The 57,671-nt window shown below is 73.2% G+C and carries 42 protein-coding genes and 4 pseudogenes (2 of these 46 cut by a window edge); 20 read left to right on the top strand and 26 right to left on the bottom strand.

The window, feature by feature from the left end; genetic code table 11:
- A protein-coding gene (locus tag OU787_RS03885) for a hypothetical protein (RefSeq protein ID WP_268658559.1) crosses the window boundary here: on the top strand, positions 1-81 show its end. It extends 420 nt beyond the left edge of the window; only the last 81 of its 501 coding nucleotides appear in the window; its start codon lies beyond the left edge, outside the window; it ends in the stop codon at positions 79-81.
- Between the two features lie 33 nt (positions 82-114).
- On the opposite strand, the gene OU787_RS03880 is transcribed toward OU787_RS03885, so the two are convergent.
- Positions 115-1,704, bottom strand: coding sequence for a CehA/McbA family metallohydrolase (locus tag OU787_RS03880; RefSeq protein ID WP_268658558.1), 1,590 nt, complete (start codon positions 1,702-1,704; stop codon positions 115-117).
- A gap of 484 nt (positions 1,705-2,188) precedes the next feature.
- Here OU787_RS03880 and OU787_RS03875 point away from each other — a divergent pair, with 484 nt between their 5' ends.
- From OU787_RS03875 to OU787_RS03855, 5 genes are all read left to right on the top strand, one after another.
- Complete coding sequence (locus OU787_RS03875; RefSeq protein ID WP_442788420.1) at positions 2,189-3,949, top strand: sensor histidine kinase; 1,761 nt, start codon at positions 2,189-2,191, stop codon at positions 3,947-3,949.
- Positions 3,946-4,353, top strand: a complete 408-nt coding sequence (locus OU787_RS03870; RefSeq protein ID WP_030462807.1) for a roadblock/LC7 domain-containing protein — start codon at positions 3,946-3,948, stop codon at positions 4,351-4,353. The genes OU787_RS03875 and OU787_RS03870 overlap by 4 nt, the downstream gene beginning before the upstream one ends.
- A 274-nt stretch (positions 4,354-4,627) precedes the next feature.
- Positions 4,628-4,981 carry a DUF742 domain-containing protein gene (locus tag OU787_RS03865; protein WP_030462806.1) on the top strand — a complete coding sequence of 118 codons (354 nt, stop codon included), beginning with the start codon at positions 4,628-4,630 and terminating at the stop codon, positions 4,979-4,981.
- A complete protein-coding gene (locus tag OU787_RS03860; protein WP_030462805.1) occupies positions 4,962-5,597 on the top strand; it encodes a GTP-binding protein in 636 nt (211 codons plus the stop codon). Before OU787_RS03865 ends, OU787_RS03860 begins: the two co-directional genes overlap by 20 nt.
- Before the next feature lie 142 nt (positions 5,598-5,739).
- The gene (locus tag OU787_RS03855; protein ID WP_268658556.1) at positions 5,740-7,275 is read left to right on the top strand and encodes a cytochrome P450; all 1,536 of its coding nucleotides are present in this window, start codon (positions 5,740-5,742) and stop codon (positions 7,273-7,275) included.
- Positions 7,276-7,323: 48 nt separating this feature from the next.
- Here OU787_RS03855 and OU787_RS03850 read toward each other — a convergent pair whose 3' ends face one another.
- The 6 genes from OU787_RS03850 to OU787_RS03825 all read right to left on the bottom strand — a co-directional run bounded on the left by OU787_RS03850 (position 7,324) and on the right by OU787_RS03825 (position 13,682).
- Positions 7,324-7,617, bottom strand: coding sequence for a hypothetical protein (locus OU787_RS03850; protein ID WP_268658555.1), 294 nt, complete (start codon positions 7,615-7,617; stop codon positions 7,324-7,326).
- Entirely contained in the window at positions 7,614-9,092 is a 1,479-nt protein-coding gene (locus tag OU787_RS03845; RefSeq protein ID WP_268658554.1) for a glycosyltransferase, read from the bottom strand. Before OU787_RS03845 ends, OU787_RS03850 begins: the two co-directional genes overlap by 4 nt.
- Positions 9,089-9,829, bottom strand: coding sequence for a PHP domain-containing protein (locus OU787_RS03840; RefSeq protein ID WP_268658553.1), 741 nt, complete (start codon positions 9,827-9,829; stop codon positions 9,089-9,091). The genes OU787_RS03845 and OU787_RS03840 overlap by 4 nt, the downstream gene beginning before the upstream one ends.
- Positions 9,826-10,965 carry an ATP-grasp domain-containing protein gene (locus OU787_RS03835; RefSeq protein WP_268658552.1) on the bottom strand — a complete coding sequence of 380 codons (1,140 nt, stop codon included), beginning with the start codon at positions 10,963-10,965 and terminating at the stop codon, positions 9,826-9,828. The genes OU787_RS03840 and OU787_RS03835 overlap by 4 nt, the downstream gene beginning before the upstream one ends.
- Complete coding sequence (locus tag OU787_RS03830; RefSeq protein ID WP_268658551.1) at positions 10,940-12,028, bottom strand: PIG-L family deacetylase; 1,089 nt, start codon at positions 12,026-12,028, stop codon at positions 10,940-10,942. Before OU787_RS03830 ends, OU787_RS03835 begins: the two co-directional genes overlap by 26 nt.
- Before the next feature lie 853 nt (positions 12,029-12,881).
- Positions 12,882-13,682, bottom strand: a complete 801-nt coding sequence (locus OU787_RS03825; RefSeq protein ID WP_268658550.1) for a lytic polysaccharide monooxygenase — start codon at positions 13,680-13,682, stop codon at positions 12,882-12,884.
- 679 nt (positions 13,683-14,361) lie between these two features.
- Between OU787_RS03825 and OU787_RS03820 the strand changes: the two genes are divergently transcribed.
- Positions 14,362-15,519 (top strand): LLM class flavin-dependent oxidoreductase, encoded by a 1,158-nt coding sequence (locus OU787_RS03820; RefSeq protein ID WP_268658549.1) that lies wholly within the window; start codon positions 14,362-14,364, stop codon positions 15,517-15,519.
- Between the two features lie 329 nt (positions 15,520-15,848).
- Here OU787_RS03820 and OU787_RS03815 read toward each other — a convergent pair whose 3' ends face one another.
- The 6 genes from OU787_RS03815 to OU787_RS03790 all read right to left on the bottom strand — a co-directional run bounded on the left by OU787_RS03815 (position 15,849) and on the right by OU787_RS03790 (position 18,690).
- Positions 15,849-16,067 (bottom strand): hypothetical protein, encoded by a 219-nt coding sequence (locus OU787_RS03815; protein WP_268658548.1) that lies wholly within the window; start codon positions 16,065-16,067, stop codon positions 15,849-15,851.
- 36 nt (positions 16,068-16,103) lie between these two features.
- A complete protein-coding gene (locus OU787_RS03810; RefSeq protein ID WP_268658547.1) occupies positions 16,104-16,286 on the bottom strand; it encodes a hypothetical protein in 183 nt (60 codons plus the stop codon).
- A gap of 111 nt (positions 16,287-16,397) precedes the next feature.
- Positions 16,398-16,583, bottom strand: a complete 186-nt coding sequence (locus OU787_RS03805; RefSeq protein WP_268658546.1) for a hypothetical protein — start codon at positions 16,581-16,583, stop codon at positions 16,398-16,400.
- Positions 16,584-16,991: 408 nt separating this feature from the next.
- Complete coding sequence (locus tag OU787_RS03800) at positions 16,992-17,243, bottom strand: hypothetical protein (protein WP_268658545.1); 252 nt, start codon at positions 17,241-17,243, stop codon at positions 16,992-16,994.
- A gap of 39 nt (positions 17,244-17,282) precedes the next feature.
- A complete protein-coding gene (locus tag OU787_RS03795; RefSeq protein ID WP_268658544.1) occupies positions 17,283-17,513 on the bottom strand; it encodes a hypothetical protein in 231 nt (76 codons plus the stop codon).
- 124 nt (positions 17,514-17,637) lie between these two features.
- Positions 17,638-18,690 (bottom strand): aldo/keto reductase, encoded by a 1,053-nt coding sequence (locus tag OU787_RS03790; RefSeq protein ID WP_268658543.1) that lies wholly within the window; start codon positions 18,688-18,690, stop codon positions 17,638-17,640.
- 308 nt (positions 18,691-18,998) lie between these two features.
- Here OU787_RS03790 and OU787_RS03785 point away from each other — a divergent pair.
- Positions 18,999-19,807, top strand: a pseudogene (locus tag OU787_RS03785) (transposase).
- 76 nt (positions 19,808-19,883) lie between these two features.
- Here OU787_RS03785 and OU787_RS03780 read toward each other — a convergent pair.
- On the bottom strand, positions 19,884-20,948 hold the full coding sequence (locus tag OU787_RS03780; protein ID WP_268658542.1) for a hypothetical protein: 1,065 nt from the start codon (positions 20,946-20,948) through the stop codon (positions 19,884-19,886).
- Between the two features lie 113 nt (positions 20,949-21,061).
- Between OU787_RS03780 and OU787_RS03775 the strand changes: the two genes are divergently transcribed.
- The 3 genes from OU787_RS03775 to OU787_RS03765 all read left to right on the top strand — a co-directional run bounded on the left by OU787_RS03775 (position 21,062) and on the right by OU787_RS03765 (position 22,386).
- Positions 21,062-21,319, top strand: a complete 258-nt coding sequence (locus OU787_RS03775; RefSeq protein WP_268658541.1) for a hypothetical protein — start codon at positions 21,062-21,064, stop codon at positions 21,317-21,319.
- Between the two features lie 5 nt (positions 21,320-21,324).
- A complete protein-coding gene (locus tag OU787_RS03770) occupies positions 21,325-21,693 on the top strand; it encodes a hypothetical protein (RefSeq protein WP_268661800.1) in 369 nt (122 codons plus the stop codon).
- A gap of 567 nt (positions 21,694-22,260) precedes the next feature.
- The gene (locus OU787_RS03765) at positions 22,261-22,386 is read left to right on the top strand and encodes a hypothetical protein (RefSeq protein WP_268658540.1); all 126 of its coding nucleotides are present in this window, start codon (positions 22,261-22,263) and stop codon (positions 22,384-22,386) included.
- 158 nt (positions 22,387-22,544) lie between these two features.
- On the opposite strand, the gene OU787_RS03760 is transcribed toward OU787_RS03765, so the two are convergent.
- The 5 genes from OU787_RS03760 to OU787_RS03740 all read right to left on the bottom strand — a co-directional run bounded on the left by OU787_RS03760 (position 22,545) and on the right by OU787_RS03740 (position 33,039).
- On the bottom strand, positions 22,545-23,813 hold the full coding sequence (locus OU787_RS03760) for a TIGR02679 family protein (protein ID WP_268658539.1): 1,269 nt from the start codon (positions 23,811-23,813) through the stop codon (positions 22,545-22,547).
- A gap of 2 nt (positions 23,814-23,815) precedes the next feature.
- The gene (locus tag OU787_RS03755; protein ID WP_268658538.1) at positions 23,816-27,940 is read right to left on the bottom strand and encodes a TIGR02680 family protein; all 4,125 of its coding nucleotides are present in this window, start codon (positions 27,938-27,940) and stop codon (positions 23,816-23,818) included.
- On the bottom strand, positions 27,937-29,202 hold the full coding sequence (locus OU787_RS03750) for a TIGR02678 family protein (RefSeq protein ID WP_268658537.1): 1,266 nt from the start codon (positions 29,200-29,202) through the stop codon (positions 27,937-27,939). Before OU787_RS03750 ends, OU787_RS03755 begins: the two co-directional genes overlap by 4 nt.
- Complete coding sequence (locus OU787_RS03745; RefSeq protein WP_268658536.1) at positions 29,195-30,799, bottom strand: TIGR02677 family protein; 1,605 nt, start codon at positions 30,797-30,799, stop codon at positions 29,195-29,197. Before OU787_RS03745 ends, OU787_RS03750 begins: the two co-directional genes overlap by 8 nt.
- A 95-nt stretch (positions 30,800-30,894) precedes the next feature.
- Positions 30,895-33,039 carry a toll/interleukin-1 receptor domain-containing protein gene (locus OU787_RS03740; RefSeq protein WP_268658535.1) on the bottom strand — a complete coding sequence of 715 codons (2,145 nt, stop codon included), beginning with the start codon at positions 33,037-33,039 and terminating at the stop codon, positions 30,895-30,897.
- Positions 33,040-33,151: 112 nt separating this feature from the next.
- Here OU787_RS03740 and OU787_RS03735 point away from each other — a divergent pair, with 112 nt between their 5' ends.
- The 5 genes from OU787_RS03735 (at position 33,152) to OU787_RS03715 (ending at position 36,672) form a co-directional block, all read left to right on the top strand.
- Entirely contained in the window at positions 33,152-33,883 is a 732-nt protein-coding gene (locus OU787_RS03735) for a hypothetical protein (RefSeq protein ID WP_268658534.1), read from the top strand.
- 131 nt (positions 33,884-34,014) lie between these two features.
- Entirely contained in the window at positions 34,015-34,269 is a 255-nt protein-coding gene (locus tag OU787_RS03730) for a hypothetical protein (protein WP_268658533.1), read from the top strand.
- A 265-nt stretch (positions 34,270-34,534) separates the two neighbouring features.
- Positions 34,535-34,774: a hypothetical protein gene (locus OU787_RS03725; RefSeq protein WP_268658532.1), complete on the top strand. Its 240-nt coding sequence runs from the start codon at positions 34,535-34,537 to the stop codon at positions 34,772-34,774.
- A complete protein-coding gene (locus OU787_RS03720) occupies positions 34,771-34,923 on the top strand; it encodes a hypothetical protein (RefSeq protein ID WP_268658531.1) in 153 nt (50 codons plus the stop codon). The genes OU787_RS03725 and OU787_RS03720 overlap by 4 nt, the downstream gene beginning before the upstream one ends.
- Before the next feature lie 363 nt (positions 34,924-35,286).
- Positions 35,287-36,672, top strand: coding sequence for a uracil-xanthine permease family protein (locus OU787_RS03715; protein ID WP_030462790.1), 1,386 nt, complete (start codon positions 35,287-35,289; stop codon positions 36,670-36,672).
- Between the two features lie 572 nt (positions 36,673-37,244).
- Here OU787_RS03715 and snpA read toward each other — a convergent pair.
- Positions 37,245-37,874 carry a snapalysin gene (gene snpA / locus OU787_RS03710; RefSeq protein ID WP_030462789.1) on the bottom strand — a complete coding sequence of 210 codons (630 nt, stop codon included), beginning with the start codon at positions 37,872-37,874 and terminating at the stop codon, positions 37,245-37,247.
- A gap of 217 nt (positions 37,875-38,091) precedes the next feature.
- On the opposite strand from snpA, the gene OU787_RS03705 reads away from it, so the two are divergent.
- Positions 38,092-39,075, top strand: coding sequence for a LysR family transcriptional regulator (locus tag OU787_RS03705; protein ID WP_030462788.1), 984 nt, complete (start codon positions 38,092-38,094; stop codon positions 39,073-39,075).
- An 81-nt stretch (positions 39,076-39,156) separates the two neighbouring features.
- Here the strand turns inward: OU787_RS03705 and OU787_RS03700 are convergent, their stop codons facing one another.
- Both OU787_RS03700 and mycP read right to left on the bottom strand, forming a co-directional pair.
- Complete coding sequence (locus OU787_RS03700) at positions 39,157-39,681, bottom strand: hypothetical protein (protein ID WP_268658530.1); 525 nt, start codon at positions 39,679-39,681, stop codon at positions 39,157-39,159.
- Positions 39,682-39,846: 165 nt separating this feature from the next.
- Positions 39,847-41,085, bottom strand: coding sequence for a type VII secretion-associated serine protease mycosin (gene mycP / locus OU787_RS03695; protein ID WP_268658529.1), 1,239 nt, complete (start codon positions 41,083-41,085; stop codon positions 39,847-39,849).
- A gap of 768 nt (positions 41,086-41,853) precedes the next feature.
- Between mycP and OU787_RS03690 the strand changes: the two genes are divergently transcribed.
- Together OU787_RS03690 and OU787_RS03685 are read left to right on the top strand one after the other, a co-directional pair.
- The gene (locus OU787_RS03690) at positions 41,854-53,889 is read left to right on the top strand and encodes a LamG-like jellyroll fold domain-containing protein (protein ID WP_268658528.1); all 12,036 of its coding nucleotides are present in this window, start codon (positions 41,854-41,856) and stop codon (positions 53,887-53,889) included.
- 20 nt (positions 53,890-53,909) lie between these two features.
- Positions 53,910-54,392, top strand: a complete 483-nt coding sequence (locus tag OU787_RS03685; protein WP_268658527.1) for a hypothetical protein — start codon at positions 53,910-53,912, stop codon at positions 54,390-54,392.
- A gap of 116 nt (positions 54,393-54,508) precedes the next feature.
- Here OU787_RS03685 and OU787_RS03680 read toward each other — a convergent pair whose 3' ends face one another.
- On the bottom strand, positions 54,509-55,123 hold the full coding sequence (locus tag OU787_RS03680) for an ISAs1 family transposase (protein WP_442788622.1): 615 nt from the start codon (positions 55,121-55,123) through the stop codon (positions 54,509-54,511).
- A 684-nt stretch (positions 55,124-55,807) separates the two neighbouring features.
- Between OU787_RS03680 and OU787_RS34770 the strand changes: the two are divergent.
- Positions 55,808-56,151, top strand: a pseudogene (locus tag OU787_RS34770) (hypothetical protein); the annotation flags it as partial.
- 135 nt (positions 56,152-56,286) lie between these two features.
- Here OU787_RS34770 and OU787_RS03670 read toward each other — a convergent pair.
- The 3 genes and pseudogenes from OU787_RS03670 to OU787_RS34760 form a co-directional block, all read right to left on the bottom strand.
- The gene (locus tag OU787_RS03670) at positions 56,287-56,700 is read right to left on the bottom strand and encodes a hypothetical protein (protein WP_030464423.1); all 414 of its coding nucleotides are present in this window, start codon (positions 56,698-56,700) and stop codon (positions 56,287-56,289) included.
- Positions 56,697-57,359, bottom strand: a pseudogene (locus tag OU787_RS34765) (HAD-IC family P-type ATPase); the annotation flags it as partial. The gene OU787_RS03670 and the pseudogene OU787_RS34765, both read right to left, overlap by 4 nt.
- Before the next feature lie 280 nt (positions 57,360-57,639).
- Positions 57,640-57,671 (bottom strand): annotated as a pseudogene (locus tag OU787_RS34760) (heavy metal translocating P-type ATPase) (its annotated part continues 1,264 nt past the right edge of the window); the annotation flags it as partial.

The following is a 57,671-nucleotide window of genomic DNA, read 5'->3' as shown; positions in this document are numbered from 1 at the left end:
GAGAGCGGCGGCGGGGCCGGCCTGTGGTGGGAGTCCGACCCCGCGCTCGCCAAGCGGTTCCGGAAGGCCGCCGACTCCTGACGGCCCGACCGCTCCCCGCACCCGGGCCCGGGGCTACTGCTCCACGTGGAGGGTGATCGGGTTGGTGAGGGCGGCCATCGGGCCCCAGGGGAGGTCCGGGCCCATGGCGTTGCCCCTGCCGGGGGTGCCGTCCGCCCTGGGGTGGCGGACCTCGGCGCGGACGTAGGCGGCGAGGGAGGCGGTGGTGCGCCAGCGGACGGTGGCGGGGCCGGCGGCGGGGAGGGTCTCCTGGTGGAGCTGGCCCTCGTCGGTGAGCAGCCGGGCGGTGCCGCCGGGGACGCCGGAGACGGTGAGCTCGACGTCCACGGGGGCGTCGGCGGGGACGGTCAGGCGTTCGCCGATGCCGGCCCGGCGGCCGTGGCCGGTGGCGGTGAACTCCAGCCCGACGGCGGCGGATTCGGCGATCCAGCTGCGCCCGGCGCGCAGGCCGTCCAGGATCGCGGGGCGGCTGAGGTCGTCGGCGAGGACGACGTTGTGCGGGCTGCCGATCGGCTGCGGGGCGCTGTGGGCGTCGCTGTTGCCCAGCGCGGGGAGCCAGTCGCGGCCCTCGCGCAGGGCGGTGGCGAGCTGGGCGTCCCAGGTGTCGACGGCGGACTCGTCGTCGTACGTCCAGGGGCCGTTCCACACCTCGACGGCGTCGGCGTCCTGGTAGCCGAACTTCCACTGGCAGGCCACGTACGGGCAGTAGGGGTGGGCGGGGACGACCAGGCCGCCGCTGCGGCGGACCTGGCGGGCGAAGCGCGGGAACTGCCCGTCGCGGGAGCGGTAGCGCCAGTCGACGAACCGGCCGGGGTCGAGGCCGAGCGCCAGCCAGTGGCCGTTGCGGGTGGTGACCTCCTCGCCGGTGATCACCAGCAGGTCGTCCCCGGCCAGCGGGCCCCAGACGCCGTGCGCGGAGGTGGTGTTGTGGTCGGTGGAGACGATGAAGTCCAGCCCGGCGGCCCGGGCCCCGGCCGCGACCTCCTCGGGCAGGCGGCGGCCGTCGGAGTGCACGGTGTGCAGGTGGCAGTCGCCCCGGTACCAGGCGCGGCCGCGGCCGCGGGCCCGCTCGGCCGGGTAGTGCGGGGTGAAGGCCGGGCCCGGGCGGCCGAACCGGAAGGTGACCTGCACGGTGTAGGCCAGGCCCTGCGGGGCGACCTGGTACGGGCCGAGCACCACGTGCCAGGTGCCCGGGTTGACCGGGCCGGGCAGGTAGCCGGGGGTGGCGGCGCTCGCGGAGAGCGCGAAGGAGTCGCGGAAGCCGCCGGACCAGCCGCGGAAGCCCCGGCCGCCGAGTTCGGTGCCGCGCTCGTCGAAGATGCCGATGTCGCAGGAGTTGCCCGGGGTGCCGGCCGGGACGGCGGGCCGGTCGTAGCTGTAGGACACCGCGATCTCCCGCACGCCGGACGGGACTTCCACCGGTAGGTGGACGAAGTCGGCCGCGCCGGTGGGCAGTCGGCCGGTCAGGGTGACGGTCCGGTCGGCGGGGACGGAGGCGGGGGCGCCGGCGGTGTCGGTGGCGGGGGAGGCGGCTGCGGCGGGGGTCGGGGCGGCCAGGCCGGCGGTGGCGGTCGCGGCGCCGGTGGCGAGGCCGGTGCGCAGCAGGGTGCGGCGGCCGGGCAGGGCGGACGGGTCGGTGGGCATCGGGCCTCCGGTCGGTGGGCGCGGGCGTCGGCGTCGGCGTCGGCGTCGGCGTCGGCGTCGGCGTCGGCGTCTCACCGGGCGTCCCTACCCGGCGGGGTGAACCGGGGGTGAGTCCGGGGTGAGTCGGGGCCCACGGTGCTGCGGAGGATCCGTGAACGAGGGGTGGGGGAATATGCGCCTAGCAGTTTCGCCCGGGCGTGGCCGAAGGTTTGCCGGGACTACCGCTCGTCCGGGTGAATCCGGGGCGCGGCGCTACTCCGGGGGCGCGTGGTGCGACAAGCCTATGAGCCGGGCGCGGCGCGGTCCGGACCGCGCCGGCGGGTTCCGGAAACGGCCCTCCAGCAGGGCAACTCTCCTGGGGGAAAAGAATTCTGACGGACCGTCAGGGGCGCGGCGCAGCGGCTATGCTGCTTCGCGCCCGGGCCCCGCCGCACCGCCCGGCCCCGCCCACACCCCCGTCCCCTCCGAGCGTATGAGGATGCTGATGCTTCGAGCTGGATCGTCACCAGGCGGACCGTCGTCAGGAGGGCGGCTGCCCGCGGCCGTGCTCGTCTGCCTGCTGCCCGCAGCGGTGATCGGCGCGGCCGTCGGCCTCGCCGTCGCGGCGGCCCCCGGCGCGGCCACCTCGGGGATCATCTGGTGCGGCCTGGTGGGCGCCGCGGCCGTGGCGGCGGCGGGCTACGAGGCGGTGCGCCGGGGCCGCGCACTGGAACTGGCCCGCGAGGAGGCCGCCCGGCAGGACGCCGAGCAGCGGCACCGGCTGGCCCGCCAGCAGGCCGGCATGCTCGAACTCGCCCGCACCGAACTCCCGCAGGCCGTCGCCCGGATGCAGGCCGGCGAGTTCATCACCGACGTGCTCCGCTCCTACGAGCAGCAGCACGTCAACAACGCCGGCGACGAGTTCCACGACTTCCGCTACGCCGTGCTGCGCTCCGTCCTCGACGCCGTCGACAACGAGGAGGCGATGCGCGAGTCCGCGCAGCGCGCCTTCGTCAACATCGCCCGCCGGGTGCAGGCCATCGTCCACCGCCAGGCCATCGACCTGCGCAAGATGGAGGACCGGCACGGCGACGACCCCGCGGTCTTCGACGACCTGCTGCTGCTCGACCACGGCAACGCGCTGATCGGCCGCCTCGCCGACTCCATCGCCGTGCTCGGCGGCGCCCGGCCCGGCCGCCAGTGGAACAACCCCGTCCCGCTGTACAGCGTGCTGCGCGGCGGCATCTCCCGGATCCTCGACTTCCGCCGGGTCGAACTGCACCCGGTCTCCGAGGTCGCCGTGGTCGGCCCCGCCGTCGAACCGCTGATCCACGCGCTCGCCGAGCTCCTCGACAACGCCACCCGCTACTCGCCGCCGCAGACCAACGTCCACCTCACCGCCGTCGAGGTGCAGACCGGCATCGCCATCGAGATCGAGGACGGCGGCCTCAGCCTCGGCGAGGAGGGCCGCGCCCGGGCCGAACGGATGCTGGCCGAGGCCGAGTCCGGCATCGACCTCAACGGCCTCGGCGAGGCGCCCCGGCTCGGCCTGGCCGTGGTCGGCCGGCTCGCCCGCGCCTACGGCTTCCAGGTCTCGCTGCGCCCGTCCGCGTACGGCGGCGTGCGCGCGGTGCTGATCGTCCCGCAGACGTACATCACCACCGCGCCCGCGCCCAGCCGCGCCCACGGCATCGGCCGGATCGCCACCACCACCCCGTTGGCCTTCCCCGCGCACCAGGGCCAGGGGCCGGCCGACACCGAGCCCTACCCGATGGTGGCCGGCGCCGAGTTCGCGGACACCGCGCCCCGCCCGCACCCCGCCGCCGCGACCCACACCCCCGCCGGGGGCTTCGCGGCCACCGCGGCCTTCCCGGCCGCGTCCTCCGTCGCGGCCGCCCCCACCGGGACGTTCCCGCGCGCCGTGCCCGCACCCGCGGCCGCCGCCGACCCGTACCAGGACGACGTCCCGCTGGTGCTCGAACGCACCGCGAACGGGCTGCCCCAGCGCCGCCGCCACGCCGCCCCGTCCCGCTTCGGCGCGGCCCGCTCCCCGCAGCAGGCCCAGGCCCCGGCCGCGGTGCCGCCGCTGCAGGCCGCCCCGGCGCCGCGGACACCCGCATCCGCACCCGCACCCGCCCCCGAGCCGGTCCAGCCCGGCCTGTGGCTGGCCGCCTTCACCGACGGCGTCAACGGCACCGCGCCGTCCGCCGGGCCGGGCGGCGACAGCCGAGCCAGTGACGAAGCAGCAGGGAAAGGCGACAAGTGATTCAGCAACGGACCAACATGGACTGGATGCTCAAGGACCTCGCGGAGACCGTTCCGTGCATCAGGCACGTCATCGTGCTGTCGGCCGACGGCCTGCGGCTGGCCCAGCACGGCACCGACCCCGACACCGCGGACCGGCTGGCCGCCGCCTGCGCCGGACTGCAGAGCCTGGCCAACGCGGTCGGCCACGAGTTCCCGCACGGCGACGGGCGGATGCGGCTGGTGGTGATCGAGGTCGGCGGCGGGTTCTTCTACCTGATGGCGGCCGGCTCCCGGGCCTACCTGGCGGTCCTCGCCGACGAGGGCGTGGACGCCGGACTGGTCGGCCAGCGGATGCGCGACCTGGTCGCCCGGATCGGCGAGCACCTGACCACGCCGGTCCGCGGCAGCGAGCAGATCGCGTGACTCGCACCGCCGATCCGACGGGCCGCCGGTCCGCGTTACGGCCGCGCCGCCGGGCCGCCGGGGCACGAGCGGACCGCCGGGCCGGGGCGCGAGCGCGCTGCCGGGCTGCCGGGGCGGCCCGTGCAGGCCGTACGGGCGCGCCGAGCGTCGGGCGCGGGCTCGGGTCCGGGCTCGGGACCGGATCGGGGCCCGGCCCCGGGGCCGGCAGTGCGGCAGCAACGACCGGAACACCGCCGGCGCGCCGACCGGCCGCCGGCCACACCGAGGTGCGGGGATGAGCAACCAGGACTGGGCGGACGCCAACCCGGAGCGGCTCTACGTGATCAGCGGGGGGCGCGACCGCAAGTCCGCCACCGCCGGGTTCGACCTGGTCACGCTGGTCGTCGCCCGCGCCCGCCCCGAACCCACCATGCAGCCCGAGCACGCCGCGATCCTGCGGATCTGCTCCTCCCCGCTGTCGGTCGCCGAGATCTCCGCCTACCTGCGGCTGCCGAACAGCCTGGTCACCGTCCTGCTGGCGGACCTGCTCGCCGAACGCCGGATCGAGGTCCGCGCCCCGATCCCCCCGGCCGCCCTTCCCGACCTTTCCCTGCTGGAGGCAGTGATCCATGGACTTCAACGGCTCTGAGCCGCGCGGGCCGCGCGAGGCCGAGCTGCTCCCGGCCACCGTGGCCACCGCCGTCAAGGTCGTCATCGTCGGCGGCTTCGGGGTCGGCAAGACCACCCTGGTCGGCGCGGTCAGCGAGATCCGCCCGCTGACCACCGAGGAGACCATGACCGAGGCCGGCGTCGGCATCGACGACCTGGCCGGGGTGGAGCGCAAGAGCTCCACCACGGTGGCGATGGACTTCGGCCGGATCACCATCAGCGACGAACTGGTGCTGTACGTCTTCGGCACGCCCGGCCAGGAGCGCTTCTGGTTCCTGTGGAACGGCCTGTTCGAAGGCGCGCTGGGCGCGGTCGTGCTGGTCGACACCCGGCGGCTGGAGGTCTCCTTCGACGTGCTGGGCCGGCTGGAGGACCGCGGGGTGCCGTTCGTGGTGGCGCTCAACGCCTTCCCCGAGTCGCCCGGCTACCCCGTCGAGGAACTGCGCGCCGCGCTCGACCTGCCGCACCACGTGCCGATCGTCCAGTGCGACGCCCGTTCCCGGGAGTCCAGCCGGGACGTGCTGATGGCCCTGATGCGCTACCTGTACGACCTCGCCGCCCGGCCCGCCGCGGCCACCGCCCAGCCGGTCGGCTGACCCTCCCCGGTCGGCCCTCCCAGGCCGATCGTCCGGCCGGCCGGTCCTTCCCGGCCGATCGCCGGGCCGGCCCTCCTGCTCGCAAGCCGCGCCCGTCCGCAGGCCGCACCCCCCTTCTCGATCCTCCCCCCGGAGTTACCCCGTGACGTACCAAGAGCACGCGCACCAGGGCGCGCCCGTCCCGCCGCCCGGCTGTCCCGCCCACCGCGCCGGCGGGGGGCCGCAGGGCGACGGACTGCTGCGGCTGTTCGGCCCCGAGGCCGAGGCCGACCCGGCCGGCTTCTACGAGAAGCTGCGCGCCGAGCACGGCGAGGTCGCGCCGATCCTGCTGCACGGCGACCTGCCGGCCTGGCTGGTGCTCGGCTACTCGGCGAACCTGACCGCGATGCGCACCCCGTCCCGGTTCTCCCGCGACTCCCGGCGCTGGACCGAGTTCCAGCAGGGCCGGGTCGCCCCCGACTCCCCGGTGCTGCCGGTGATCGCCTGGCAGCCGACCTGCTCCTTCGTCGACGGCGAGGAGCACCGCCGGCTGCGCACCGCCGTCACCGACGGCCTGAACCGCTTCGACCGGCGCGGCATGCGGCGCTACGTCACCCGGTTCTCCGACCAGCTGATCGCCGAGTTCGGCGACAGCGGCCGGGTCGACCTGGTCTCCCAGTTCGCCGAGCACCTGCCGATGCTGGTGATGACCCAACTCCTCGGCATGCCCGAGGAGTACGGACCGCGGCTGGTCGAGGCCGCCCGCGACCTGGTCAAGGGCACCGGGACGGCCGTCGCCAGCAACGAGTACGTGGTCGAGTCGCTGCGCCGCACCGTGGAGCGCAAGCGCAGCGAGCCCGGCCAGGACCTGGTCACCTGGCTGATCGAGCACCCGTCCGGGCTCAGCCAGGACGAGGTGCTGGAGCACCTGCGCTCGGTGCTGCTGGCCGCCAACGAGACCACCATCAACCTGATCTCCGAGACGCTGAAGATGGTGCTCACCGACAGCCGCTTCCGCGCCCACCTGTCGGGCGGGCAGATGACCCTGCCGGACGCCCTCGACCAGGTGCTGTGGGACTCCCCGCCGTTCATGCTGGTGCCCGGCCGCTGGGCGACCGGCGACACCGAGCTCGGCGGGCAGGCGATCAAGGCCGGCGACATGCTGCTGCTCGGCGTCGCGGCGGGCAATGCCGACCCGGCGGTCCGGCCCGACCTGGACACCCCGCTGTTCGGCAACCGCTCGCACCTGGCGTTCGGCAGCGGCCCGCACGAGTGCCCCGGCCAGGAGATCGGCCGGGCGATCGCCGAGTCCGGCATCGACATCCTGCTCACCCGGCTGCCCGACCTCCAACTCTCGGTCGAGGAGGACCGGTTGGTCTGGCGGGGCGGCTGGATGTCCCGCCACCTGACCGAGCTGCCGGCCCGCTTCACCCCGCGGGCCGCTCTCCAGCCGCAGCCGCCGGCCGGACCGGTCCCCTCCTCGGCCGCGCCGTCGACCTCGGCCGCGCCGTCGACCCCGGCCGCGCCGTCGACCCCGCTGGTGCCCGGCCCGCGACCGGTCGCCGCGACCCCGCTGCGGACGCCCGCAGCCGGGCCCGCGCCCGTGCCGACGACGCCGCCGCTGCCGCCCGCGCCGCCGGTGGTGCCCCAGCAGCGGCGCGGTTGGTGGAGCGCGCTGCTGGCCCGGCTGCGCGGCTGACGCGGCGGGCCGGTGCGGGGTCGGGTGCGGTGGCGGCCGGGCGGCGGGTCAGAACGGCCGGGGCAGGCCACCCGCGGACGCCAGGGCGAGCAGGGCGGCGGCGATCAGCAGCAGCGCGGCCAGCTCGCCCCACAGCAGCCGCCGGTCGGCGCGCCGGTCCCGGGCGGTGAGTCCGGCGGCCCGCTGCCGCACCCGCTCCGCCGCCCGGGTCTCCGCCGCCGCCCGGGTCTCCGCCGCCGCCCGGGTCTCCGCGGTCGCCCGGGTCTCCGCTGCCGACCGGGGCTCCGTCCCGGCCGCGGCCTCGGCGGCGGGTCCTTGCCGGGGCGTTGCCTCGGGGGTCATCGTCCGACCGCCACCTTTCCGGTCTTCTCGGTCTTGTCCCAGGCGAGTTCGGCGTGCCGCAGTTCGTGGAACGCGGCGGCGACCGAGCAGGCGGCGAGCAGCGAGCCGTAGCCCGCCAGGTGCAGCAGGGGCGGGGCGAGCCACCGCAGCCGGGTGCCGGTGAGCTCCTTGGCCAGCCAGGCGACCGGCATGCACAGCGCCAGCCAGGCGTACACCACCAGCATGATCAGGTGGACGGTGAGCGTTCCGGCGCTCGCCAGCAGCGGCAGGAACACCCCGGGCAGGGCGGTGACCACCAGGATCGCGGTGGCGATCAGGCCGGGGTAGATCAGCGCCTCGCGCCAGCAGCGGCGGAAGGTGCCGGGGTCGACCAGCGCGGACATCAGGGTGATCAGCAGGTAGCAGACCAGGTTGGTGACCCACAGCCAGTGGAACAGCGTCCAGGCCGGCCCGGCCGGGGCGGTGAGGAAGAGCAGCAGCAGCGCGCCCGAGCAGAGCGTCAGCAGCACCGGGGTGAGCAGCAGGGTGAACCAGATCAGCCCGAACAGCCAGGAGCCGAGCCGGTGTTCGCCCTGCGCGGCGCGGCCGCGGAACCACACGTGCCGGTAGCGGCGGGTGACCTGGAGGTTGCCGCGGGCCCAGCGCAGCCGCTGCTTCCACAGGCCCGCCAGGTCGCCGGGCTCCTCGGCCAGCACGGTCGCGTACCCGTCGAACACCACGCGGCGGCCCGCGAGTTGGGTCTCGAAGGTGGTGACGGTGTCCTCGGCGAGGGTGTCGGTGTCGATCCGCCCGCCGAGGTCCTCCAGGTTGGCCCGGCTGTGCAGCTGCGCCCCGCCGGCCAGGCAGGCGACCGCGCCGGGCACGTTCTGCGCCCGGCGGGCGGCGGCCTGCGCGGTGATGTACTCGTAACCGATGTACCTGGTCAGGTAGTTGCCCTGCTTGCCGCTGCCCTCCTTGATGTACGCGGTGACGGCGCCGACCCGTGGATCGGCCAGGTGCCGGGTCATCCGCCAGAGCGCGTCCCGGTCGAAGACCACGTCCGCGTCCATGATCAGGACGGCTTCGGCCCAGTCGTCGGCGAGCACCCGGGCCAGCCCGTGGTTGAGGGTGTGCGCCTTGCCCTGCCCGCCGTGCTCGCGGCGCAGGTGCACCACCTGGCCGGGGTGGCGCCGCATCAACTCGGCCAGCACGGCCGGGGTTTCGTCGGTGGAGGCGTCGTCGACCACGTGGACCCGCAGCCGGTCGGGCGGGTACTCCAGGGCGAGCAGGCCCTCGACGGAGCCGGGCAGCACCGCGGCCTCGTTCCAGGCCGGGATCAGCACGGCGGTGCGGGGCAGGTACGGCTCGCCGCGCACCTCGTACAGGCGGCGGAAGCGCTGGAGGCCGATCAGCAGGAACTGCAGGACGGCGACCAGCAGCGGCAGCGCGCCGAGGAAGACCACGGCGACGGCCGGCGCGTACAGGAGGGTGCTCATCGCCGGGCCTCCGCGAGGGCCGTGGGCAGGGCCCGGCCCACCCAGTCGAAGTCGCCGACGTCCGCGGCCCGGTGGGCGTCGCTGCCCGCGGCCAGCCGGACCCCGGCGGCGGCCAGGGCGGCGGCGGTGCGCGGGGACGGGCAGCGCCACTTCTCGTTGAGTTCGACGGCGACGCCGCGGGCCCGGCAGGCGCGGGCCAGCGGGGCGAGTTCGGTCGCCTCGAGGTCGGCCTCGGCCAGGCCGCACTTGGGCAGCACGCTGAACAGGTGCGCCAGGTGCGCGGTGCGTCCGGCGGGCAGTCGGCTGACGGCCCGGGTGGTGGCGGTCAGCAGCAGCCGACGGGCCCGGGCCGGGGTGAGCGCGCCGGTGGCCAGCCGCTCGCGGACCTGCTCGGGGTGGGCGGGGCCGTCCGGCAGCGGGAAGCGGTGGTCGGCGAGCGCGACGTGCTCGACGCCGGTCAGGTCGTCGGGCAGGTCGATCCGGCCCGCGGTGTCCAGGATCTTCGCCTCCACCCCGCACACCACCCGCAGCGGCGCCGCCGCCCGGGCCGCCCGGACGGCGGCCGTGTAGGCGGGCAGGTGGACGGAGTCGGCCCGGACGTGGTCGGCGACCACCACGGTGCGCAGCCCGGCGGCCCCGGCGGCGGCCAGGACCGCCTCCAGCGGGTCGCGGCCGTCGGAGAAGTCGGTGTGGGTGTGCAGGTCGGCAGTGAGGGCGGGGAGTTGACCTGTCGTCATGTCGACACGGCTTCGAGCGGCGCGGCTTCGAGCGGTGCGGCTTCGAAGGGCGCGGCTTCGAAGGGCGGGGCTCCGGCCGGTGCGGCCTCGGTGGTGTCGGCGAGGTCGCCCAGTTCGTCCGGGTGCAGCACCACGTCCTGCCAGTGCCGGACCACGGCGACCTCGTGGTGCGCGAGCCGCTCCGGCAGTTCGGCGCCCAGCAGTCCGGCCACCGCCCAGCGGGCCAGGTCGACGCCCGCGGCCAGGCTCAGCGAGAGGCCGCCCGGGGGGCGGGGGTTGACCTCCAGCAGGGCGGGCCGGCCGTCCCGGTCCTCGCGCAGCTGGACGTTGAGCACGCCGCGCAGCCCGAGCGCCCGGACGGCCCGTTCGGCCGCGTCGGACAGTTCCGGGGCGTCCAGCACCCGGCCGGCCACCACGATGCCCGAGTCGGTCCTGTCCCGGGAACGCGGTACGGCGGCGACCGTCCGGCCGGTGGCGTCGGTCAGCACGTCCACCGAGTACTCGGTGCCCGGCAGCAGTTCCTGCAGCAGGTAGGAGTGGTCGCGGGGCAGTCCGGCGAGCGCGGCCGGGCCGGTGACCGTCCGCACGCCCCGGGAGCCGGAGCCGGTGCGGGGCTTGGCGATCGCCGGGAAGCCGCCGGGGAGGTCCGCGCCGCCGTCCGGGCCGAGCGTGCGGGTCCCGGGCAGCCGGACCGCGCCCGCGCAGGCCCGGGCCAGGCGCCACTTGTCCAGGCAGTCGGCGACCGCCTCGGCGGGCGGTACCAGCACCCGGACGCCGGCGGCCTCGAACTGCGGCAACATGCCTGCCAGGGCCGGCAGTTCGGCGTCCACGGTGGGCACCAGCACGTCGATCGCGTGCCGCCGGCACAGCCGCAGCACCGCGTCCGCGAAGCCCGGGTGGGCGCCGGGCGGCAGCAGCATCCGGTAGGCGCGCGGCACCAGGTACAGGCCCGCGCCGTTCGGGTCGATGTCGGCCGCGTACCGCTCGGCCGCGCCCGCCAGGGCGCGCAGGAAACCGGTGCCGGACGGGCCGCCCGCGCCCGTCACCAGGACGCGCGGCGGGCGGCCCAGCGCGGCGGCCAGGTCGGGGGCGGGAGCGGGGACGGCGGGGTCAGTGGGTGCGGAAGGGAGCGGCATCGCGGAGCACCTCCAGCGGCTCGGCGTAGCGGGAACGGGAGAAGCGGCCCCAGTAGCGGGCCGTGGAGCGCAGCAGGTCCTCCTCCAGGTACCAGCGGCTGGACGCCTGGGAGCCGTGCGCGCGGATCGCGGACAACTTGGCGTCCACGTCCTCCTCGCGCAGCGCGACGAAGCGGTTGGGCCGGTAGGCGACGGTCGCGGACGGCGACTGGTAGCAGAACACCCGAGGCACCTGGCGGCAGGCCACCCGGGTGGCCCGGTGCACCGCCCGGTGGTCCTGGTGGGTGTCGCTGTCGGAGTGCACCAGCACGACGTCCGGGGCGGCCTCGGCGACGGTCCGCTCGATCACCCGGACGGTCGCGCTGTCGTCGCTGATCGACCCGTCCGGCAGGTCCTCCATCACCAGCCGGGCGCCCATCGACTCGGCCGCCCGGTGCGCCTCGCGGCGGCGCCGGGCCGGGTCGCCGCCGTTGGCGCCGGGGGAGAGGGTCAGCACGGTGATGTCCCAGCCGTCGCCGGCCCGGCGGTGGATCGTCCCGCCCGCGGCGATCTCCACGTCGTCCGGGTGGGCGCCGACCACCAGCATGCCGACCCGCTCGGCGGCGGGCGGCCGGGTCGCGTGCGGCGGGTGGGCGAGCGCGTGCGCGGCGGAGGCGGCCAGTGCGTCCGGGTCGTGCCGGGGCACCAGGTCGGCGGCCCGGCCACGCAGCGCGGCGACGGCGCGGGCGGCGTCCGGCCGGTCCTCGGTGACGATCACGGGGGCGGCGGGATGCTGCGCGTGCCACTCCTCGAGGAACTCGATCAGCCCGTCGCCCGCGAAGGCGCTGTCGCACACCGCGAGGTCCCAGCCCCGGTCGGCGTGCTCGGCGGCGCGGAACTCGTGCGGCGAGGCGGCGGTGCGCACCCGGGCGGCGCCGTACCGGCGCAGGGCCTCGGCGGTGGCCGTCGCGGCGGCGGCGTCCCGGTCTCCGACCAGCAGGCGGGCCCCGGCGAGCAGGGCCCCGGTGTCAGGGGCGGTGGGGCGCTGGTCGTCGCCCGACCCCCTGGGAGATGCTTGGAACATACAACCGATCCTGCTCCGGCCCGGGGTGCCGCGACCACGGTCCGGAGACCCGGATCGGGTGGCTTTGGTCCCGGTTCACCCGGCGCGCCCCGGGAAGGACCGGTCGCACGGACCGCCGGCGGTGTCGTCGCCGCCGTTGCCACTGACGTTGCCGCGGCCACCGCGGCACGTCCCCGGGAACGGCACCCCCCCGCTCCCGGGCGGTGCGGGCCGCCGTCACCGACGGCTGCACCGCGCCCGGCGGGCCGCCGGCCCTCGGCGACCCCGGGCCGGGCCGGCAGGCCGGGTCGGGCCGGGGAGGAGCTCTGCGCGGTGCTCTGCCCGGTGCTCTGCGCGGTGCTCTGCCCGGCCGGACACCCGCTGCGCCGGCGGGCCGGTGTCGACCTCGGTCGACTCGCGGACGCGGGCCGGCTCGACGCACCCGCCGTCGCCGCCCCGCCGGCCGACCTGCGGACCGCGACCGGAGGGGGCGCGTTCCCGGCCGTCGCCGACTGCGCGGGCCTCGACGCGGCCGCCCTGCTCGCCCCGGCTGCCGCGGGCCACGGACTCGGGGTGCTGCCCCGGACCCCGGCCGCGAGCGTCGGCGCGGCCGCCCTCCCGGTCCGCGCACTCCGGCTGGCGCACCGCCGGGAGGTGCTGTTCGCCCCGGTGCTGGACGCCTCGGTCCGGGCGTTCGTGGACACCCTGCCGCGCGGGGGGTGTGGTGGGTCCGGGCGTGCGAGGGCCCCCGGCCCGGGGTGCGGGTCGGGGGCCTGGTGCGGGTGCCGGTGGCCGGGTCGGGGGCCCTCCCCCACAGGGGGCCCGTCGGGTCGGTCAGCGGTGTCGCGGGGTGCCTGGCGGCCGGTGGCGGGTGTCAGCAGGCGCCGAGGTCGTCCCAGACGCCCCACTGGCCGGTGGAGCCGGGCTGCTCGCCCTGGGTCCACCACTTGGCGCGCCAGTTGTGGCCGCCGTAGGAGACGGTCTCGCCGCCGTTGTAGGTCGCACTTGCGCTCCAGGCGGTGGCGGTGCAGGTGCCGGACCCGCCGCCGGTGGTGCCGCCAGTGGTGCCACCGGTCGTCCCGCCGGTGGTGCCACCCGTGGTCCCGCCCGTCGTCCCACCGGTGGTCCCGCCCGTGGTGCCGCCGGTAGTCCCGCCGGTGCCGCCGATGTTGACGTCGATGCAGGAGTAGAACGCGTTCGCGGTGTCCGAGACGTTCCACACCGCGAGGACCTTCTGGCGGCCGGTGAAGCTGCCGAAGTTGACGGTCTGGCTGAGGTCGGCCGGCGGCTGGGCGTTGTTGCCCGGGAACGTGGCGATCAGCTGGTTGCCGATGTAGTACTGCCAGTTCGCGGTGGAGTGGCGGGCGGTGAAGTGCCAGGTGAAGGTCTGGGTGGAGGACACGTTGGTGACCTTCCAGCCCAGGTTGTCGTTGTCCAGCTCGGCGTACTCGGGGTGGCCGCCGGAGCAGCTGGTCAGGCCCTTCGGGCCCTCGACGCTCTGCGGCTCGTACTTGATCTGGCCGCAGCTGACCACGTTGTTGGCGCACTGGTCCTGGCGGCTGGGCGGGTTGGTGATCCAGCCGTGGGCGTCGGCGGTGCCCGCCGAGAGGGTCATCCCGAGGAGGGGGGCGACCAGCGCGCCGACGGCGGCGGTCACCTTTCTCTTGGTCTGCATGTGGGGTGCCTTCCTGATGTGGGGGTTCAGGTCTGCCCGAGGCCGTCGGGGCACGGCGGACCCCGCCGTGGCGCGGTGGGGCGGACACGAGCGGTACTCCTCCGTACGACCGGTGCGACAGGTCGGGAGACGGCCATAGGTCTAGACCGGATACTGAGGGAGACGATAGCGACGTACAGGACGCGGTCAAGTGGTTGAGCGAAATGTCCGCCTCCGGTGAGCGCAGTTCACCGAAGAACTGACAGAACGTCACCGGACCTGCGCCGAAATGCGCGTGACGGTGCTCGCGGCGGCCAACCGGACACCAGGCGGGCGCCGTGACCACGATGCGGACCGTCCCTGACCCCGACCGGCCCGGACGTGGTAGCTTCCGGCGCATGTCGCAGCGCGTCTTCCTCACCACCCGGGGTCACATCGACCTTCTCCGGGTGTGTTCCGCCGCCTGTCGCCGCGCCTGAGCGCCCACGACCCCCGGTCCCGCCCGTAGGCCCCCGTACTCCCGCGTCACTCCCGCGTCCGCACGCCCGTACGTCCGCCTGCGGTACCGCCGGTACGTCCCCGCCGCCGCGCCCGCCCCCGCACTGCCCGTACCCCGTCCGCGCGCCGGACCGGTACGGGCCGCCGGGCGGAGCGGCCGCACTCCCCGCTGCCCCGGCCACCCCCGGAGAAGAGGACCCCCGTGCCTGCCCGCACCCCCGTGTTCCACTGGTTCCTGCCCACCGGCGGCGACGGCCGCGACCCCGGCGGCGTCACCGCCGTGCAGGGCCGCACCGGCGCCGCCACCCGCCGCCCCGCCGACGTCGGCTACCTCGCCCAGGTCGCCCGGGCCGCCGAACAGGCCGGGTTCACCGCGCTGCTCGCACCGGTCGGCCTCGGCTGCGTCGACCCGTGGATCCTGGCCGCCGCGCTCACCCAGCACACCAGCCGGATCGGCTTCCTGGTGGCCTTCCGGGCCGGCTTCGCCAGCCCCACCCTGCTCGCCCAACAGGCCGACTCCTTCCGCCGGTTCGCGGGCGGAAGGCTCCGGCTGAACGTGGTCACCGGCGGCGACCCGGCCGAACAGCGCGCCTACGGCGACCACCTGGCCCACGACGAGCGCTACGCCCGCACCGACGAGGTGATGGCCGCGCTGCGCGACCTGCTGGACGGCAAGCGCGTCGACCGGCGGGGCGAGCACCTGCACCTGGACGGCGCCCGACTCGTCGACCCCGCCGTCGAGCACCCCGTCCCGCTGTACTTCGGCGGCGCCTCGCCCGCCGCCGAACAGGTCGCCGCCCGCCGCGCCGACGTCCAACTCCTGTGGGGCGAACCGCCGTCCGCGATCGGCGAGCGGATCACCCGGCTGCGCGCGATCGCCGCCGAACAGGGCCGCACGCTGCGCTACGGGCTGCGGCTGCACGTGATCAGCCGGGACACCGCCGAGCAGGCGTGGGCCGAAGCCGACCGGATCCTGTCCGGCCTCGACCCGGCGGCCGTCCGCGCCAGCCAGGCCCGGTTCGCCGCGATGGACTCCACCGGCCAGGCCCGGATGACCGCCCTGCACGGCGGCGGCACCGCCACCGCCCGCGACCTGCTGGTCGCCCCCAACCTGTGGGCCGGGATCGGCCTGGTCCGGGAGGGCGCCGGCACCGCGCTGGTCGGCTCGCACGACGAGGTCGCCGCCCGGCTCGCCGAGTACCGGGCCCTGGGCGTCGAGGAGTTCATCCTCTCCGGCTACCCGCACCTGGAGGAGGCGTACCGGGTCGGCGAGGAGGTCGTCCCCCGGGTCCGCGCGCTCGTCGCCCGGCAGGACGCCCGGGACGCGCAGGCCGTCGGGGACGCGCAGGTCGTCCGGTGAGCGCCGTACCCCCGGGGCCGGGTGACGGGCCGTCACGCTAACGTGTCCCCCCGCATGGTCATGACGGGCCGTCCGCCCCGACCGCGCGCCCGTTCGGCAGGCTTGCCGGGCCGGCCCGGCGGGAAGGACGCAGCAGGGGACCGCCGTGCGGGGCGGCGGGTACGGGTACGGGAACGGGGGAGCGGGATGGCGAACGCGCGGGTGCGGCAGGCGGTGCGCAGCACCATGCCGGGGCTGGCCGCCTGGTGGCTGTGGATGCCGCTGCTGGCGGCGCTGGTCTGGGCGGTCAAGCACTTCCTGTTCGGCGGCTTCGGGCAGCAGGACCAGAGCTACCTCCTGCTGATCGAGCGCCAGTTCTTCCCGCACGGCGGGCCGTGGGACGCGGCGCCGCTGTTCTGGTTCTGGCTGGCGGTCGGCCTGGTCGGCACCGCGGTGGCGGTCTGGTTCGCCACCGACGAGGCCGGGTCCGACTTCACCGAGTGGTGGCCGCGGCTGGCGATGGCCGTGGTGGTGCTGGCGGTGATCGGCTCGCTGGTGCGGGCCGGCACCGGGCTGTGGGACAACGACAAGGACGCGGGCCGGTTCTACGCCCGCTCCACCGTGCTCGACGTCCCGGCGGGCGGCGCGGCCACCCCGCGCTCGGTGCTGCCCGTCACCGAGCACAGCCGCCCCGGCGACGGCACCCGCTGCGACCTGGTCGGCACCTCGGACGTCCCGGCCTGCGTCAAGACCGCCCCGATGCCGGACTTCGACTTCGAGGCCCGCACCGCCTCCTACGCCGCCGCGAACAAGGCGCTCACCGACAGCGCGGGCCTGACCTCCGGCATCCACCTGCTCGACCACAGCCTGCACTACCTGCCCGGCACCGGCACCGGTGGTCAGGCGGGCGGCGGCCAGGCGGGCGGCGGGGTGTGGACGGCGGTGCTGGACGGCTCCGGCGAGCAGCCGATGGAGGGCGTCGCGGTCTGGGACGGCACCACCAACTCGGTGGCCTCCTGCGCCTTCCACGGCGACCACGCCTTCGGCCGGGCCTTCGGCGGGACGGGCGCGGTCAGCCTGCGCAACCTGCTCGCCGAGCGCTTCCCCGACCTGGTCTACAGCGACCAGGACATCTGGGGCTACTGCGACGGCCCCGACGTCCGCACCGCGCGGCCCGTGATCGTCATCTCGGTGGCCCGGGAGCAGGGCTGGAAGCAGCGCACCGTGACCGCCCCCGCCGGGGTGCTGGTCATCAAGGGCTCCGCCGACGGCCGCCCCGACCTCGCCTACCGCGCCACCGTCGACCCCGGCGACCTGCCCGGCGCGGTCTACCCGGCCTCGGTGGTCCGCTCGCAGATCCACGAGGTGCAGTGGCTCGGCGGGCGCGGCGTCAAGGACGACCGCGGCTTCGGCTACGACCACACCTCCTCGGCCGCCAACGCCACCAACCCCGGCGAGTTCCTGCTCCGCTCGAAGGCCGACGGCCACCTGTACTACGTGACGCCGCTGGTGCCCCGGGACAGCTCCTCCCAACTGGTGGTCGCCTTCGCCGTCCTGCAGGCCGACCGGGTCGGCGGCGGCCTCAACGACCTGCACGTGTACGTCCGGGCCGACGACGCCCCGTCGGTCAACCTGGACGTGCTGGCCAGCCGGATGGTCTCGTACATGGCCCAGCAGACCTCGATCACCATCAGCGTCGGCCAGGGCGGCGCGCTCCAGGAGATCATCCCGTTCGGGCGGGACATGTGGCGCGGCTTCGTCGACTTCAACGGGCAGACCCAGGACTACATCGACCTCTCGGGCGACGCCACCGTCACCCCCAACCTGGTCTCGCTCAAGGGCCAGATCACCCCGCCCGGCGGCCAGCCGCAGCCCCAACCGCAGCCCCAACCGCAGCCCCAGCCGCAGCCGTCCGGGACGCCCGCCCCCACCGCGCCCGCGTCGCCCGCCGCCCCGGCGGCCGGCTGCGGCGGCGACCCGGCACAGCCGACGGACCGCCAGCTCGCGGACTGCATCGCCGAGTGGTCCCGCACCCTGCAGGGCCGCCTGTCGGCCCAGCCCCGGCCGGGGGCTGAGCCGACCGCCGACTGCCTTCGGCCGACCGCCTTCGGCCGGCCGCCAACCGCCGTCCGCCGTCCGTCAGTTGTCGGCGGCGGCGCGGTCGGCGACGGGGCGGCGCAGCGCGGCCGGGGTGAGCGCGGGGGGCTGCCAGGCGCCGTCCGCGCGGTAGAGGTCGGTGCCGGGCGGGACGATCGCGTCGATCCGGTCCAGGGCCTCGTCGTCCAGGGTCAGTGCGGCGCCCTTCAGCAGGCCGGCGAGCTGCTCGACCGTCCGGGGGCCGAGGATCACCGAGGTGACGGCAGGGTGGGCGAGCGGGAAGGCGACGGCGAGTTCGGGCAGCGTGCAGCCGAGGTCGTCGGCCAGGGCGACGAGCTGCTCGACCACCTCCAGCTTGCGGGCGTTCTCCGGGAGCGCCGGGTCGAAGCGGTGCGGGGTCAGCGCGGCCCGCCCGCTGCCCAGGTCGATCGTCCCGCCCTTGCGGTAGCGGCCGGTCAGGAAGCCGGAGGCGAGCGGGGACCAGGTCAGCACCCCCATGCCGTGGCGGCGGGCGATCGGCAGCACCGTGTTCTCCACGCCGCGCGCCAGCAGCGAGTACGGCGGCTGCTCGGTCCGGAACCGGGGCAGTGCGCGCCGCTCGGACACCCAGTGCGCCTCGACGATCTCCGCGGCCGGGAAGGTCGAGCAGCCGAACGCCCGGATCTTGCCCTGCCGGACCAGGTCGCCGAGCACCGACAGGGTCTCCTCGACGTCCGTGCGGTGGTCGGCCCGGTGCACCTGGTAGAGGTCGATCCAGTCGGTGCGCAGCCGCCGCAGGCTGTCCTCCACCGCCCGCAGGATCCAACGCCGCGAGTTGCCGCCCCGGTTGGGCCCCTGGCCCATCGGGAAGTGCACCTTGGTCGCCAGCACCACGTCGTCGCGCCGCCCCTGGAGCGCCTTGCCGACGATCTCCTCGGACTCGCCCGCCGAGTACATGTCGGCGGTGTCGACGAAGTTGATCCCGGCGTCCAGTGCGGCGTGCACGACCCGGGCCCCCTCCTGGTGGTCCGGGTTGCCCACCGAGCCGAGCATCATCGTGCCCAGGCAGTGCGTGCTCACCTCGATGCCGGTGCCGCCGAGAGTCCGGTAACGCATGGTCGGTTCCCTTCCGTCGCTCTGATCACTGGCGCGCCTGCGGCCACCCTAGGAGTTGGAGTCGACTCAAGGGCAAGCCCTTTCCGCGCGCAGGCCCGCCGCCCCGGGGTCTGTCCATTGAACGGCTCTGGCCCGTAATCGGTGGTAGCACTGCGTGGTGATCATGGGAGGAGGATCCGCTGGCGGAGGAGGGGGAAGCCTGCGCGTCCGTGCATCTGCCTCATGATCCGTTTAGGGCGTGTATCTGGTTGTGATCAATTTGCTGGTTTCGCCCTCGCGGTGGGTCCTGGTCCGGTAGATCGTGTTGCGTGACGCGAGTGCAACTGACGGATGCCGAGTGGGAGTTCATCGAGCCGTACCTGCCGGTCGGTGAGTACGGCCCGTACCCCGAGCGGTTGCGTCGGCAGTTCGAAGGCGTGATCTGGCGGTTTCGGACGGGCGGGCAGTGGCGGGAGGTGCCGCGGGAGTTCGGCGCCTGGTCGACGGTCCACAACCGCTTTCGGCAGTGGAGGGACGCCGGCGTGTTCGAGGCCTTGCTGGAGGGCGCGATCGCGGAGGCTGCGAAGCGCGGTGAGGTGGACCTGTCGCTGGTCGGCGTGGATTCCGCGACGGTGAGGGCCCACCATGATTCCGCCGGGATGCACCTGGACCCCGACACGCTCGCCGACCTGGGGAAGGCCGCCGAGGAAGCGGAGAAGGCCCGGCAAAAGGGGGCGGCACGGAGGGACAAGACGGGCAGGGCGCCACGAACGAGCGGCGGCGTGTCCGCCGCAGACACAAGCTCCGACTGAAGACGGCACTGCTCGGACGCTCCCGGGGCGGGCAGAGCAGTAAGGTCCACGTCGCCGGCGAGCACAGGTGCCGTCCGCCGGCCTTCATTCTGACCGAGGGCCAGGCCGCCAACCGGAAGAAGAAGGGCAGCGGCGGCGGCCGGCCCGTCGGCCACGACGCCGAGCTCTACAAGGACCGCAACACCGTCGAGCGCCTGATCAACAGACTGAAGGCCTGGCGGGGCATCGCCACCCGGTACGACAAGAAGCCCGAGAGCTACCTCGCCGGCCTCCACCTCCGCGGCGCGATGATCTGGATCAAGGACCTCACCAAGACCACCCCTTGATCACAACCAAATACGCTCCCTAACCCTTCGCATCAATCATCTAGCCATGTGCGAGGTCGTTAGGGCTTACAGATCATTAACACGTCATCTTGATTTGGGTGTTGGACGTGTGGCTCTGGTTAATGACCCGGGCCTGGAGGGTTGGGGGAGTGGCGTGGTGGCCGGAGGGATGGCGATGCCGTGTTGGTGGTTCAGGGGGGGGCGGCTGGTGGAGGTGCCAGTGGTTGAGTCGGTCGTCGTCGGGGGTGAGCCGGCTGCTGTCGGGCAGGGGGGTGATGTCGGGGCCGGCGGGGTGGGGGTAGGTGATCTCGGCGAGCGGCTGCAGGGTGGCGGCGTCGATGGGGAAGTGGCGGGTTTCTTCCGCCCATTCCTCGTCGGCGACAGCGGCCGGGATGAGGCTGTCGCCGAGAAGGACAGGGCGGCCGACGAAGCGCTGGTCCTCGCCGAGGGTGCGGAGGGTGAGGTTGGCGCCGCCGCGTTCGAGGGTGAGGAGGTGCTGGCCGGCGGTGTCGATGTCGGTGACCGGTCCGTCCTTGGTGTCGAGCTCGGTGGTGTGCAGGTCGGTGCCGTCGAAGACGGCGATGTAGGTGAGGGCGCCGTCCTGTCCCCGGCCGGCCGAGACGACCAGTTGGCCCGAGTCTTCTAGGGACTGGCGGATCTCGTAGGTGGCGGTGGCGGCAGGTGTTCCGGCGGCGCGGTCGAGCACGACCAGGACGTCGCCCTCGTAGCCGCCCGTGGCGAGGGGCCCGGGGACGACGGCGATCAGGTGGCGTCCGTCGGGGGTGAACGCGCAGGTGCCGCGGCCGCTGCCGTGGTCGGCCGACCAGGGGTCGTGCGGGTGGTTCCAGCGGGCGGTGCCGTTACTGTCGAGGAGGGTGACAGCGCTGTTGCCGCAGACGGCGAAGGCGGTGCCGCCGGGGGCGGGCGTGGTGTAGCCGCGGTGGTCGCCGGTCGGGTCGGGAAACCTGACGGCCCGCTCGGTGCCGTCGGCGCGGCGGGCGAGGACGTCGCCGTCCTCCCGGGTGGTGAGCCAGGTCCCGCCGTGGCGGGTCTGCCAGGCGTCGGTTCGGTCGAGGGATTCGGTAATGCCGGGGCAGGGAAGGTCCGCGGCGGCCTGCGGGGTGAGCGGTGCGATGGTCATGGTTCCCCGGTCGTGTCGGTGGGCGCGGCGTGGTGGTGAGGGTACGGGTGCGTACCCGTATGGAGAATGCGGGTATGTACCCGTACCCTCAAGGAGCTGAAAGGAGTCCCGCCATGGCCGACGCCAACGTCCGCATCCCCGCCGAGACCCGAGACCGCCTCGCCGAGATCGCCGCAGCCGAACACCTCTCCCTGCGCGCCTACCTGGCCCGCCTCGCCGACACCCTGCTCACCCCCACCGAGCGCGCCGAGCGCGCCGAACAGGCCCGCCGGCAGCTGAACGCCTGGAACGGCTACGACCCCGACGCCGCCCGCACCGCACAGCTCGACGCCGAACTCGACCGCCGCCTCGCCCGGGTCGACATCCGGTGACCGCCCTGCACATCGTCCTCGACGACACCGCCATGGTCGCCGCCGGCCGCGGCAACCTCCTCGCCTCCCGCCTCATCCACCGCGCCCACGCCGAGGCCGGCTGGCACCTCTACGCCCCCGCCTGCGCCCTCGTCGAAGCCGACCGCGAACGCCCCGGCACCGCCGAACACCTCGCCGCCCTGCCCGCAGTCACCCTCCTCGACCTCGACCTCCCCGCCGCCCTTGCCCTCGCCGCCGACACCACCTGGGCCCAGGCCCACACCCGCTACGCCGCCGCCCCCACCCCCGAGCGCCCGGACGGCGCCGTCATCGCCACCGTCGACCCGGCCCGCTGGAAGGGCCAGCCGGTACGCGTCATCGAACTCACCCCGTAGCCGGGGTCGCCGCTGCCCCGGGCCGGAGGGCCTGGTGGTCCCTGTCCCGGCGGCTGCCCTCGACGGTCCGGTCCCGCTGGCGGCGGGGCCAGCCGTCACCCGGCCGGCACGGCCCTGGCCCGCCGCTCGGCCGAGTGCGGCATCCCCGTCCGGCCTGCCGACTGGGAAGGGTCAGTGTTCCGACCTCGCACTATTCGGCCGAGCAGGTGGTGCGATCCGCCTCATCGGGTCTCTGCTGTCTCGGCCGCCGGCACCGCAGTGCCGAAGCGGATGCCGTAGTAGTACTCCTTGTGCATCTCGGTGACGCGAGGTGAGCGAAGCGGCGTGTCGAGACGGGCCGGAACCCGCTGTTCCCATGGATGGGTGTCCGGGCAAGGGGGGCTTCGCCGCGGTCGATGAGGGCGTACTGCTGGGGGCGGGTACTACCACCTGGCCGGGCTCCTCGGCGAAGACCCGCTGGAGAAGGGACGCCACCGGGCGCACGCCTGGCTGGCCCGCGAAGCCCGGCTTGGACCTGAAGCGGTCCAAGCCGAGGTGGGCGCATGGGAAACCGATACGCTCCCTCCGGTGTTCCAGCTCGCCCGGTTCACCCTGCTGCGCAGGGACGAGGAGGGTTTGTCCCTGTTCGCGGACCTGGTAGCCGACAGCACCCTCACGCCCGATGACGTGCAGCAGTGGACCATGTTCGCCTGACGGCGCGAGCAGCGGCTGATCCGAACCGAGCCGCCATCGGTTCGGCCCGCCGACCTGTGGGAGCCGCTCCCCGATCCGATGGAATCCGGTCCGTCACTCCGCCCCCACTGGGGCGGCCCGCGGATTCCGCCGGGCCCGCCGAACGCAAGGCCCGGACGTCAGGAGGTTCCGGTGGTGCCGGAGCGGCGGAGGTCGGCGAGGAGGCAGCCGAGGAGGCGTTCCTCCTCGACGCGCAAGCCGTGTTCGGCGAGGGTGGGGGAGAGGGACGGATCCCAGGGAGTGGGGGCGGGTACGCCGGTGGTGAGGGGGGTGCCATGGCCGTTTCGGACGGCAGCGAGGTAGGAAGGGGTGTCGTAGCGCCAGGGCGTGGCGCCGGAGAGGCGGAGGACGGCAGTGGCGATGCGGATGCCGCCCCAGTCGAAGTCGCCGTGGTAGACGAGGGGGCAGCCGGCGGTGGCGAGAGCCGTGAGCAGGAGGCGTGCGGCGACCGATGGGTTGCCTTCGACACAGACCATGGGCGGGCAGTCGGGCCCGTACACGTCAGCGGCCACGGCCAGGATCGCAGGGTTCTCGCAGACGTGGACGGTACGGCCGTCGTGGGTGAACTCCGGTGGAAGTCGGGTGAGCTGGCGGAGCGTCAGGAGGTACGGCTCGCCGTCCTCGCGGGCGGAGGCGAGGAGCCGTCCGGTCGGGCCGGTGGGGAGGGCGGGGAGGTTGAGGACGAGGACGCGGGAGGACAGTTCGTCCAGTGCCACGCCGACCGAGGCCCAGGCGGCCCGGCGGCCTTCCGCGCCGTTCGGGAAGTCAGTGCCGGGGGCGAGGGCTCGGACGGCGGAGAGGACGAGCGCGGCGGGCGGGCGGCCGTGGTCCAGCGCGTGGGCGTCGCCGAGGGTGCGGGCGGCGAGGACGGGGAGGGTGAGGCCGTCGGCGGGGAGGTGGCAGAGCACACGGGCGGTGTCGGCGGCGAGGCGCCGGGCCGTGGCCGGGTCGCTGCCGGAGAGCCGTTTGAGCAGCCCGCTGGTGGACAACCCGGCGTGCCAGGCGGCGAGTTCGGGGCGGTCGGTGATGGCGGGACGGTCGAGTTCGGCCAGGGCGAGCTGCCAGGCCGCCGCCGTCGCGGCCTCCTGTGCACGGCGGACCGTCACCGGGCCGGTCAGGGCGGTCACGGCGGCGGCGAGGCCGTCCGGACTGGCGCCGCCGGCCCGGAGCACGGTGTCGACGGCTGGGAGAGGGACGGAGAGGGAGCGCCCCGGCCGGGCCGGGCGGCCCAGCAGCCGGGCGACCGCGGCCCGCTGGTGGTCGGTCGCGCCGGTCAGGGTGACGGTGCCGTCGAGGGGACGCCCGTCCTCCAGCCGGCGGCGGACGCGGTCGAGGAGCCAGGCGAGTTCGGGCGTGCCGAGCAGACGGCGCAGACGGGGGAGGTCCATGGTCAGGCGAACAGGGTTTCGGACGCGGGGCCGGCGGGGGCGGCGGGATCGGGGACCTGGGTTCGACGGCGGCCGTCCCACTCCCAGCGGGTGACCAGGACGGCGGCGATCTCGTCGACCCGGGAGAGCTGGGCGACGGCCAGCCCGGGGACCTGGGGATAGCAGCCCCACTCCCGTTCGGAGGTCATGACGACGTCCAGGTCGAAGGCGGCGAGCAGGCCGAGGGACTTGGCCCGGGAGTCGTCGTCGACGCCGGCGAAGGCCTCGTCCAGGGTGACCAGGCGGGGGGCGTGCGGATTGCCGGCCGAGGCGTAGTGGGAGGAGGCGGCCGCGAACAGCGGGAGCGAGACGGACAGCACCCGTTCGCCACCGGAGGCGGGGCCGGTGGCGGACTGCCACTTGCCGTGCTGGTGGCGTTCGATGCCGAACTCGTGCCAGGAGCGGTAGTCCAGGGCGGTGGTGAGGTGTTCGAGCCAGGTACCGGACGGGCTGTCGGTGCGGGCCCGGTCGATCTGGCTCTGGAGGAATTCGCCGAGGGCGGTGCGGTCGGCGTCCGTCCAGGCATCGGAGGACTGGCGCAGCAGTCGCTGGCGGGCGGCGGCGAGGCCGCCGGGAGCGTTGCGGGCCGGACGCCACACCAGCCGCAGCAGCATGCCGGTGCTGGTCGGGCGCTCCTCCAACTCCCGGTTCATGCGCAGGACCTGCTGCTCGGCGGCGCCGACCAGCTCCTGCAGGGTGCCGGCCACCTCGGTGATCAGGTGGTTCTCCAGGATCTCCTGCTCGCGGGCCGAGAGCAGGTGCTGCCGGTCGGCGACCTCGACGGTGAGGGCATCGGCCAGCTCGGGGACGGAGCGCTCCCGACCCTGGAAAACCACGTCCACGACCAGGCCGTCGTCCAGCAGCCGGGCGGTGGCCGTGTGCCCGTGCAGGGACAGGGCGTCGGAGAGGTCCTTGTGTTCCTCCATGATCCGGCGCTGGACGCGCTCCCAGACGGGGTCGGAGTCGTCCACCGACTCCAGCTCGCGTTCGACGGAGCGGGCCAGCCGGACGGCGGGCTCGGGCGCCCAAGAACCGGCGTCGGCGTCCAGCTCGGGCAGGGCGACGGAGAGCAGGCCGGTGGCGGCGAAGCGGCGCAGCGCGTCGATGGCCTCGGCGCGGGTGCGGGAGGTCTCCTCGATCTCCTCGCGGACCCGGGTGCGCAGCGCGTCGGTGGCGGCCTGAGTCCGGATCGCGGAGGTCTGGTCGCCGCGGGCGGCCCGATCCTCCTCCTCGCAGGCGGCCAATGCCGTTGCGACCCACGTGAGTTGTCGCTTCAGCTCGGCGACGGCAGCGCCGACCGTGGCGGCGAGCGTCTGGTGGCGCTCGCCCGCGACGACGGCCTCCCGGGCGGCAGTGCGGGAGCGCTCGGCGAGTTCGGCGGCGCGTTCGGCAGCCCGGGTGCGCTCGCCCTCCTCGGCGGCCAGCGCGGCCAGCGCGGCCCGGGACTCGCGGACGGCGGGCCACAGGCCGGCCAACGCCTCCCGGTAGCGGCCGAGGGCGTCGCGTACTTCGCGCAACTCCTCGTCGGTGACGGGAAGGCTCAACTCCTCGGCGAGGGAGTTCAGTTCGTCGCCCGCTCGCTCGGCAGCGGCGGTGGCCCCGGCCACCGCCCGGTCGGCTGCCTCGCGGCGCTCGGCGGCACGCACGTACTCGCGCTGGGCCGCTGACACGGTGGCGTGCGCGCCGCGCAGGGTCGAGTCGTCCGGCATGGCCGCCTGTTCGGCGCCGAGGGTGCCCAGGTCCGCTGCCAGCAGGGTGAAATCCGTCTCCAGGGCAGCCAGCCGGTCCGCGATTTCGGCGAGTTCGCTCTCGACGGCGGCGAGCCGGGTGCGCCGGGCCTGCTCCCGGGCCCGCTCCCCGAGGTATTCGGCGGCGGGCTTCGACCAGGAGCCGGTGAGCGCGCCGAGGCGGAACCGGCCGTCGAGGGCGATCCAACTGCCCTCCCCCGGAAGCTCCTCGCCGGGGTCGAGCAGGCCGATGCCGGCCAGCAGCCCGGCGACCAGCTCGTCGGGGAGCGCGGCGGCGGCCGGGTCCTCGCGGTCCACCGCGGGGCGCAGCACGGTCGCCAGCGACCGGCCCGCCACTGGGGCGCCCGCGGTCGCCAGCGTGTCCCAGGTGCCGGCGGCGGCCACCCGGCCGTCCGTGGACACCCAGGCATCGAGCAGGCCGGATACCTCCAATGCTGACTCCAGAAAGGACTTCTGACGTTCCGTCAACCCACCTGCCGGATCATCGGCGAAGTCGACCAGCCGCCACAGCGGCGCACCGTCCTGCTCCTGCCGGGCCTCCGGGGCGCGGGTGTACGGGGCGCGGGGCCCGCTTCGGCGCCCGGCCAGCAGCTCGGCCGATTCGGCCCGCAGCGCGGCACGGCGCTCGTTCGCCGCCTCCCGCTCGGACTCCAACCGGGCCCGGCGCCGGGCGAGTTCGATGCCAACGGCCTCCGCTGCCCGCTGTGCGGCGGCCCGGGCCGGGTCCGCTCCGGTCAAGGAGCCGACCCAGTGCGCCAGTTCGTCGAGCATGCCTTCGGGGTCGGACGGCCGGATCAGGGTGCAGTCGGCGAAGTGCGTGCCCACGGCCGTGAGGTAGTCCCGCCCCGCCTGCCCGGCACCCTCCTCGGACTCGGCCCGCAGCTCGGCCCGGTGCGCCAGTTCGCCGTCCGTCTCCGCCAAGTGGCGGCGGGCTGCGCCGAGTTCAAGCGCGGCCGACCGGACGGCCGCCAGTTTCCGGACGGTCAGGTCCACCGAACGGAGCCGACGATCGACGGCCTCGACCGCGCCCCGCTGCGCCGCCTCCGGGGTGTCGCCCGCCGCGAGCGGGCCGCTGACCCGGTCGGCGTGCTCACGGCCGATACCGGCCGCTGCCGCCTCCTCCCGGGCCGCGCCGACGGCCGTGGCGAGGGCGCGTTCGGCGGCCTCGGCACGTGACCTCGCGGCACCGAACCGGGCGGCGAACCTGGCCAGTTCGCCTTCGGCCCGGAGCCGGTCCGCCTCGGCCAGCTCGGCGGCTCCGGCCGTACGGGCTGCCGAATCGGCGGCCTGCTCCAACTCGTGGGCCCCGCGCATCTCCGGTCCGGCCCGCAGCACCTCGTTCCGGGCCTGCAAGCCGGCCCGCCGCCGCTCCAGTTCCACCAAGCGGGCCTCGGCCTCGGCGAGCGCGGTACCCGCGGCCTCGAAGTCCTGCTCCGCGGTGTTGAGTTCGGCCCGCTGGGTCTCGTAGCGGGCATGCTGGACGCGCGGCGCGCGGGCCTTGCGGCGGGCGGCCACCCGGGCGTAGCGGCGGTAGTGCTGGAGGAAAGCGGCGGCGGCGCCTTCGGCGGCCACCATCGCCGCCAGCTGTTCCTTCTCCTCGTCCAGCGAGCGGAACGCCTCGGCGACGTCGGCGACCACGGCCTGGTCCACCGGGGGCAGCGATTCGGTGAGGGCCCGCGAGAGGGCCTTCTCGCTGGGACGCTTGGACAGCTGTGGCTGCCGCAGCTGGACGAGCAGGTCGACCAGGGCCGCGTACCGCTGCTCGCCCAGGCCGAACAGGGCCTCGTCCACCGCCCGGCGGTAGGCCCGGGCCGAGTCGTACAGCAGCCCTCGTCCGTCCAGCGCCTCGGCCAGCCGATCGTGGCCGATCGCGGCGCCGGTGGAGTCGAGCAGCCGCAGCTCGGGGCCCACCCGCCTGTCGGTGACGAAGAACCAGTGCCGGGCGATGCCGCGGCCGCTGACCGCTTTCAGGCCGCAGCCCAGCGTGGTGTAGCGCGGGGTGCCGTCCTCGTCGAGGCGGCCGAACTCGATCCAGGTGTAGCCGAGCCGCTCGGGGTACGGATGCTCGCCGCCGAGCAGGAGGTTCCACTCCATCCGCTTCTTCGGGTCGGCGTCCGGTTCCACCCGGTGCGGGGAGAGGTCCCCGTCCAGCAGGAAGGGCAGGGTCAGGGCGAGCACCTTGGACTTGCCCGTGCCGTTGTTGCCGCGCAGCAGCAGCCGGCCGTCGCGGAAGTGGAACTCCTCGACGTCGTAGTAGAAGAGGTCGACCAGGCCGACCCGCAGCGGCTGCCAGCGGGCACGGCCGGGCAACGGCAACGGTGTCTCGACTGACGTGCTCATCGGGTCCTCTTCCCCTTCGTGCTCTTCTTCGGGGCGCTGCGGGGAGCGCTCTGGCCCGGTTCCAACAGGATCGTCTCGCCGACCCGGTACCGGTCCAGGGCCGGGCGGGCCCGGACGGCCGGGGTGCCGTCCGCGGCCGTGACCCGGTCCAGCAGGCCGAGGGCCACGAGCCGGCCCACGGCCTGTTCGGCCAGGTCGGCCTCGGCTCCGGGAACGGTCGCGTTGCGCCGCCAGAAACCGGCGTGTTCCAGGGCCCAGCCGGCCACCCGCCGGTGCAGCTCGGACAGCGGGACGGTCGCCCCGTTGCCCGCCAGGTGTTCGGCGAGCAGCAGGGCCACGTGGCCGTCGGTGCCCTGCTCGGGCATCCGCAGGTCGGTCAGGTCGTCGTCCGGATCGACCATCGCGATCCCCTCGGCTCGCACTTCCGGTACCAGCCCCGTCAGTTCGCCGATCCGCCGGGTCAACGCACCGCGCTGCGAGGCGAGGTACGCGCTCTCGGCCTCGGACAGCCCGTCCAGGTACAGCACCGGGTCGTCCAGCAGCCGCCGGGTCAGCCGGTGCCGCAGCGCCCGGTTGCGCAGCTCGTCGCTGTCCGGCAGCACCTCGGCGTCGAGTTCGGCGAGCCGCTGGGCGAAGCCGCCCGCGCGGACGGTGCTCGGGCCGCGCCGGGAGACCAGGAGCCCGGCCAGCACCCGGCGATCGACGTCGTACAGGACGTCCCCGGACGACTTGAGGAACGCCTCCTCGTCGCCCGCGACCTTGGTCAGCACGCCCCAGTCCCGCAACAGCTGGCCCACCGCCACCAGATCGGCGCGCTCCTCGCGGTCGGCCATGCTGAAGACGACCCCTGCGCCTTCCAACGCGGGGTCCTTCGCGGCGAGTATCACCTGCTCCGCCAGCCGGCCCAGCGCTATCTGCTGTTCGGCGCGCTCCAGCGCGGCCAGACACAGACAGAACAGGACGTAGCGGCGCCGGGAGAACGGCAGCCCGGCGCGCTGGTCCCGGGCCGGGTGGGTGGGATCGTCGTTCCGACCGGGGGACCGGCGCAGCCGGGCCACCTCGGAGTCCACCAGCAGCGGCCAGCCGGTGTTGCGCTCGAACCAGGTGCGCAGTTCCGTCGCGTACTGCCGAACCAGCCGGAAGTCATCGGCGTGCGGACCACCCGCGCGCAACAGGGGCCGTTTCAGCAGAGCCCGTGCTGCCCGCCGCAGCTCTTGGGCCCGCTGCGCGGCCAAGGCGTCGCCGAGGCGGTCGTCATGCACGGTCGTCCCCCAGCGGTTCGCGTGCGGGCGCGAGGTCGACGATCTCGACCAGGTGCTCCGGACCCCACAGCACGCCGTCCAGCGTGTCGATCTCGGCGATCCCGCCGCCGGGCAGCCTGGTCAGTCTGATCTCCATCGTTCCGTCGTTGGTGGTGGTCGAGACCGATTCCGTGCCGGGGCGCCAGGCCGACAGCGCGTCGCCGAGGAGTAGCAGGAACAACCGGAAGGCGTCCCGGTCGAGCACGCCGAGGTCGCTCAGGCGCACCTCGCCCCCGGTGGCGAGCCGGGCGCGGGCGGCGGCGGTCTGTTCGGCCTGCTTGCGGGCCAACTCGGCCAGGTACGACTTGGCCTCGCTGCGGTCCAGCACGGCCCGGGCCCGGCCGCGCCGTTCGTAGGAGCCGGTCCGCCGCAGCTGCGGGCTGATCCGCACACCGGGGGCGTCGTACCAGGATGCCGACGTGGGTACCGGATCGGCGTCCCGTTCGGCCAACGCCTCCTGGTCGATTGTGAGGTGGCGGGCCGAGTACAGGCCGAAGGCGGAGCGCCACAATCGGTGGCGGGCGCCGTCGTCCGGGGCTTCGGCGAACCAGCGGGCCAGCTCCCGGAAGTCGGCGGAACGGTCCGAGCGCCCCGCCCTGCGCTCGTTCAACGCCTGGACGACAGCGAGGAGTTGGGGAACGGCCCGGCGGGCGGCCGAACGCAGCAGCTTGGCCTGCGAGGAGCGCCCCGGCAGGCTCAGGAACCACGCCCGCAGCCCGTCCCAGCGCCCCTGCCACCGGGCCTCGGCGGCGGCCAGTGCCTCGGCGGCGGCGTCCGGGGCTGCGTCCGCGGCTTCGCGTTCGGCTGCCAGCCGCAGCAGCGGACCGACCGCACCCCCGGGCGGGGCGTCCAACTCCTCCAGCAGTTCCGCGATTTCGGCGCCCCGGGTGACCAGGTCCGCGATGAACCGCTCCAGGTAGTCGATCAGCCGCTGCTTGTAGGCGAGGAACACCTCGACCTCGGCCTCGTGCAGGTCGACCGTCCGCTGCAGCGACCCCATGAAGGCCCGGGCGTTCTCCGCGAGGCCCGAGAAGCGCTCCACCAGGGCCAGCAGCGCCAGGTGCACCACGGCCGGATCGGGCGCGGGTCGCCGGGCGAGGGCCAGGACGGCCCGGAGCTGGGCCGCGATGTCGGCCAGCGCGACGGCCTGCAGTTCACCGCGCCGCCCCAACGACTCGTCGTACGCGGTCAACGCCTCCTCGGCGGCCTCGCCCTCACGCGTCAACTGGTAGATGCTGCGGGCCCGGTAGAAGTCCTCCAGCGCGGTGACCCGGCCGGTGTCCGGATCGGCCCGCAGGTTCCCCCACTTGGCGAGCTGCACGAGTGCGGCCGCGACGGCGTCGAGCGGCGGCCGGCCCTCCGGCAGCAGTCCCAGGTGCACGTCCTCCGGACGGAGGTGGACGGTGAACTCCTGCTTGGCCAGGACGAACACGCCCATCACCTGCCGGTACAGCGCACTGTTCACCGCGGTGAGGTGCGCGAACGGCCGGTACGGCCCGCCCTCCTGATCGGCCCCACCGGCCGGAGGCTTCGGGCGCGGATCGGCGGCGCTGGTCATGCCCACCATTGTGCCGGACGGGTGACCGGGGCCGGGCCGATTCGCCGAAGCACCGCAGTGCCCGCAGCCCCGTGGCCCGAATGGTGCTGGACGGGTCAGCTGGCGGCGGGAGCCTTGGGCGGCGAGGGCAGGTCGAAGTCGGCACCGGAGATGGCGGCGAGGTCGAGGACGACGGCGTTCAGCGGACCGCCGAGGTCGTTGAGATCGGCGCGCAGCCGTGGCGCCAGCGACCACCGCTGCTCGTGGTGCAGCGCGGGGACGTCCGGCGGCCGGGCCGCCTCGTGGGCGGCGAGGGCCGGGTGCCAACGGCTGAGGAACGGACGCAGCACCCCGTTGAGGAGCCGGTCGGCGAGGGCCGGGACGCCCAGGGCGGTCCCGCCGGAAGACGTCTCGCCGAGACCGATGTTGTACTGACGCAGGGTGCTGCGGGTGAAGGGGAAGAGGCTGTGCAGGGAGGTGAGGGCCTCGCGCAGGCTTCCGGTGTCGGGATCGAGCCGTTGGACGCCGATCCGCAGGACGAGTTCGGTCTGCAGGTCGAAGGCGGCCATGCGGTCCAGATCGCGGTAGGCCGTGCGGTGCTGACCGGGCATCCGGTGCTCCCTTCGGAATCCGGTGGCATCAGCGGGTGGGGCGTCGTCCAGCGTAGCGGGGTGCGGCTCGCGCAGGGCGCGCATCGCCATGTGGCGCAGGCGGGCGGCCCGGGCCGGGTCGGGGTCGTGCTGGGCGAGCGCGTGGGCGGTGACCTGTGACACCCGGTAGCAGTCCGCGGAAGGGGAGTTCGGCGGTGCTTCGATCAAGTGGTGGGCCCTGAGCAGGCTGAGCCCGGCCCTGGCGCGGCGCAGGGCGACGGTGGGAGAGGAGGGCTCGGCACGGAGCAGGATCCGGCCGACCAGGGCAGGGTCGAAGCCGGACGGCGAGAGCGCGGCGCCGATCCGCAGGACGTCCAGGGCCAGGCGTCCGACGTGCGCCGTGTCGTGGACGAGAGCCTCCGTGATGTCGCCGGGCCAGTCGGTCGCGGTGGAGTGCTCCTTCGCGGCCGCGTCGAGCAGCGACGGTCCCGGTGTGTGGAAGGCGGTGAGGAGATCGGTGAAGGACCGGTGCTGGGCGGCGGAGCCGACCAGGTCCAGGGCCAGCGGATGTCCGCCCAGGTCGTCGGCCAACTGCCGGGCGGCGCCGCGCTCGTCGGCCGATCCGGGCTCGCTGCGAACGGTGAGCAGCGTGTAGGCGTGCTCGCTCGCCAGGGGGACGATCTCCACCGGTGTGGCGATCGAGCTGTACTGCATGCTGCGGGTGGTGAGGAGCGTCCGGCCGTTCGGGTCGGGCGCGCACAGGTGGAGGACCTGCCGGTTGGACAGGCCGCTGGGGAGGCCGTCCACCACCCACAGGTACGGCATCCGGCGGTGCCCCAGCGCGGAGCGGACCGCGGCGGACGGATCGGTGGCGGTGCGCCGGACGCCGAGGCCGTCGCCGATGGCGCGCAGTTGCCGCTCGAACCTTCGCCGTGCGTGGGCGGCGGGGTCCTGGCCGCTCCCGGTGTGGTGGGCCGCTCCGATGTCGAACCAGTACACACCGCCGGGGAACGCCGGGCCGAAGCGCAGCGCGTACTCCTGGGCGAGCAGGGTCTTGCCGATGCCGGCGGGACCGTGCAGCACCGCCGTGCCGGTGGCGGGCGGTCCGGCGACCAGAGGGGTGGAGCCACTGCTCAGCGTGCTGTGGACCCGCCACAGGTCGGACAGCCGCCCCGTGAACACCGGCGACGGCATCGGCCGGGGCCCCGGGCCGAAGGCCGGGGGGAGGTCGGCCGCCGACATCGGAAGCGGTCCGTCCAGGCGCAGGATCCAGGCGCGCACCTCGGCCGCGAAGACGGAGAGCTGGGCGGCGGAGGCGGGCAGGGGCCAGTGCCGGGCGTCCCGGAGCTCGATCGGATGGATGTGCTCGCTGAACGGCTCCGGGTTGACCACCAGGACCCGTCGCCGCGGGTCTCCTTCGTGCCACCCCGCGAGGTAGGCGGCAGTCAGCTCCCACTGGCACGCCGGACGGTGCGGGTAGCCCGCGGAGTAGAACGCCAGCAGGACGGTCGAGCGTGCGAGTTGTTCCCGGATGGTGGCGCTGATCGGCTCGAAGCCCGGGATGGCGGCGTGGTCGACGAAAACCCGGAGCCCGGCTTGCTCCAGGGCGGTGACCAGCGGTTCCACGCGGGGGCGGTCGGCACGGCTGTAGCTGAGGAACACGTCCCACACCGCGATGCTCCACTCCCACCCGTCGCGGACGGCCGCGAACTGTTCGGCGCGTTCCGCCGTGCTGTCCCACGGCGCCGCACTACCCTACTCTGGTACCGGCTGGAGGGGGATCATGCGCCGCGCGAAGCGTCCGAGGGCGAAACAGTTCACCGTCAAACTGGGTATTCCCCTGTTCGGCGAGATCAGCGGGGTCTGGGAGCCGGTGGACGCCGAGCGCAGAGCCGCCTGGGAGCTGTACGTCGAACTGGTCACCCGGATAGCAGTGGTCGACCTGAAGGCCGGCGAAGGACTCCTGCGTGAGGCAATGACCTCGCTGTACAGCCTTTTCGGTACCACCCGCGACATCCTGCGCCGGTACGGGCCCGAGGTCGCTCCCCGGCGGGGCCGGGGCCACCTCAGCTTCGGCGTGCTCGCGGTGGCCGTCCTCAACGGAGCCCTCCGGCCGCTGCTGGCGCGGTGGCACCCGCTGCTGACGGCCCACGAGGCGACCCGGCCGCCGGGAACCGACCCGGTGGCCCACGAAGAGGCCTGGCCGCAGGCCGACGACCTGCGTGAGGAACTGCTCGCCGTCCGCGCCACCCTCACCCAGCTGGGCCGCGCGCTGGCGGAGGTCGCCGGTTCCGGGGACCTGATGGACGTCTCCTCCTGGGCAACGGCCCAAAACCGCGGGGGGGGTGACTCGGTGACAGTTTTGCGCAGCCCTTCCCGGTCGTGTTCCGCCGGGTTCGTCGCCACCGTCCCCCGCAGTCGGCGTCACCTCCGCCGATCCGGCCAGGCCCGCCGTCCCCGCGGGCACCGTTCGCCCGACCGGAGGGACGGCGGAACGGCCGCCTGGCCGTCCTGACCGGACGGGCCTGGTTGTCCGGGTGGACTTCGGCGTCGAGGGCGAGGGACCGTCACCGCGGTGGGAGCCGGCAGGCACCGTTGGCCGTATGGGCAGCCCGCGATCCTGTGCCGCCGTTCCGGCGACGGCGGTTGCTGTGTCGGCCCCTGCAGGGACCGGTACCGCTCGCCCTCCCGGCGACCGCCCGCCGCCGGCTGCCGGAGACGGTGCCCGGCCTGGGGGAAGCCGAGCTCACGGACCTGCTGGACGGCATCGCGCGGTACGCGGAGACCACGGCCGACCCGCTGCGCACCGACCGGCTGTTCCCGGCCCACCCGATGGTGTTCGAGACCGACCCCCTCTCAGCCCGGATCCATCGGGCTGTGACTGACGTGGGGACGGGATGACGCAGAGAGGTGCTTGCTGGGCTGGGAGGACGGGAGTTCTCCACGCTTCCGTCCGGCCCGACCAGCAAGGCACCTCGTAAGTGGAATCCTCCCATGGCCCGGGCGCGCTCACCGCCGCGTTCGACGAGTCGAACCTGATCGCGGATGCGGGGCTTGTCCCGCTGTTCGGCTGTCCGAGCGCGTCGGGCTTCCCGGCCTGACCCGCGAGCGACTACGGATCGACGGTGCCGGCAACAGCAGCGGCGCCAACCCGGCCGCGAAAGTGATGACGCCGGTCGCGGCGATGTGCGCCGGGGCCGACTCGATCGACGACACCGGCCGGCTACGGCACGGCGCGATGGGCCGGCTGTTCGGCGGGGCGCGCGCGTCCTCCACGCTGGGCACGTTCCTGCGCGCGTTCACGCACGGGCACAACCGGCAACTCCACGCGGTGCACCGGGACTTCCTCGTGGCTGCCGGGCAGGGAGAGTTGTTCACCGCCTGGCGTTCCTGCGCGAGCACTTGATCCACGTCCCGGCCCGCATCGCCCGCATCGCCCGCATCGCCCGCATCGCCCGCTCGGCCCGGCGGCTGATGCTGCACCTGCCCGACCGCCGGCCCCGGCAGCACGCGTTCACCGACCTCTTCGATACCGCCCACCCGCCACCGGCCTGATCAACAACCCGACCACTCGCCCGCCAGGGTCCGACCGGAGCAGACGTGGAAAAGCTGGGCAGACCAGCGGACACCCCACACCCACACCCAGCCACCCCGACCGAACCCCGGAACTGATCACCCTCGAATCAGATCGGTGGATTCGGGCTGAGGTGCCGTCGGCTCGTGGTTCGAAGCGGTAACCGGAGTAGAGACCGGTGGCTTCCGCGCTGGCCGAAGTAGTGTGCGCTTCTTCAGGTGCGGCTGCCGACACCGGAACTTCCTCGAACGGCCTGCTCTGCGGCCGGGGGATCATGGTGCGGTCAGCGCACGGCTCCGGAGCTCGGCTTCAGGGCGGTTCGGTCGAGTAGAACAGGGAACGGCATGAAGGTCGGGTTCGGGTGGAAGCTGCACGGCGACGGGCGGGCGCCGCGGCCCGGGGCGGTGGTGCGGCCGGACGAACGGCTGTCCTGGGGGCGGACGGTCGGGCTCGGGGCGCAGCACGTGGTGGCGATGTTCGGGGCCACCTTCGTGGCGCCCGTGCTGATGGGCCTGGACCCGAACCTCGCGGTGATGGTGTCGGGCGTGGCGACGGTGTTCTTCCTGCTGGTGACGCAGGGCCGGATCCCGTCCTACCTGGGCTCCAGCCTGTCGTTCGTCGGCGTGGCCGCGGTGATCAAGGCACAGGGCGGGGACGCGGCGACGCTGACGGGTGCGCTGCTGGTGGTGGGTGCGGTGCTGGCGGCCTGCGGGGCGGTGGTGCAGGGGTTCGGGGCGCGGGTGATCCACGCGGTGCTGCCGCCGGTGGTGACGGGCGCGGTGGTGATGCTGATCGGCTTCAACCTGGCGCCGGTGGCGGCGGGGACGTACTGGCCGCAGGACCAGTGGACGGCGCTGCTGGTGATGGCGTTCACGGCCCTCGCCCTGGTGGTGCTGCGCGGGTTCTGGTCGCGGATCGCCATCTTCCTGGGGCTGGTGTTCGGGTACGGCGTCTCGTGGCTGTTCGACCGGCTCTTCGGCAGGATCCACTCCCCGGCGGGCGGCGGGGCGGCCACCGACCACTGGCGCCTGGACCTGTCGGGCGTCGGCAAGGCGGACTGGATCGGCCTGCCGTCCCTGCACGCGCCGAGCTTCTCGGCCTCGGCGATCCTGGTGGCGCTGCCGGTGGTGGTGGCGCTGATCGCGGAGAACGCCGGGCACGTGAAGGCCGTCTCGGAGATGACGGGCGACCCGCTGGACGACCGGATGGGCGCGGCGATCGTGGCGGACGGCGCGGCGACGGTGCTCTCCACCGCGGTGGGCGGCCCGGCCACCACCACGTACGCGGAGAACATCGGCGTGATGGCGGCGACCCGGGTGTACTCGACGGCCGCGTACTGGTGCGCGGCCGGCTTCGCGATCCTGTTCGGCCTGTGCCCGAAGTTCGGCGCGGTGATCGCGGCGATCCCGGGCGGCGTGCTGGGCGGCATCACCGTCGTCCTGTACGGCATGATCGGCCTGCTCGGCGCGCAGATCTGGATCCACAACAAGGTGGACCTGACCAACCCGCTGCACCTGGTGCCGGTCGCCGCGGGCGTGATCGTCGGCATCGGCAACGTGACGCTCAAGTTCACCGACACCTTCGAACTCGGCGGCATCGCCCTGGGCACACTGATCGTCCTGCTCGGCTACCACGGCCTGCGCGCCCTGGCCCCCGCCCACCTCAAGCACCCGCAACCCGCCGCGGACGGACCGCTGCTGGACGAGGGCACCAGCAGCTACGACGACTGAGCACGCACGCCACCGGGCCCCGGACCGGGACGGCCGGTCCCCCGGGGTCTGTCCGTTGAACGGCTCTGGCCCGTATGCGGCGGTAGCGCTCCGTGGCGATCACTGGAGGAGGACGCGGTGGCGGAGCAGGGGGGAATCCGGTTCGGCCGTGCATCTGCCACGTGTTGGTGAGCTTGGCGTCATGGCCCTCGGCCGGTGCCGGAAGTCGGGCGAACTCTCCGGTCGGACGAGCGGGTGTACGCCTCCGGGACGGCCACCAACCAGCGCAACGAGTTGATCGCCCGCCTGCTGGACAGCTACGGCCCTGCTGGACGGCTACGGCGCGCCGGCCCGCGACCCGGTCGCCACCACCGACCTCTGCACCCGGCAGTGCTCGCCGGCGGTCCGCGTCCGCGGCCGGCGCGTCACCCACTACCTGTCCGGCGCCCTCGGCCTGAACCTGTTCGCCACCACCGCCCACCCGGAGTCCGCGCGCTGAACTCCCGTCGGCCGGCTGCCGGCTGCCGGCAGCGGTCCGGCCCCGCTCGGGGAGCGGGGCCGGGTGCTCGGCGGGCGGGGGCAGTGGGCTGAGGTCAGTGGGCGGCGGCGAGGCCGTACAGCCAGAGGCTGTTGACCCGGCTGCGCTCGGTGGTGTTCGGGTAGGGGTTGGTGCAGGAGGTGCCGGGGCCGCCGCCGGACATCAGCTCGCTGCACGGGCCGGAGTAGTGGTCGGGCAGGCCGAGCACGTGGCCGGTCTCGTGCGCGGTGACGCGCAGCGAGCTGTACTGCCGGTTCTGCGCGTAGTCGAGGAAGACGTAGCCGCTGCCGTGGCCGTCGGTGGAGGCGTAGGAGCCGCGGGAGTCGTTGCCCTCGTAGTAGCGGAAGTCGGCGTTGGTGCCGGAGCGGAGCTGGACGTTGGAGACCGAGGAGTTCCAGATCTGCGCGCTCTGCGAGATGACGGTGCGGAAGGTCGGGGCCTGGCTGGCGTCGTAGGTGACGGTGACGGCCAGCAGGTAGGGGTTGGCGGCCTGCTTGGAGCGGGCCGACTTCATCACGGCCTCGTAGAACGCCTTGTTGTCGGCGTCCCGGGAGGAGTTGACGGCGGAGCTCGCGGACGGGGTGTAGCCCTGGGTAGTGGTGGCCGCGGCGGCGGGCACGGCGGCGGTGCCGGCCGCGAGGACCATGCCGAGGGCGGCGGCGAGCAGGGTCATGGAGCGGTTCATGGGGGACTCCATTTCGCGGGTCCCGGGGCCGTGGGGAGGCCGTCCGGGACGCGGTGACGAGTTGTTGCACCGAGCTTGGGGCAGGGCGGCCGGGGCGCGGAGATGGCAACCGGCGATAGCTCGGGCCAATACCCGTGCGCGGCACGGGATTTGACCGGACGTGGGGCTTGCTTGACATGCTCTTGGCAGAAGATGGACGCCTGGCTATGCTCCCGTGATGGACCTCGACGTCCGACACCTGCGGGTGCTGTGCGCGGTCGCCGACACCGGCAGCGTCCGGAAGGCCGCCCGTCGACTCGGCATGACCCAGCCGTCGCTGACCACCCAACTGCACCGCATCGAACGCACCATCGGCGGACGGCTGTTCACCCGCGAACGCACCGGCAGCCGCCCCACCGCCCTCGGCCACTGGGTGCTCTCCCGCGCCCGGCCCGTGATCACCGAGATGGACGCCCTGGTCGCCGCAGCCCGCGCCGAAGCCGCCGGACCCGGCCGCCGCCGACTGCGGATCGGCAGCGTCGGCAGCCGCGCCGTCGCCGCCTGGCTGCGCCGCATCCACGACCGGCTCCCGGAGACCGACACCACCATCCACATCGACATCTCGGCGATCGCCCTGCTCCACCTGGTCGCCGCCGAACAGCTCGACATCGCCTTCGTCCACGAGAGCGAGGGCTTCCCGCTGCAGGTGCCGGCCGGCACCGAGCGGCGGGTGCTGGTCGCCCGCGAACCCCAGTTCGTCGCCCTCGCCGAGACCCACCCCGCCGCCGGCCGGCCGGTCGTCAGCCTCGCCGACCTCGCCCACGACACCTGGATGGTCGACCCGACCGCCGACCACGAGTACGCCGCCCTGCGCCGGGTCTTCGCCGGGGCCGGACTCGACCCGCGCGTCGTCCAGGTCCGGGACAACGCCACCGCGGCCGAACTCGTCGCCTCCGGCGAGGCCGTCCGCCCCTGCCAGCCCACCTCCCCGCCCGGCCCCGGCACCGTCCTGCGCCCCGTCCACGGCGACCCGCTCGCCGTCCGCCTGCTGCTCACCTGGCGCCCCGACACCGTCGGCGGCCCGGCCCTCGACGGCCTCTGGGGCGACCTCCGCCACGCCTACCTCGACCTGGCCAGCGTCAACCCCGCCTACCGCGCCTGGCTGCGCCGCCACAACCGCCCCCTGCACACCCTCCTCGCCCCGGCACCGCCACCGGCCTGACGGCCGGTCCGTCCCGTCCGGGGTCCGGTAGGTCGGGGCGGGCGTGGCGAGCCTGTCGGCGTTGTCGCGGGGGAGTGCGGGTCAGTGCTTCGTGACGAGGTCGCGGACGCTTTGACCGAGACGGTCCGGGACCTGGTCCGGGGGCAGTGCGGTCGCGCCCTTGAGATCGGTTCCGGCCGGCGGGTCGACGGCGATGAAGCGGACGTGCGGTGCGTCCTTGGCGACGGTGGGCAGCGCGCCGTCGAAGGGCGCGCCGGCGGTGACGACCATGGTGCAGTGCTGGGCGACCAGGCCGGACAGGTAGGGGGCGGCTTCGGCCGCGTCCTCGGCGGGTACGACGAGCTGCTGGACGTTGACCCCGCTGTCCGTCCCGGACTGCTGGAGCACTGCCCAGGTGTGTTGGACGAGTTGTGCGGAGGCCGTCGAGTCGTCAGCGGCCAGGCACACCGACGGGCGGCCCGAGTAGTCGTTCGCTGCGACCTTCGCCGGGGTGCCGTCGCCACTTTGCAGCCGCAGCAGGACTGCCAGCGCTGTTCCCAGCAGCACGGCGAGCGCGGCCGTCAGGGCGAGGGCCCGGGAGGACCGCAGGCGAAAGGAGATCTTCACGGGACCACCGGTTCCTGTGCGTCGTGCAAATGGAATGCGGGTTCACTCATGCCGGAAAGGCCATGACGGATGCTTTTCGGACAGCGGGACCCGGCCGGATTCCGGGCAGTTGATTCCGGTTTTCCACCGGTTCGCCCGGCCGGAACCGGGCATTCCGCACCCGGCTCACCGCCGGGATTTGCCAACCGTTCCCTCGGCCTTCTTCCGGGTTTTGGGCGATGGGCCGGACCCGGGCGGCGGGGAAGCCTTTCCCGACCTGCGCGGCTCGGGAGCGGGCGGTGCCGGAGCTTCGGCAATTCGGCCGCTCCGCCGTCGCCGCAGGACAGCCGCGCCCGTACCTGCGGCCAGCACGACCAGCACACCTGCCGTCCAGGACGTCCAGGCCGGCCAGGACGGTGCGGAAGCCTTCTTGGCCGCGGCGGTGGGGGAGGCCAGGGGATTGCCCGGGTCGGCGCCGGAGATGTCGACGGTCAGGGCCGCGAGCGGGTCGAGCAGCCCGTAGCCGAACCGGGCGTCCGGCGTGTCGCGGTGCTCCCTGGTGCCGGTGATGATGCGGCGGACCACCTGGCCCTGGGTCAGTTCCGGCCGGCGGGCGCGGATCAGCGCGGCCGTGGCGGAGACGTAGGCGGCCGCGTAACTGGTGCCCTCGGCGTGGACGTACTGGCCGAGGTCGTTGGTCGAGTAGACGTCACTGGCCGGGGCGGCCACCGCCACGCCGGTGCCGGACTCGCCGGGAGCCCAGAAGGAGCCGTCCCGGTTCGTGCCGGAGACCGACAGCACGCCGGGGAACGCGGCCGGGTACTGCACCGGGTTCCCGTTCCGGCCCTGGTTGCCGGCGGACGCGACCACCACCACGTCCTGCTGCAGCGCGTAGGCCACCGCCCGCTTGAGCAGTGCGTCGGGAGTCTCCGTTCCGAGTGACACGTTGACGACCTTCGCGCCGTGGTCGACGGCCCAGACGATGCCCTGCGCCACGACGGAGGGCGAAACCCGGTCCCCGGTGGTCACCTTGACGGGCAGGACCTTCGAGTCGGGCGCCAGCCCCGTCATGCCCTGGCCGTCGGCCCCGCCGGTGCCGGCGATGATCCCGGAGACCGCGGTGCCGTGCGAGTCGCCCGAGGTGTCACTGCGGCCGTCCCCGCCGTCGCCCAGCAGGCTCGTGCCGGGCAGCACCTGCCCGGCCAGGTCCGGGTGGGAGGCGGCGACGCCGCTGTCGACCACGGCGACCGTCACGCCGGCACCGCGGGAGAGCGCCCAGACCTCGTCCGCCCGGAAGTGTTGTGCGTCCAGCGGCCACTCGCTGCCGCGGATCGGATCGGTGGCGAAGGCCGGGCCGGCCGCCGCCGCCCAGAGTGCGGCTGCGGCTGCGGCACCGGCTGCCCAGCTGCGCCATCGACCTGACACGAACTCTTCCCCCTCGGGCTTCCTGGGATTTCCGGCCAGGTCCGTCCAGTGAATTCCAGCCAGTCGCGGTCCGGTGGCGGGAGGTGATTCTACAGAGAGGGGCGGGGCGCGTGACAAGACCCCGTCGAATGCTTCGGGGAATGACCGAAGGTCATCCGAAAGTCATGGCGCGGCAAAAATTCTGCAAGATTATTTCGGATGAACTCGGGTGATTGTCGTCCAAGCGGGGGCAATCCGAGGCGGAGAGTCCATGGACGGATCGTGTGTGCGAACGGTAAGTGTTCGCGGTCGGCCCTGTGCGGGTGCGATCTCGAACACTTCGGCCCAGGGGGATCCGCCGTGCGTCGCCCGTCCGTGAAGTCCATCGTCCAACGCGCCGTCCACCCGGACGGTTCGTCAGCGGCGCGTCGCCGGACCCCGCCCGTGGCCAGAGCCGGTCGCTGGATCGCGGCGCTCGTCGGCCTGGCCATGGTGCAGACCGCGGTGGCCGAGCCCGCTGCGGCGTTCACCGCGCTGCAGAGTGCGAAGGCGGGAGCGGCCCGTGCCGCGGCGGACACGCCCCGGCAGCTGGAAGGCGGCGCCGACGGACGTCCCGGCAGCGTTCCGGCCTCCGCCACGTCCAAGTCGGGCGCCGGCGGGGGCAGGCACACCGCGGCCCCGGGCGAACTTCCTGCCGATGCGCCGGGCAAGGGCGCGAACCCGCAGGGTTCCGAGGACCCCCGTCGACCGGTGGCCGCCCGGCCCGTCGCGCCCCCGAGCCTTCCCCGCGTGGGCAGTGCGCCCTCCCCCCAGGGCGTGAAGGACAAGGGCCCCGCCTACCACGGCCGATCCTCCGCGGACACCACCGCCCTGCCGGGCCCCGTCGCCGACGGCGCCGAGGTGGTCGGTGCCCGTGACCGCGACTCGGCGACCTTCGCCAACCCCGACGGCACCAAGACCACCCGCGTCTACTCCCGGCCGGTCCACTACCGCAAGTCCGACGGCAGTTGGGCGAACATCGACACCGACTTCGCCCTGAACGGCGGCCGGTGGGCCGAGACCGCCAACGACTCGGGCGCCTCCTTCGCGCCCCGGGCCGACGACAAGTCCCTGGTGACGCTGACCGTCGACGCCGACCACAAGGTCTCCTACGGGCTGCAGGGCGCGGCCCCGGTCAAGGCGACCGCCAACGGCGACACGCTCACCTACCCCTCGGCCGCCGCCTCCACCGACGTCGTCTACAACGGGCTCGCCAACGGGGTCAAGGAAACCCTCGTCCTGCACGATGCCAACGCCCCGACCAGCTGGACCTTTCCGCTCGATCTGACGGGCCTCACCCCGGCCGTCGGCGAGCAGGGCGACCTGAACTTCAAGGACGCCTCCGGCGCCGTCCGCCTGACCATGCCGCACGGCAGCATGGAGGACGCGGCCGTCGACGTCCACAGCGGGCAGGGCGCCACCTCGATGGGCGTGACCTACTCGCTCACCACCGTCGGCGGGAAGCCCGCTCTGCGGATGGACCTGGACGCGGCCTGGCTGCACGACAAGGCCCGCGCCTACCCGGTGCGGGTCGACCCCACGAGCTCCGGCAACGTCAACGCGGGAAAGAGCACGTTCGTCGAGTCCGGTGCGAACGGCTACACCGGCAACAACTCGGCGGCGTCGGAGCTGCGGGTGGGCACCTACGACTACGGCGCCCACGTCGACAACAGCTACCTGTACTTCCCCGGTGTCGGCAGCGCGCTGCACCACCAGTTCGTGCTGGGTGCGAACCTCCACATCGCCAACACCCATTCGTGGAACTGCGACGACGCGAAGTACCCTTCGCCGGTCTACATCAGCAAGATCAACAGCTCGTGGGACCCGGCCACGATCCACGACTTCCCCGGGCTGACGATCGGCCAGCAACTCGCCGCCAACACCGCCGCCGCCGGCGACTCGTGCTCCGTCGGCATCCGGGACGAACTCTTCCAGCTCGGCCACAACCAGCTCGACCCCGGGACCGCGCTGGTCAACAGCTGGGCGAACGACGGCGACAACTACGGCCTCGCGATGACGGCCAGCTCCACCGACGTCAACGGCTGGAAGAAGTTCGACAGCGTCAACACCTCCTACCCGCCCTACCTCGAGATCACCTACTCCGACTGGGCCGCCACCTACGGCACCCCCACCTCGTACACGCCGCCGACCGCCACCCAGACCGGCTCGATCGCGCTGACCGTGACCAACGCGTCGGTGAACTGGTGGAACAGCAGCTCGATGCAGGTCAAGCCCCGGTTCTACAACTCCTCGGGCACCGAGGTGTTCCCCGCGGCCAACGTGCCGCTCACCGGGGTGCCCGGTCTGGTCAAGACCGGTGACACGGTCACCTTCAACGCGACCATCCCCCCGCTGCCCGGTGGGCAGAGCTACCAGATGTGCTGGGACGGACAGGTCGGCGGCACCACGTCGCTCCTCGACTCCTACAAGGTCATGGAGGGCGCCTGCATCTGGGTCCAGTCCCAGAACGTCGACCCCCAGATCGACACCGCGCTCCCGCTCGGGAACACCCAGGTCGGGCTCCTCACGCCCGAGCTGTACGCCACCGGCCACGACCCGGACGGCTTCCCGGGGACCGGCGTCGACTACGACTTCAAGGTCTACTCGGCCCCCGCCACCGGTGATCCCCAGGTGCTCGCCGAATCCGGCTGGCAGCCCGGCAACTCCTGGCGCGTTCCCACCGGCCTGCTCGCCTGGAACACCGCCTACTACTGGACGGTGAAGGCCGGCGACCACATCGGGGAGAGCCCGGAGAGCACGCCGATCCCGTTCAGCACCACGGTCCAGCAGCCGCTGATCACCTCCCGCCTCGGCGGTGCGGTCGGCAACGGCACCACCCGGAGCTTCGACCCGCAGGTCGGCAACTACACGACCAGCGCGGCCGACGCGTCGGTCACCGCGGCCGGCCCGGCCCTCGGAGTCGGACGCACCTACAACTCCCTGGACCCGCGCACCGGTTCACTGTTCGGCGCGGGCTGGTCCACCACCTACGACATGGGCGTCGTCCCGGACGGCGACGGCGACGGCGGCGTGGTCCTGACCACGGGCAACGGCCGTACCGAGCGGTTCGGGAGCAACGACTTCCAGCTCACCCAGCTCGCGGGTGTGGGCGATCAGACCGGCGACGGCATCGACGACGCGGTGGCCGTCGACTCCAGCACCGGCAAGCTGTGGCTCTACCCGGGACCGGACTTCTCGCAGGCCAAGCGGCGCTGGCTCGGCGACGGCTGGAACGGCGTCTCCCAGATCGCCGGCGGGGACCTGAACGGCGACGGGATCGGCGACGTGATCGCCGTCGCCAACGGGAACGGGGCGCTGAACCTCTACCCCGGCCGCAGCGGAACCACCACCGGCGACCCGAAGACGATCGTCGCCGGCGGCTGGAACGGCCTGCAGAACGTGACGATCACCCCGCCGCTGGCGGCCGACGGACACAAGGACGTCGTCGCCGTCGACAGCGCCGACGGACACATGTACGCCTACCCGGTCGCCGCGGACGGCACCCTGGGCACCCGCGTCTACATCGGCAACGGATGGCTGGGCTTCGCCGACGTCGTCGGCGGCGACTTCAACCACGACGGCCACGGCGACCTCGCCGCCCTCACCGCCACCGGCGACCTGCTGCTCTACCCGGGCACCGGCAACGCCACCCTCGGCACCTCGACCCTGGGAAGCCCCACCACCCTGGCCACCGGCTGGCAGAACCTGCGCGACCTGACCCCGGTCAACGGCATACCCGGCGACCAGGCCAAGGGCACTCCCGCCGACGCGGGCACCGACCTCCTCGCCGTCGACAAGTCCACGGGCATCCAGTACCTCTACCACAGCAGCGGCACCGCACCCTGGTCCGCGAGCACCCGCACCACCACCGGCATGTCCGTCTACACCTCGCCCGCGGGCGAGTTCGAGACCCTGGCCACCGCACCGGGCGGCGGGTTCCTGCTGGCCGACAAGACCGGCAGCGTCTACACCTTCGCGGAGCACTCCGGCAGCGGTTACCTGCTGTCCCAGATCACCGACCGCCGGCAGCACACCCAGACGCTCCACTACACCGACGGCAAACTCGACACCGCCACCGACCAGGCCTCCGGCCGCGCCCTGCACTTCACCTGGACCACCGACCAGCGGCACATCGCCCAGGTCGCCACCGACCCGGCCACCCCCGGCGACGCCGCCACCGCACTGACCTGGACGTACACCTACGACAGCGCCAACCCCGACCGCCTGTCCCAGGTCTGCACCCCGCCCGCCGGCACCGGCACCACCCGCCCCTGCACCAACTACACCTACAGTCCGGGCTCGCACTTCCGCACCACGGTGCTGGACGCCGGCCCGTCCTCGTACTGGCGGCTCGGCGACGCCGCCGGCGCCACCAGCGCGGCCAGCGAGAACACCGCCAACCAGGGCACCGACAAGGGGACCTACACCTCCGTCACCCTCGGCACCGGCAGCGGCCCGCTCAACGGCTCCGCCACCACCACCGCCACCTTCGACGGCACCGCGTCCTCCGTCTCCCTGCCCAACGGGACGCTGCGCAACAGCTACCTGGCCATCGGTCTGTGGTTCAAGACCACCAGCCCCGGCACCCTGGTCGGCTACCAGAACCAGCCGCTCGGCACCAACCCGTCGCACGCCTCCCAGCCGCTGTACATCGGCACCGACGGCAAACTCCGCGGCGAGTTCTACGGCGCCGCGATCGGCTTCACCCCGATCGTCAGCCCCGGCACCGTCACCGACGGCAAGTGGCACTACGCGGTGCTCTCCGGCGCCGGCGACACCCAGACCCTCTACCTCGACGGCGCGGCCGTCGGCACCCTCAACGGCGCCATCGACCACCTCGACACCGACTACACCTACCTCGGCGCCGGCTACACCCAGGGCATCCCCTGGCCCGCCGCACCGGCCCCCGGCACCGCGGGCGTCAACCACTTCAACGGACAGCTCGCCGAAGCCGCCACCTACCCGCACGCCCTCGGCGCGCCCGCGGTCGCCGCCCAGTGGGCCGCCGCCCAGCAGCCCTCCGCCGAGCTCACCAACCTCGCGCTGCCCTCCGGCAAGACCAAGCTCGCCGTCGCCTACGACACCGTCAACGACCGCTCCACCCAGTACACCGACCCCAACGGCGGTGTCTGGAAGCTGAACCAGCCGACCGTGTCCGGCTCCGAGCAGGAGTACCGCGGCGCCGTCCTCGGCTCCCGCCCCGACGGCTACTGGCGCCTCGCCGAGAGCAAGGCCAGCCAGGCCGCCAACGCCGTCTACACCCCGCGCCCCACGCCGAACAACGGCACCTACTCCAACGTCGCCCTCGGCGCCGCGGGCCCCACGGCCTCGACCACGTCCGCCGGTTTCGACGGTTCCACCTCGTGGGCCGAACTCCCGGCCGCCTACACTCCGGCCGCCGGCGCCGGTGCCTTCGCCCTGTGGTTCAAGACCACGAGTCCCGGCACCCTGCTCGGCTACCAGTCCTTCCCCATCGGCGGCGCCCACTCCGTGGACACCGACCGCTGGACACCCGCGCTGTACGTCGGCACCGACGGCAAACTCCACGGCGAGTTCTGGACCGGAGGCCCGACCCCCATCGCCGGCACCACCACCGTCACCGACGGCAAGTGGCACCAGGCCGTGCTGTCCGCCGACACCCCCACCAGCCAGACCCTGTACGTGGACGGCCAGGCCGTCGGCACCGCCACCGGCCAGATCAAGAACAACGGACAGACCCACCTCTTCCTCGGCGCCGGCTACGCCGGCCCCGGCTGGCCCTCCGCCCCCACCGACCCGTTCGGCCACTTCAACGGCCAGATCGCCGACGTCGCCGCCTTCGACCACGGCATCAACGCCGCCGCCCTCTACGCCCAAGCCGCAGGCGGCGCCGCCGCGTACGACGCCGCGGTCGTCGACGCCCACCCCTCCGGCTACTGGCGCCTGAACGACACCACGGGCAACCAGGCCGCCGAACTGCTCACCTCCCAGGCCCTCGTCCAGAACCAGGGCACCTACTCCAACGTCACGCTGAACGCCGGCGGCCCCTACGGCACCGGCAACACCACCACCGCCACGTTCAACGGCACCACCTCCTACGTGCAGCTGCCCGCCGACGCGGCCCCCCGCGCCGGCAGCACCGCCACCGTCGAGGTCTGGTTCAAGACCGCGAGCCCCGGCGTCATCTACGGCTACCAGTCCGACCCCATCGGCACCGCGGCCCCCGCCACCTCCACCCCCGTCCTGTACGTCGGCACCGACGGGAAACTGCACGGGCAGGTCTGGAACGGCGACAAGAACAACACGACCGTCTCCGCCACCGCGGTCAACGACAACACCTGGCACCTGGCCGCCCTCTCGGTGCGCTACGCGAGCGGCAACTACTACCAGCAGCTGTACGTCGACGGCGCCCCCAGCGGCAGCCCCGTCACCGGCCCCACCAAGTTCTCCAGCACCCGTTACGCGTACCTCGGCGCGGGCGCCGTCGACGGCTGGCCCAGCCAACCCGCCGACGCAGGCGGCCACTTCAACGGCCAGATCGCCGACCTCTCCTACTACGGCACCGACCTCGACACCGCCACCATCGCGCGGCACTACGCCAACGCCACCGCCCCCGCGGGCGAAGCGGGAAGCCAGTCCGCGAACTACCGCACCGGCATCATCGGCTCCACCCCCGAGGCCTACTGGCGGCTGAACGACCCCGCCGGCGCCACGATCGTCCAGGACACCCTCGGCACCGCCCTGCCCAACCAGGAACACGGCACCTACACCGCCACCACCCTCGGTGTCGCAGGCCCCTCCGGCAGCTCAGACGGCACCGCCGCCTCCTTCGACGGCACCACCTCCTCCCTGCAACTGCCGAACTCCGCCGCCCCGGTCCGCGGCGCCAACAGCATCGAACTGTGGTTCAAGACCGGCACCGCGGGCGTCCTGTACGGCTACCAGTCCTTCCCCCTCGGCTCCAGCCCCAACGGCACCACCGACCGGTGGAACCCGGCACTGTACGTCGGCAGCGACGGCAAGCTGTACGGAACCCTGTGGACCGGTGACCCCGCCAACGCCCTGGTCTCCGCCAAGACCGTCAACGACAACGCCTGGCACCACGCCGTCATCGCCGGCGACGACAACGGCCAGACCCTCTACCTCGACGGCGCCAAGACCGCCGACTCCACCACCAAGCGCACCGTCTACTACAACGGCGCCACCTACGTGTACGTCGGCGCCGGCACCGCCACCGGCGGATGGCCCAACCAGCCCACCAGCCCCGACGGGCGCCTCACCGGCACCATCGCCGAAGTCGCCCACTACCCCTCCGTGCTGAGCGCCGACACGGTCACCGCCCACTACAAGGCCATGGGCAGCGCCTCCGCCCAGACCAAGACCACCGTCGCCACCGTCACCGACCCGCTCTCCCACACCCTCACCTGGCGCTGGGACACCGGCACCGGCCGACTCACCGCCGCCACCGACGCCAACGCCGCCACCACCCGCTACAGCTACGACACCCACGGCTACCTCTACAGCGTCACCGACGCCGACGGACACTCCACCACCACCGGCCACGACGACCGCGGCAACCCCGTCTCCACCACCACCTGCAGCGACGCGGCCCACTGCCACACCTCCTACGCCACCTACTCGCTCAACCAGTCCAACCCGTTCGACCCGGCGAACAACCGGCTGCTGACCAGCGGCGACGCCCGCAGCAAGGACGCCTCCGACACCACGTACCGCACGTCGTACGGGTACAACGAATTCGGCGACCTCACCTCCACGACCGGCCCCGCCACTCCGGACTTCCCGAGCGGCCGCACCGGGACCGTCGCCTACACCACCAGCACCGACCCGGCTGTCGGCTCCGCCGGCACCCAGCCCGCCGCCCTGGTCGCCGGCACGACCGACACCGCAGGCGCCACCACCGCCTACGCCTACGACAAGAACGGCAACCTCACCCGCACCACCACCCCCACCGGCCTGGTCACCACCTACACCTACGACAACCTCGGCCGCCGCACCACCGCCACCACCACCTGCACCGACTGCGGCCCCGCCGCCGCCTCCACCACCACCGCCTACACCTGGGACGGCCTGGGCCACCCGCTCACCCAGACCGACCCCGCCACCACCGACGCCATAACCGGCACCCTCCACACCCGCCGGACCGCCTTCACCTACGACGACGACGGCAACCTGCTCACCCAGACCGTCTCCGACACCACCGGCGGCGACACCCCCCGCACCACCACCTGGACCTACAACAGCCACAACCTCCTCGCCACCACCACCGACCCCGCCGGCCGCACCACCACCTACGCCTACGACGGCTACGGCAACACCACGACCAAGACCGACCCCGCCGGCACCAAGTGGACCTACACCTACGACGGCCAGAGCCACCTGCTGCGCACCTACATCGGCAACTACACCGGCAGCCCCACCGACCCAGTCCCCTCCCGGATCCAGGCGGTCGAGGCCCGCGCCTACGACCCGGCCGGGCGCCTGGCCACCGTCACCGACGCCATGGGGCGCACCACCCACACCTACTACAACGACGACAACACCGTCGCCGAGACCGACCTCGACGGCTACCGCAACCCTGACGGCACCCAGCGCACCGTCGTCCTGCAGCAGAACACCTACGACGCCGCAGGACACCTGACCCAGCAGACCTCCGGCGGCGGCAAGACCACCACCGCCACCGTCTACGACGCCGCGGGCCGCACCACCTCCACCACCCTCGACCCCGGCGGCCTCAACCGCACCACCACCTACGCGTACGACGCCGGCAACAACGTCCTCGCCAGCGTGCTGAGCGGTGGGGGCGAGAGCCGCGAGACCGACGCCACGTACAACAACACCGGCCAGGTCCTCACCCGGACCGTCAGGAACAGCCCCGCCGACAGCGTCGTCAAGAACACCTACGACCAGCGCGGCCTGCCGCTGACCAGCATCAGCCCGCTCGGCAACGCCGCGGGCGCCGACCCCGCCGCCTACACCACCACCTACGCCCACGACGCGCTCGGCCGGCTCACCCTCACCAGCGCCCCACCCGCCGACACCACCACCGTCGACCCCGTCACCGGGACCGCCACCGTCCTGCACGGGGCACGGGCCATCTCCCGCACCGGCTACGGCATCTACGACGAGGCGACCTCCACCCAGGACCCCACCGGCAACATCACCACCCTGACCCACACCTGGGACCCGGTCACCGGACACCACGAATCCGTCGCCGGCCCCTCCTACACCGCACCCGGACAGAGCAGCGCCGTCACGGCCGTCAACCAGATCGACTACGACGCCCTCGACCGGCCCAAGACCCTGTACGACGCCAAGAACCAGCTGACCGGCAAGGTGTACGACCAGCTCGGCAACCTCGTCGAGACCGATCTCCCGCAGATCGACGGCACCGTCCCGAAGACCTACGCGGTCTTCGACCTCGCGGGCGAGCAGCTCTCCGTCACCGACCCGACCGGTGCCCGCACCGAGGCCACCTACGACGACCTCGGACGGCAGATCACCGCCACCGAACTGGTCCGCCGCACCACCACGACCGACGCCTACACCAGCACCACCGGCTACGACGACGCGGGCAACACCACCTCCCGCACCACCCCGACCGGCGCCCGCAGCACCGCCACCTTCAACGCGGCGGGCGAGCAGACCTCGGTCACCGACCCGCTCGGCAACACCACCACCATCACCTACAACCTGGCCGGCCAGCCCCTCAGGACCACTCAGCCCGGCGACCAGCCCGGCACCACCGGCCCCGCCACCACGGTCGGCTACGACCGGGCCGGCCGGGTGAAGTCCACCAGCCACCTCTCCGCCACCGGCACCGTGCTGGCCACCACGTCGGTCGGCTACGACCCGGCGGGCAACGCGGTCTCCGCCACCGACGCGGACGGAAACACCACCACCGCCGCCTTCGACGCCCTCGGCCAGGTCGTGCGCCACGTCGAACCGGTCACCACGACCAGCAGCATCACCACCTCCTTCGGCTACGACGCCGCAGGCCACCGCACCGTCTACACCGACGGCAACGGCAACACCACCTACTACACCTTCAACACCCACGGCCTGCCCGAATCCACCATCGAGCCCGCGACCTCCGCCTACCCGGACGCCGTGGACCGCACCTACACCACCGGCTACGACGTCCTCGACCGGCCCACCACGAGCATCGAACCCGGCGGCGTCACCCTCACCAACACCTACGACACCCTCGGCCGCCTCAAGACCCAGACTGGCACCGGCGGCGAAGCCGCCGCCAACCCGACCCGCAGCTTCGGCTACGACCTGACCGGCCGCCTCACCGCGCTGTCCACCCCCACCGGTACCCAGATCTACGGTTACGACGACCGCGGCCTGCTCACCACCGCCAACGGCCCCGTCAGCCACGCCACCTACGCCTACAACGGCGACGGCAACACCACCGACCGCACCGACGAATCCGGCACCGCCACCTACACCTACGACACCGCGGGCCGCCTCAAGACCTTCGCCGAACCGCTCACCGGCACCGCCCTCACCTACAGCTACAACACCCGCAACCAGCTCTCCACCGTCCAGTACGGCACCGGCGACCGCCGCACCTACAGCCACGACGACCTCGGCAACCTCACCGGCGACAACCTCACCACCGCCACCGGCACCGCCGTCTCCTCCCTCACCTACACCTACTTCCCCTCCGGCCGCCTCGAGACCAAGACCACCACCGGCCTCGCCGGGGCCGGCACCAACACCTACACCTACGACCAGGCCGGCCGCCTCAGCACCTGGAACGACGGCACCGCCCCCACCACCTACGGCTACGACGCCAACGGCAACCTCACCGCCAACGGCCTCAACACCGCCACCTACAACCAGCGCAACCAACTCACCGGCAACAGCCTCGGCACCAGCTACACCTACACCGCCCGCGGCACCCGCTCCTCCAGCACCACCGGCGGAGCCACCACCACCGCCACCTACGACGCCTACGACAACCTCACCGCCCAGCAGGGCCAGACCTACAGCTACGACGCCCTCGGCCGCCTCGCCCAGTCCGGTGCCCACGCCTTCACCTACACCGGCTCCGGCGGCACCCTCACCTCCGACGGCACCGAAACCTACTCCCGCACCCCCGGCGGAAACCTCACCGCCATCGGGGCCACCGGCGCCTCCGCCCTTGCCTACACCGACCGCCACGGCGACCTGATCGGCACCTTCACCCCGACCGCCACCGCCCTCACCGCCTCCACCTCCTACGACCCCTGGGGCAAGCCCACCACCCGGACCGGCGCCACCTCCAACCTCGGCTACCAGGGCGGCTGGACCGACACCGCCACCGGCCAGGTCAGCACCGCCAGCCGCTGGTACGACCCCGCCACCTCCGGCTTCACCAGCCGCGACACCGTCCTCCTCGACCCGATGTCCGCGGCCCGCGCCAACCGCTACCAGTACGGCGACGCGGACCCGCTCCAGAACACCGACCCCGACGGCCACTCGGCCGGCTGCACCGGCGCCGCGTCGGCGGCAGCGAGCCACGGCGGGATGTCCAATGACCAGCTGGCCGCGATGTTCTCCGGTCTGGCCAGCTCTGCGATGGCAGCCGTCAGCCGGTTGTTCAACGGCCTGTTCAGCTTCCACGCGGGTCAAGTTTCACAGCCCGGCTTCAACGTCCAGGACTACCTGGAAAGCCAGAACCTGTACGACGCGACCCACTTCTACGGTTACAACCCGAGCCTCGGAGAGGTGGCGAGCGGAGCCGGAAGCCTCGCAGGGCAGGGAGCAGAAGGCGCCCTGATCTGGGGCATCCAGCAGAGGAACAACCTCCGAAGCGGTGCGGACAACCTGATCTCGGGCATGAACTCGGGTTCGAGCGGCTTTGGCGGCGGATTCTCACTGTTCGGCGGCCTCGGCTCGCTGCTCTCCTCCTTCTCCTACCAGAGCTGCGACACCGCCGCCCCGGTCGTCAAGTTCGACCGCACCAAGATCGCCCCCGGCGCGGCCATCGCAGGAGCCATCGGCAGTTACACGGCCGGCTCCACCTTCGGCATCCCCACCGCCTCTGCCGCCACCGCGACCATCTCCGCCATCTCCAACTCCGTCACCGACGCCGCAGCCTTCACGGCCGATCTCGCCCAGGAAACGACGGGTCTGATCTCCAGCCTCTTCCCGGCCACCGAGGGAGCCGGCGCCTGGAGCACGACCAGCCCGGACCTGGGAGCAGTCACTGGGGCCTTCCTGGACAACCCGATCGACACAGCTGCCAGCCTGCCAAGGTACCTGGACAACCCAGTCGACGTGGCAAGGGCCCTGGGGACGATCCTGGTCACTCCAGCAGCGCTACACACTGGGGAGATTCTTGACAGGTCCTACAGGTACGGGACTGCGGAGTGGGGAACGAAGGGGCGCCGTGGGAAGACACAGATGCCTGAAACGTGGATACGCTCCATAGACCCTGCGTGGGACTTCGCCACTATCATGGCAGAGGCCGAGAAGCTCCGGGATGATCTTTATGGGAGTGTTGGAAGCAAGCTGAAGAGTTCTTCATTCGTGGGTGCCATAAATATTTCTGCCGGGCAGATAGCGGCATCCTGTTCTGGTCATGGCACCTGCGCGGAGATCAACCTGCTGGAGGGTAGTCTCTGGCCTCTGCCCGAGACCATCTTTACCCGGGCGATGATTAACAGGGATATCAATGATGGATTTGGTAGAATCTATCATGAGATCCCGGTATGTACTGAATGTCAACTCTATCTTCCCATGTCGAACTTTGTCGACGGAACGCTTTTCGATGCTTTTGGTGAGGGGATAAATTGATCAGGGCTTCGCTGTGTGAGGTGGAGAGGATCGAGTGGGGATCCTATTCTTGTGGGTGCGGGCGATCGGCGGGGCATCTTGGGGGCGATCTGCGCTCTCTGATTTCTGCAGAAACGGAAGAGCAGGCCAGGGGGGTGGGGCTTTTTGGGCATGTTGAATATGGGGGTGTGATTAGCGAAGTTGCGCCCTGTGCAGTTTCTGTGATCGTTTCTGCGCTCGGGGAGAGTCTCCATTCCGTGGCGCGGTTGAAGATGTTGGAAACGGTTCTTGCCTCACTTTCCGGCGAAGAGACTGAATGGGTGGACGGCATTCCGGTCGGAAGTTGCTCCAGGATTGTTTACTCCGGCCTGCGAACCTTTTATCAGGAGGCCGTGTCCGGAGAGTCGGAAATTGCTCTAGATATCCTGGAATTGGTTGAAGGTGATATTGAAAGGCTTGAATATTTTCGTAATTTTGTGATCGATAACCCCGTGAAGAAGCGAGGCCGGAGGGGGCGCGGGTGACTTTTTTTCGGCCTTCCCCGGGGATGGGGCCGCAAGGGCGAGCTGGAGGCTTCGGTCGGCGAGACCTCCGGGACCCAGGGGCGTTGCAAAGTCCTATGACCTTGTAACCGCGCTGGTCAGATGATGCCCCGCAGGTCGAGCGGGCGGGTGAAGGGCTCGTAGGAGGCGTGCCGGAGGTCGGCAGCGATGCTGCGGTGCCCGGCGGTACGGAGGCTGTTGATCGCCAGGTTGCGCAGGGTCGCCATGTTGTCGGGGCCGTGGCCGGTGCGGATCTTCGAGGCGTCCTCGGCGAAAGTGGTGTCACGGATGAAGTGGGGCCGGTTCTCGATGATCCACTGTGACTGGGCCAGTTGGCCCAGGCGCTGGGGCGACGACTGTTGCGAGGCCAGGTCCGTGATCACGTAGACCGTCTGGCGGCTGACCGCGCCGGTCTTGAGGTCGGTGCGATAGCGGAGGATGCGTACGGCCTGGACGGCGTGGGGGAAGTCCAGGGCGAGGTCAGTGACGGTGAGGGCCCTGGTCGCGCGGGTCTCTCTGCGGCCGTGGCCGATCTCGCGGTCGTAGCGGCGTGCGGTGACGTCCTTCCACGGTAGCGACCGCAGCCGGCGGTGCAGTTCGGGCTGGTTGGCCTTGACGACCAGCAGGTAGTGCGCTCTCTTCCCATCTACCAGGAAGCGGACGTGGGCGCGCTGGGTGTGCAGGGCGTCGGCCGTGACGATGACCCCGGTCAGGTCGAAGGGGCCAGCAGCGCGGCGAAGCAGGTGATCTCATTGGTCTTGTCGGGGACCCATAGCTGGGGACGGTACGGCCGTCGCCGGTCATCGCGGCCAGCAGGTTGGCGGCGGTGGGCACCCCGTCGTGGCGGGAGCTTCGGGCGGCTTTGCCATCGACGGCCACCGAGTCCGAGCCGGCAGAATCAGCACCGGTCAGGTCGGTCAGACCGCCGGGGCAGACCAGGCCGACAACCCGCCGGATCGTGGCGGCACTCGGTGCGACTCGCACGCCCAACGATCCTACGACCCGGGCCCCAAGGCGGGCCAGGGCGTGCTGTGGGGCGTTCGCGGACCACTGGTCGATGGCTGCATACGAGCGCGCGCCAGCGACCACTGCCGAGGCGGCAACCAGCAGCACCGCCACGAACGGTGACGCACACCGTACTGCCGACGCGGATCCGGTAGCACCCGCAACCGCTCCACCAGCGGCAAGCCCGCCACGCCGTCCAACGCGGGCGACTTGGTCAGGCAGACGGTGGCAGACTGGCGGCGCATCGAAGCTCCGGCGGTTCAGGGCGACTTGGGAAGGTCACCCCGTTCAACCGGAGCTTCGTTGCATTCGTGACGGCCAGGCCCGCACTCCTCGCACCGCCCCGACCAGCGGACTCACATGATCACCAGGAATTTGAAACGCCCCTGCCCCGGGACCTGATCGTCTGTACCCAGATTCAGCCCGGCAGCCCGATCTGCTGGTATGGGATAACGTTCGCCTCCACCTGACCGAGCCGCTGTGGGAGTTCACCGCCGCGAACATCGGTTGGCTCACCGTGTTCCAATCGCCCGCTTGTACACCGGACCTCAGCCCGTAAGAAGGCGTCCGGTTGTTGGTCGAACGCGACATCGGCAACCTCGCCGCAGTTGACCTCGGCCAGATCATCCGAGCTGTGAAGTGTCGACTCAAACAGATCCAGCGTCACTCCGACCTGGCTGACGGCTGCTTTCAGGCGCCAGCCGCGCGACAGGAGCGGCTCGACCATTGTCGGTAACTCGTCACCTATGGCCGACGGTTTGACGCCCACGCCATCACGAATAACCCAATCGTCGTACCAATGGGCGATCTCCGTTGCCGCCAAGGCAAGGCCCCCATGTCTGGTCGGGAGGTGGCCAGGTAGGCGGAGGGGTCAGTCGCCGAGTTGCTCGCGGATGCGGCGAGAGGGGCTGAAGGCGTACAGGTCGAGGATCGCGGGCATGTCGGCGAGGCCGGGGCCGCCCGCCTCGATCCAGGCGGTGATGTCGGCGGAGGCGTCCAGGTCGTTGACCAGGCCGAGCCAGACCGGCCGCCCGCCCGCCTTCCGGCCCGCCGCGGAGGGTTGGACGACGATCACGTTGCCGTGCTCGCAGGCGTCGAGGCAGGGGACGGGACGGACGGTCGCGGTCGCGGCGAGGGCGGTGCGCAGGCCGGTGAGCTGGGCGGCGTGGTCGAGACGGGGGATCTTCGGGGTGCCGCAGCAGCAGCCCCGGCAGACGGTGACGGTGCAGCGGGCCGCCGCCCCCGCGGCGGGGGCGGCGGCCTTCTCGCGGGCGCGGCGGCTCACCGGCGGCCCTCGGCGGCGGCGCGCTTCCAGGCGGCGTCGCGCAGCAGGCGCAGGCCGTTGAGGCCGACGATGACGGTGGAACCCTCGTGGCCGAGCACGCCCAGCGGCAGCGGCAGGGTGGCGACCAGGTCCCACACCACCAGGGCGGTGATGAACACCGAGGCGATGACCAGGTTCTGCACCACCAGGGAGCGGGCCCGCCGGGAGAGGGCGACGACGGCGGGGACGGTGGCGAGTTCGTCGCGGACGATCACCGCGTCCGCCGTCTCCAGGGCGAGGTCGGATCCGGCCCGGCCCATGGCGACGCCGGTGTGCGCGGCGGCCAGGGCGGGCGCGTCGTTGACGCCGTCGCCGACCACCAGGACCCTGCGGCCGGCGCCCTCCTGCTCGCGGACGGCGGCGACCTTGTCCTGCGGCAGCAGCCCGGCCCGGACGTCCGTGATGCCGACCTCGGCGGCCAGGCGGGCGGCGGCGCGCGGGTTGTCGCCGGTGAGCAGCACCGGGGCGGTTCCGGTCAGCGCGGTGAGCGCGCTGACGGTGGCGGCGGCGTCCGGACGCAGCCGGTCGGCGATGCCGAGCACGCCGACCGGCACGCCGTCCACCTCGACGAGGACGGCGGTGCGGCCGGACCGCTCCAGTTCGGCGGCCACCGCGGCGGCCCGGGCGGTCACGGGGGCGGCGGTCCGGGCGGTCACGGGGGCGGCGGTCCGGGCGTCGGCCGGAGGGTGGTGGGGTCGGCGGTGCCGAGGGGTGTGCGGGGGTGCCGGGGGTGGAGGTGCGGGCCGGGGCCGGGGCGGCGATGGCGCGGGCGGTGGTCGGATCGGTGGCCGGGTCGGTGGCAGAGTCGGCGGCAGAGCCGGTGGTCGGGGGAGTGGCCCGCCCGGCGGCCGGGGCGGCGGTGTCGAGCAGGTGGGCGGTGCCGGGCAGACGGGCGGTGTCGAGCAGGTGGGCGGGGGCGCCGACGGCGACGG

The sequence above is a fragment of the Kitasatospora sp. YST-16 genome (assembly GCF_026802215.1).
GTDB classification, from domain to species: Bacteria; Actinomycetota; Actinomycetes; order Streptomycetales; family Streptomycetaceae; genus Kitasatospora; species Kitasatospora cineracea.
Note: the sequence above shows the minus strand (reverse complement) of the source record. Positions and strands in the feature narration are given on the sequence as shown.

Bases quoted from the DNA above. Each gene is read 5' to 3' on its own strand.
- OU787_RS03880 (WP_268658558.1), bottom strand. From the start codon at position 1,704: ATGCCCACCGACCCGTCCGCCCTGCCCGGCCGCCGCACCCTGCTGCGC.
- OU787_RS03875 (WP_442788420.1), top strand. From the start codon at position 2,189: ATGCTTCGAGCTGGATCGTCACCAGGCGGACCGTCGTCAGGAGGGCGG.
- OU787_RS03865 (WP_030462806.1), top strand. From the start codon at position 4,628: ATGAGCAACCAGGACTGGGCGGACGCCAACCCGGAGCGGCTCTACGTG.
- OU787_RS03860 (WP_030462805.1), top strand. From the start codon at position 4,962: ATGGACTTCAACGGCTCTGAGCCGCGCGGGCCGCGCGAGGCCGAGCTG.
- OU787_RS03850 (WP_268658555.1), bottom strand. From the start codon at position 7,617: ATGACCCCCGAGGCAACGCCCCGGCAAGGACCCGCCGCCGAGGCCGCG.
- OU787_RS03845 (WP_268658554.1), bottom strand. From the start codon at position 9,092: ATGAGCACCCTCCTGTACGCGCCGGCCGTCGCCGTGGTCTTCCTCGGC.
- OU787_RS03840 (WP_268658553.1), bottom strand. From the start codon at position 9,829: ATGACGACAGGTCAACTCCCCGCCCTCACTGCCGACCTGCACACCCAC.
- OU787_RS03835 (WP_268658552.1), bottom strand. From the start codon at position 10,965: ATGCCGCTCCCTTCCGCACCCACTGACCCCGCCGTCCCCGCTCCCGCC.
- OU787_RS03830 (WP_268658551.1), bottom strand. From the start codon at position 12,028: ATGTTCCAAGCATCTCCCAGGGGGTCGGGCGACGACCAGCGCCCCACC.
- OU787_RS03825 (WP_268658550.1), bottom strand. From the start codon at position 13,682: ATGCAGACCAAGAGAAAGGTGACCGCCGCCGTCGGCGCGCTGGTCGCC.
- OU787_RS03800 (WP_268658545.1), bottom strand. From the start codon at position 17,243: ATGTCCCGCCCGAACGGGATGATCTCCTGGAGCGCGCCGCCCTGGCCG.
- OU787_RS03795 (WP_268658544.1), bottom strand. From the start codon at position 17,513: ATGCAGTCCGCGAGCTGGCGGTCCGTCGGCTGTGCCGGGTCGCCGCCG.
- OU787_RS03790 (WP_268658543.1), bottom strand. From the start codon at position 18,690: ATGCGTTACCGGACTCTCGGCGGCACCGGCATCGAGGTGAGCACGCAC.
- OU787_RS03780 (WP_268658542.1), bottom strand. From the start codon at position 20,948: ATGACCATCGCACCGCTCACCCCGCAGGCCGCCGCGGACCTTCCCTGC.
- OU787_RS03775 (WP_268658541.1), top strand. From the start codon at position 21,062: ATGGCCGACGCCAACGTCCGCATCCCCGCCGAGACCCGAGACCGCCTC.
- OU787_RS03760 (WP_268658539.1), bottom strand. From the start codon at position 23,813: ATGGACCTCCCCCGTCTGCGCCGTCTGCTCGGCACGCCCGAACTCGCC.
- OU787_RS03755 (WP_268658538.1), bottom strand. From the start codon at position 27,940: ATGAGCACGTCAGTCGAGACACCGTTGCCGTTGCCCGGCCGTGCCCGC.
- OU787_RS03745 (WP_268658536.1), bottom strand. From the start codon at position 30,799: ATGACCAGCGCCGCCGATCCGCGCCCGAAGCCTCCGGCCGGTGGGGCC.
- OU787_RS03735 (WP_268658534.1), top strand. From the start codon at position 33,152: ATGCGCCGCGCGAAGCGTCCGAGGGCGAAACAGTTCACCGTCAAACTG.
- OU787_RS03725 (WP_268658532.1), top strand. From the start codon at position 34,535: ATGACGCCGGTCGCGGCGATGTGCGCCGGGGCCGACTCGATCGACGAC.
- OU787_RS03715 (WP_030462790.1), top strand. From the start codon at position 35,287: ATGAAGGTCGGGTTCGGGTGGAAGCTGCACGGCGACGGGCGGGCGCCG.
- snpA (WP_030462789.1), bottom strand. From the start codon at position 37,874: ATGAACCGCTCCATGACCCTGCTCGCCGCCGCCCTCGGCATGGTCCTC.
- OU787_RS03705 (WP_030462788.1), top strand. From the start codon at position 38,092: ATGGACCTCGACGTCCGACACCTGCGGGTGCTGTGCGCGGTCGCCGAC.